The sequence below is a fragment of the Collibacillus ludicampi genome, from assembly GCF_023705585.1.
Lineage (GTDB): Bacteria > Bacillota > Bacilli > Tumebacillales > BOQE01 > Collibacillus > Collibacillus ludicampi.
In genome coordinates, this window is record NZ_BOQE01000001.1 from 1,502,501 (window position 1) to 1,557,285 (window position 54,785).

At 45.5% G+C, this 54,785-nt stretch carries 75 protein-coding genes, 4 tRNA genes and 1 rRNA gene (2 of these 80 running past the window's edge); 67 read left to right on the forward strand and 13 right to left on the reverse strand.

Annotated features, from left to right (window positions below):
• Positions 1-66: ribosomal RNA gene (gene rrf, locus DNHGIG_RS07390) — 5S ribosomal RNA — on the forward strand; it begins 51 nt to the left of the window's first position.
• 85 nt (positions 67-151) lie between these two features.
• Here the strand turns inward: rrf and DNHGIG_RS07395 are convergent.
• Genes DNHGIG_RS07395 through DNHGIG_RS07405 form a run of 3 tightly spaced genes read right to left on the reverse strand, consistent with a single transcriptional unit; the run spans position 152 to position 2,986 of the window.
• Complete coding sequence (locus DNHGIG_RS07395; RefSeq protein WP_282199068.1) at positions 152-1,087, reverse strand: UbiA prenyltransferase family protein; 936 nt, start codon at positions 1,085-1,087, stop codon at positions 152-154.
• Between the two features lie 38 nt (positions 1,088-1,125).
• On the reverse strand, positions 1,126-1,950 hold the full coding sequence (locus tag DNHGIG_RS07400) for a polyprenyl synthetase family protein (protein ID WP_282199069.1): 825 nt from the start codon (positions 1,948-1,950) through the stop codon (positions 1,126-1,128).
• Between the two features lie 16 nt (positions 1,951-1,966).
• Entirely contained in the window at positions 1,967-2,986 is a 1,020-nt protein-coding gene (locus tag DNHGIG_RS07405) for a YaaC family protein (RefSeq protein ID WP_282199070.1), read from the reverse strand.
• A 129-nt stretch (positions 2,987-3,115) separates the two neighbouring features.
• Between DNHGIG_RS07405 and guaB the strand changes: the two genes are divergently transcribed.
• The 7 genes from guaB to DNHGIG_RS07440 all read left to right on the forward strand — a co-directional run bounded on the left by guaB (position 3,116) and on the right by DNHGIG_RS07440 (position 8,627).
• Complete coding sequence (guaB, locus tag DNHGIG_RS07410; protein ID WP_282199071.1) at positions 3,116-4,573, forward strand: IMP dehydrogenase; 1,458 nt, start codon at positions 3,116-3,118, stop codon at positions 4,571-4,573.
• A gap of 270 nt (positions 4,574-4,843) precedes the next feature.
• On the forward strand, positions 4,844-6,034 hold the full coding sequence (locus tag DNHGIG_RS07415; protein WP_282199072.1) for a D-alanyl-D-alanine carboxypeptidase family protein: 1,191 nt from the start codon (positions 4,844-4,846) through the stop codon (positions 6,032-6,034).
• 416 nt (positions 6,035-6,450) lie between these two features.
• A complete protein-coding gene (gene pdxS, locus DNHGIG_RS07420) occupies positions 6,451-7,335 on the forward strand; it encodes a pyridoxal 5'-phosphate synthase lyase subunit PdxS (protein ID WP_282199073.1) in 885 nt (294 codons plus the stop codon).
• A 15-nt stretch (positions 7,336-7,350) separates the two neighbouring features.
• Positions 7,351-7,941, forward strand: a complete 591-nt coding sequence (gene pdxT, locus DNHGIG_RS07425; protein ID WP_282199074.1) for a pyridoxal 5'-phosphate synthase glutaminase subunit PdxT — start codon at positions 7,351-7,353, stop codon at positions 7,939-7,941.
• A gap of 384 nt (positions 7,942-8,325) precedes the next feature.
• Positions 8,326-8,419, forward strand: a tRNA-Ser gene (locus DNHGIG_RS07430).
• A 14-nt stretch (positions 8,420-8,433) separates the two neighbouring features.
• A tRNA-Arg gene (locus DNHGIG_RS07435) sits at positions 8,434-8,510 on the forward strand.
• A 38-nt stretch (positions 8,511-8,548) separates the two neighbouring features.
• A tRNA-Arg gene (locus DNHGIG_RS07440) sits at positions 8,549-8,627 on the forward strand.
• 72 nt (positions 8,628-8,699) lie between these two features.
• Here DNHGIG_RS07440 and DNHGIG_RS07445 read toward each other — a convergent pair.
• From DNHGIG_RS07445 to DNHGIG_RS07455, 3 genes are read right to left on the reverse strand one after another with little or no spacing between them, the layout of a single operon-like run.
• The gene (locus tag DNHGIG_RS07445) at positions 8,700-9,857 is read right to left on the reverse strand and encodes a site-specific integrase (protein WP_282199075.1); all 1,158 of its coding nucleotides are present in this window, start codon (positions 9,855-9,857) and stop codon (positions 8,700-8,702) included.
• A gap of 41 nt (positions 9,858-9,898) precedes the next feature.
• Positions 9,899-10,336 carry a LexA family protein gene (locus tag DNHGIG_RS07450; protein ID WP_282199076.1) on the reverse strand — a complete coding sequence of 146 codons (438 nt, stop codon included), beginning with the start codon at positions 10,334-10,336 and terminating at the stop codon, positions 9,899-9,901.
• Positions 10,337-10,347: 11 nt separating this feature from the next.
• Entirely contained in the window at positions 10,348-10,977 is a 630-nt protein-coding gene (locus DNHGIG_RS07455) for an ImmA/IrrE family metallo-endopeptidase (protein ID WP_282199077.1), read from the reverse strand.
• A 454-nt stretch (positions 10,978-11,431) separates the two neighbouring features.
• On the opposite strand from DNHGIG_RS07455, the gene DNHGIG_RS07460 reads away from it, so the two are divergent.
• Complete coding sequence (locus tag DNHGIG_RS07460; RefSeq protein WP_282199078.1) at positions 11,432-12,304, forward strand: sce7726 family protein; 873 nt, start codon at positions 11,432-11,434, stop codon at positions 12,302-12,304.
• Here DNHGIG_RS07460 and DNHGIG_RS07465 read toward each other — a convergent pair.
• The 4 genes from DNHGIG_RS07465 to DNHGIG_RS07480 all read right to left on the reverse strand — a co-directional run bounded on the left by DNHGIG_RS07465 (position 12,280) and on the right by DNHGIG_RS07480 (position 15,565).
• A complete protein-coding gene (locus tag DNHGIG_RS07465; RefSeq protein WP_282199079.1) occupies positions 12,280-13,317 on the reverse strand; it encodes a beta family protein in 1,038 nt (345 codons plus the stop codon). The two genes, DNHGIG_RS07460 and DNHGIG_RS07465, sit on opposite strands and share 25 nt — an antisense overlap.
• Positions 13,318-13,493: 176 nt before the next feature.
• The gene (locus DNHGIG_RS07470; protein WP_282199080.1) at positions 13,494-14,231 is read right to left on the reverse strand and encodes a hypothetical protein; all 738 of its coding nucleotides are present in this window, start codon (positions 14,229-14,231) and stop codon (positions 13,494-13,496) included.
• Between the two features lie 22 nt (positions 14,232-14,253).
• Positions 14,254-15,015, reverse strand: coding sequence for a hypothetical protein (locus tag DNHGIG_RS07475; RefSeq protein WP_282199081.1), 762 nt, complete (start codon positions 15,013-15,015; stop codon positions 14,254-14,256).
• 148 nt (positions 15,016-15,163) lie between these two features.
• A complete protein-coding gene (locus DNHGIG_RS07480; RefSeq protein WP_282199082.1) occupies positions 15,164-15,565 on the reverse strand; it encodes a helix-turn-helix domain-containing protein in 402 nt (133 codons plus the stop codon).
• Positions 15,566-15,730: 165 nt separating this feature from the next.
• Here DNHGIG_RS07480 and DNHGIG_RS07485 point away from each other — a divergent pair, with 165 nt between their 5' ends.
• The 27 genes from DNHGIG_RS07485 to DNHGIG_RS07610 all read left to right on the forward strand — a co-directional run bounded on the left by DNHGIG_RS07485 (position 15,731) and on the right by DNHGIG_RS07610 (position 28,538).
• Positions 15,731-15,988, forward strand: a complete 258-nt coding sequence (locus DNHGIG_RS07485; RefSeq protein WP_282199083.1) for a helix-turn-helix domain-containing protein — start codon at positions 15,731-15,733, stop codon at positions 15,986-15,988.
• A gap of 21 nt (positions 15,989-16,009) precedes the next feature.
• Complete coding sequence (locus DNHGIG_RS07490; protein ID WP_282199084.1) at positions 16,010-16,279, forward strand: hypothetical protein; 270 nt, start codon at positions 16,010-16,012, stop codon at positions 16,277-16,279.
• A complete protein-coding gene (locus tag DNHGIG_RS20955; RefSeq protein WP_369414751.1) occupies positions 16,227-16,373 on the forward strand; it encodes a helix-turn-helix domain-containing protein in 147 nt (48 codons plus the stop codon). The genes DNHGIG_RS07490 and DNHGIG_RS20955 overlap by 53 nt, the downstream gene beginning before the upstream one ends.
• A 12-nt stretch (positions 16,374-16,385) precedes the next feature.
• On the forward strand, positions 16,386-16,571 hold the full coding sequence (locus DNHGIG_RS07495; protein ID WP_282199085.1) for a hypothetical protein: 186 nt from the start codon (positions 16,386-16,388) through the stop codon (positions 16,569-16,571).
• A 221-nt stretch (positions 16,572-16,792) separates the two neighbouring features.
• On the forward strand, positions 16,793-17,077 hold the full coding sequence (locus tag DNHGIG_RS07500) for a helix-turn-helix domain-containing protein (protein ID WP_282199086.1): 285 nt from the start codon (positions 16,793-16,795) through the stop codon (positions 17,075-17,077).
• A gap of 23 nt (positions 17,078-17,100) precedes the next feature.
• Complete coding sequence (locus tag DNHGIG_RS07505; RefSeq protein ID WP_282199087.1) at positions 17,101-17,265, forward strand: hypothetical protein; 165 nt, start codon at positions 17,101-17,103, stop codon at positions 17,263-17,265.
• Between the two features lie 37 nt (positions 17,266-17,302).
• Positions 17,303-17,488: a hypothetical protein gene (locus DNHGIG_RS07510; RefSeq protein ID WP_282199088.1), complete on the forward strand. Its 186-nt coding sequence runs from the start codon at positions 17,303-17,305 to the stop codon at positions 17,486-17,488.
• 36 nt (positions 17,489-17,524) lie between these two features.
• Positions 17,525-18,055 carry a host-nuclease inhibitor Gam family protein gene (locus DNHGIG_RS07515; RefSeq protein WP_282199089.1) on the forward strand — a complete coding sequence of 177 codons (531 nt, stop codon included), beginning with the start codon at positions 17,525-17,527 and terminating at the stop codon, positions 18,053-18,055.
• The gene (locus DNHGIG_RS07520; RefSeq protein WP_282199090.1) at positions 18,055-18,873 is read left to right on the forward strand and encodes a hypothetical protein; all 819 of its coding nucleotides are present in this window, start codon (positions 18,055-18,057) and stop codon (positions 18,871-18,873) included. Before DNHGIG_RS07515 ends, DNHGIG_RS07520 begins: the two co-directional genes overlap by 1 nt.
• A 64-nt stretch (positions 18,874-18,937) precedes the next feature.
• Positions 18,938-19,270, forward strand: coding sequence for a VVA0879 family protein (locus DNHGIG_RS07525; RefSeq protein WP_282199091.1), 333 nt, complete (start codon positions 18,938-18,940; stop codon positions 19,268-19,270).
• 160 nt (positions 19,271-19,430) lie between these two features.
• A complete protein-coding gene (locus DNHGIG_RS07530) occupies positions 19,431-20,372 on the forward strand; it encodes a DnaD domain protein (RefSeq protein WP_282199092.1) in 942 nt (313 codons plus the stop codon).
• Positions 20,311-21,078 carry an ATP-binding protein gene (locus DNHGIG_RS07535; protein ID WP_282201377.1) on the forward strand — a complete coding sequence of 256 codons (768 nt, stop codon included), beginning with the start codon at positions 20,311-20,313 and terminating at the stop codon, positions 21,076-21,078. The genes DNHGIG_RS07530 and DNHGIG_RS07535 overlap by 62 nt, the downstream gene beginning before the upstream one ends.
• A gap of 4 nt (positions 21,079-21,082) precedes the next feature.
• The gene (locus tag DNHGIG_RS07540; protein WP_282199093.1) at positions 21,083-21,310 is read left to right on the forward strand and encodes a hypothetical protein; all 228 of its coding nucleotides are present in this window, start codon (positions 21,083-21,085) and stop codon (positions 21,308-21,310) included.
• A complete protein-coding gene (locus DNHGIG_RS07545; protein WP_282199094.1) occupies positions 21,288-21,845 on the forward strand; it encodes a dUTP diphosphatase in 558 nt (185 codons plus the stop codon). The genes DNHGIG_RS07540 and DNHGIG_RS07545 overlap by 23 nt, the downstream gene beginning before the upstream one ends.
• Positions 21,842-22,003: a hypothetical protein gene (locus DNHGIG_RS07550; RefSeq protein ID WP_282199095.1), complete on the forward strand. Its 162-nt coding sequence runs from the start codon at positions 21,842-21,844 to the stop codon at positions 22,001-22,003. Before DNHGIG_RS07545 ends, DNHGIG_RS07550 begins: the two co-directional genes overlap by 4 nt.
• The gene (locus DNHGIG_RS07555; RefSeq protein ID WP_282199096.1) at positions 21,984-22,391 is read left to right on the forward strand and encodes a hypothetical protein; all 408 of its coding nucleotides are present in this window, start codon (positions 21,984-21,986) and stop codon (positions 22,389-22,391) included. The genes DNHGIG_RS07550 and DNHGIG_RS07555 overlap by 20 nt, the downstream gene beginning before the upstream one ends.
• Entirely contained in the window at positions 22,388-22,594 is a 207-nt protein-coding gene (locus tag DNHGIG_RS07560; protein ID WP_282199097.1) for a hypothetical protein, read from the forward strand. Before DNHGIG_RS07555 ends, DNHGIG_RS07560 begins: the two co-directional genes overlap by 4 nt.
• Positions 22,581-22,763, forward strand: coding sequence for an FmdB family zinc ribbon protein (locus DNHGIG_RS07565; protein WP_282199098.1), 183 nt, complete (start codon positions 22,581-22,583; stop codon positions 22,761-22,763). The genes DNHGIG_RS07560 and DNHGIG_RS07565 overlap by 14 nt, the downstream gene beginning before the upstream one ends.
• Positions 22,760-23,293, forward strand: coding sequence for a DNA adenine methylase (locus DNHGIG_RS07570; protein WP_282199099.1), 534 nt, complete (start codon positions 22,760-22,762; stop codon positions 23,291-23,293). The genes DNHGIG_RS07565 and DNHGIG_RS07570 overlap by 4 nt, the downstream gene beginning before the upstream one ends.
• Positions 23,294-23,582: 289 nt before the next feature.
• The gene (locus DNHGIG_RS07575; protein WP_282199100.1) at positions 23,583-24,113 is read left to right on the forward strand and encodes a Holliday junction resolvase RecU; all 531 of its coding nucleotides are present in this window, start codon (positions 23,583-23,585) and stop codon (positions 24,111-24,113) included.
• Positions 24,110-24,490, forward strand: a complete 381-nt coding sequence (locus tag DNHGIG_RS07580; RefSeq protein WP_282199101.1) for an ead/Ea22-like family protein — start codon at positions 24,110-24,112, stop codon at positions 24,488-24,490. Before DNHGIG_RS07575 ends, DNHGIG_RS07580 begins: the two co-directional genes overlap by 4 nt.
• Entirely contained in the window at positions 24,487-24,837 is a 351-nt protein-coding gene (locus tag DNHGIG_RS07585) for a BC1872 family protein (RefSeq protein ID WP_282199102.1), read from the forward strand. The genes DNHGIG_RS07580 and DNHGIG_RS07585 overlap by 4 nt, the downstream gene beginning before the upstream one ends.
• Before the next feature lie 19 nt (positions 24,838-24,856).
• Complete coding sequence (locus DNHGIG_RS07590; RefSeq protein ID WP_282199103.1) at positions 24,857-24,985, forward strand: hypothetical protein; 129 nt, start codon at positions 24,857-24,859, stop codon at positions 24,983-24,985.
• Between the two features lie 44 nt (positions 24,986-25,029).
• Positions 25,030-25,665, forward strand: a complete 636-nt coding sequence (locus DNHGIG_RS07595; RefSeq protein ID WP_282199104.1) for a DUF1492 domain-containing protein — start codon at positions 25,030-25,032, stop codon at positions 25,663-25,665.
• 90 nt (positions 25,666-25,755) lie between these two features.
• Positions 25,756-26,088: a nucleotide pyrophosphohydrolase gene (locus DNHGIG_RS07600; RefSeq protein ID WP_282199105.1), complete on the forward strand. Its 333-nt coding sequence runs from the start codon at positions 25,756-25,758 to the stop codon at positions 26,086-26,088.
• A gap of 81 nt (positions 26,089-26,169) precedes the next feature.
• Entirely contained in the window at positions 26,170-27,009 is an 840-nt protein-coding gene (locus tag DNHGIG_RS07605) for an HNH endonuclease (RefSeq protein ID WP_282199106.1), read from the forward strand.
• 998 nt (positions 27,010-28,007) lie between these two features.
• Positions 28,008-28,538: a hypothetical protein gene (locus tag DNHGIG_RS07610; RefSeq protein ID WP_282199107.1), complete on the forward strand. Its 531-nt coding sequence runs from the start codon at positions 28,008-28,010 to the stop codon at positions 28,536-28,538.
• A 70-nt stretch (positions 28,539-28,608) separates the two neighbouring features.
• Here DNHGIG_RS07610 and DNHGIG_RS07615 read toward each other — a convergent pair whose 3' ends face one another.
• Positions 28,609-29,091, reverse strand: coding sequence for a hypothetical protein (locus DNHGIG_RS07615; protein WP_282199108.1), 483 nt, complete (start codon positions 29,089-29,091; stop codon positions 28,609-28,611).
• Positions 29,092-29,185: 94 nt separating this feature from the next.
• Between DNHGIG_RS07615 and DNHGIG_RS07620 the strand changes: the two genes are divergently transcribed.
• The 31 genes from DNHGIG_RS07620 (at position 29,186) to DNHGIG_RS07765 (ending at position 53,979) form a co-directional block, all read left to right on the forward strand.
• Positions 29,186-30,025, forward strand: a complete 840-nt coding sequence (locus DNHGIG_RS07620) for a phage terminase small subunit-related protein (RefSeq protein ID WP_282199109.1) — start codon at positions 29,186-29,188, stop codon at positions 30,023-30,025.
• Between the two features lie 22 nt (positions 30,026-30,047).
• Positions 30,048-31,433, forward strand: a complete 1,386-nt coding sequence (locus DNHGIG_RS07625) for a PBSX family phage terminase large subunit (RefSeq protein ID WP_282201378.1) — start codon at positions 30,048-30,050, stop codon at positions 31,431-31,433.
• A 15-nt stretch (positions 31,434-31,448) separates the two neighbouring features.
• Positions 31,449-32,804: a phage portal protein family protein gene (locus tag DNHGIG_RS07630; protein WP_282199110.1), complete on the forward strand. Its 1,356-nt coding sequence runs from the start codon at positions 31,449-31,451 to the stop codon at positions 32,802-32,804.
• On the forward strand, positions 32,801-33,598 hold the full coding sequence (locus DNHGIG_RS07635; protein WP_282199111.1) for a minor capsid protein: 798 nt from the start codon (positions 32,801-32,803) through the stop codon (positions 33,596-33,598). Before DNHGIG_RS07630 ends, DNHGIG_RS07635 begins: the two co-directional genes overlap by 4 nt.
• 12 nt (positions 33,599-33,610) lie before the next feature.
• Entirely contained in the window at positions 33,611-34,645 is a 1,035-nt protein-coding gene (locus tag DNHGIG_RS07640; RefSeq protein WP_282199112.1) for a phage protease, read from the forward strand.
• Positions 34,646-34,648: 3 nt separating this feature from the next.
• Positions 34,649-35,248, forward strand: coding sequence for a hypothetical protein (locus DNHGIG_RS07645; RefSeq protein WP_282199113.1), 600 nt, complete (start codon positions 34,649-34,651; stop codon positions 35,246-35,248).
• A 22-nt stretch (positions 35,249-35,270) separates the two neighbouring features.
• Positions 35,271-36,290 (forward strand): major capsid protein, encoded by a 1,020-nt coding sequence (locus tag DNHGIG_RS07650; RefSeq protein ID WP_282199114.1) that lies wholly within the window; start codon positions 35,271-35,273, stop codon positions 36,288-36,290.
• 11 nt (positions 36,291-36,301) lie between these two features.
• A complete protein-coding gene (locus DNHGIG_RS07655; protein WP_282199115.1) occupies positions 36,302-36,766 on the forward strand; it encodes a phage protein Gp36 family protein in 465 nt (154 codons plus the stop codon).
• The gene (locus DNHGIG_RS07660; protein WP_282199116.1) at positions 36,763-37,416 is read left to right on the forward strand and encodes a phage virion morphogenesis family protein; all 654 of its coding nucleotides are present in this window, start codon (positions 36,763-36,765) and stop codon (positions 37,414-37,416) included. The genes DNHGIG_RS07655 and DNHGIG_RS07660 overlap by 4 nt, the downstream gene beginning before the upstream one ends.
• The gene (locus DNHGIG_RS07665; protein WP_282199117.1) at positions 37,416-37,904 is read left to right on the forward strand and encodes a hypothetical protein; all 489 of its coding nucleotides are present in this window, start codon (positions 37,416-37,418) and stop codon (positions 37,902-37,904) included. Before DNHGIG_RS07660 ends, DNHGIG_RS07665 begins: the two co-directional genes overlap by 1 nt.
• Positions 37,905-37,921: 17 nt before the next feature.
• Complete coding sequence (locus DNHGIG_RS07670; protein WP_282199118.1) at positions 37,922-39,322, forward strand: phage tail sheath subtilisin-like domain-containing protein; 1,401 nt, start codon at positions 37,922-37,924, stop codon at positions 39,320-39,322.
• Positions 39,319-39,558 (forward strand): 4Fe-4S dicluster domain-containing protein, encoded by a 240-nt coding sequence (locus tag DNHGIG_RS20960; RefSeq protein ID WP_369414690.1) that lies wholly within the window; start codon positions 39,319-39,321, stop codon positions 39,556-39,558. The genes DNHGIG_RS07670 and DNHGIG_RS20960 overlap by 4 nt, the downstream gene beginning before the upstream one ends.
• The gene (locus tag DNHGIG_RS07675; RefSeq protein WP_282199119.1) at positions 39,545-39,985 is read left to right on the forward strand and encodes a hypothetical protein; all 441 of its coding nucleotides are present in this window, start codon (positions 39,545-39,547) and stop codon (positions 39,983-39,985) included. Before DNHGIG_RS20960 ends, DNHGIG_RS07675 begins: the two co-directional genes overlap by 14 nt.
• 18 nt (positions 39,986-40,003) lie before the next feature.
• On the forward strand, positions 40,004-40,423 hold the full coding sequence (locus DNHGIG_RS07680; protein ID WP_282199120.1) for a hypothetical protein: 420 nt from the start codon (positions 40,004-40,006) through the stop codon (positions 40,421-40,423).
• 106 nt (positions 40,424-40,529) lie between these two features.
• The gene (locus tag DNHGIG_RS07685) at positions 40,530-42,989 is read left to right on the forward strand and encodes a phage tail tape measure protein (RefSeq protein ID WP_282199121.1); all 2,460 of its coding nucleotides are present in this window, start codon (positions 40,530-40,532) and stop codon (positions 42,987-42,989) included.
• Between the two features lies 1 nt (position 42,990).
• Positions 42,991-43,692: a LysM peptidoglycan-binding domain-containing protein gene (locus DNHGIG_RS07690; RefSeq protein ID WP_282199122.1), complete on the forward strand. Its 702-nt coding sequence runs from the start codon at positions 42,991-42,993 to the stop codon at positions 43,690-43,692.
• A complete protein-coding gene (locus DNHGIG_RS07695) occupies positions 43,692-44,792 on the forward strand; it encodes a phage late control D family protein (RefSeq protein WP_282199123.1) in 1,101 nt (366 codons plus the stop codon). Before DNHGIG_RS07690 ends, DNHGIG_RS07695 begins: the two co-directional genes overlap by 1 nt.
• Positions 44,792-45,160 (forward strand): hypothetical protein, encoded by a 369-nt coding sequence (locus DNHGIG_RS07700; protein ID WP_282199124.1) that lies wholly within the window; start codon positions 44,792-44,794, stop codon positions 45,158-45,160. Before DNHGIG_RS07695 ends, DNHGIG_RS07700 begins: the two co-directional genes overlap by 1 nt.
• A 12-nt stretch (positions 45,161-45,172) precedes the next feature.
• Entirely contained in the window at positions 45,173-45,562 is a 390-nt protein-coding gene (locus DNHGIG_RS07705) for a contractile injection system sheath initiator (RefSeq protein WP_282199125.1), read from the forward strand.
• Complete coding sequence (locus tag DNHGIG_RS07710) at positions 45,555-46,625, forward strand: baseplate J/gp47 family protein (protein WP_282199126.1); 1,071 nt, start codon at positions 45,555-45,557, stop codon at positions 46,623-46,625. The genes DNHGIG_RS07705 and DNHGIG_RS07710 overlap by 8 nt, the downstream gene beginning before the upstream one ends.
• Before the next feature lie 10 nt (positions 46,626-46,635).
• Positions 46,636-47,193 carry a putative phage tail protein gene (locus DNHGIG_RS07715; protein ID WP_282199127.1) on the forward strand — a complete coding sequence of 186 codons (558 nt, stop codon included), beginning with the start codon at positions 46,636-46,638 and terminating at the stop codon, positions 47,191-47,193.
• Positions 47,194-47,208: 15 nt separating this feature from the next.
• Complete coding sequence (locus DNHGIG_RS07720; protein ID WP_282199128.1) at positions 47,209-47,745, forward strand: hypothetical protein; 537 nt, start codon at positions 47,209-47,211, stop codon at positions 47,743-47,745.
• Positions 47,746-48,654 (forward strand): hypothetical protein, encoded by a 909-nt coding sequence (locus DNHGIG_RS07725; protein ID WP_282199129.1) that lies wholly within the window; start codon positions 47,746-47,748, stop codon positions 48,652-48,654.
• Between the two features lie 11 nt (positions 48,655-48,665).
• Entirely contained in the window at positions 48,666-48,986 is a 321-nt protein-coding gene (locus tag DNHGIG_RS07730; protein WP_282199130.1) for a hypothetical protein, read from the forward strand.
• A gap of 1 nt (position 48,987) precedes the next feature.
• Positions 48,988-49,122, forward strand: coding sequence for an XkdX family protein (locus DNHGIG_RS07735; protein WP_282199131.1), 135 nt, complete (start codon positions 48,988-48,990; stop codon positions 49,120-49,122).
• Positions 49,123-49,158: 36 nt separating this feature from the next.
• Positions 49,159-49,566, forward strand: coding sequence for a phage holin family protein (locus DNHGIG_RS07740; protein ID WP_282199132.1), 408 nt, complete (start codon positions 49,159-49,161; stop codon positions 49,564-49,566).
• Positions 49,566-50,252, forward strand: coding sequence for a peptidoglycan recognition protein family protein (locus DNHGIG_RS07745; protein ID WP_282199133.1), 687 nt, complete (start codon positions 49,566-49,568; stop codon positions 50,250-50,252). The genes DNHGIG_RS07740 and DNHGIG_RS07745 overlap by 1 nt, the downstream gene beginning before the upstream one ends.
• Positions 50,253-50,311: 59 nt before the next feature.
• Positions 50,312-50,842, forward strand: coding sequence for a hypothetical protein (locus DNHGIG_RS07750; protein WP_282199134.1), 531 nt, complete (start codon positions 50,312-50,314; stop codon positions 50,840-50,842).
• A 509-nt stretch (positions 50,843-51,351) separates the two neighbouring features.
• A complete protein-coding gene (locus DNHGIG_RS07755) occupies positions 51,352-52,212 on the forward strand; it encodes a hypothetical protein (protein WP_282199135.1) in 861 nt (286 codons plus the stop codon).
• A 350-nt stretch (positions 52,213-52,562) separates the two neighbouring features.
• Positions 52,563-53,300, forward strand: coding sequence for a Cthe_2314 family HEPN domain-containing protein (locus DNHGIG_RS07760; protein WP_282199136.1), 738 nt, complete (start codon positions 52,563-52,565; stop codon positions 53,298-53,300).
• Positions 53,301-53,902: 602 nt separating this feature from the next.
• Positions 53,903-53,979 (forward strand) — tRNA-Ser (locus DNHGIG_RS07765).
• Between the two features lie 345 nt (positions 53,980-54,324).
• On the opposite strand, the gene DNHGIG_RS07770 is transcribed toward DNHGIG_RS07765, so the two are convergent.
• Together DNHGIG_RS07770 and DNHGIG_RS07775 are read right to left on the reverse strand one after the other, a co-directional pair.
• Positions 54,325-54,777 (reverse strand): hypothetical protein, encoded by a 453-nt coding sequence (locus DNHGIG_RS07770; protein WP_282199137.1) that lies wholly within the window; start codon positions 54,775-54,777, stop codon positions 54,325-54,327.
• A gap of 4 nt (positions 54,778-54,781) precedes the next feature.
• Positions 54,782-54,785, reverse strand: partial view of a DUF3800 domain-containing protein gene (locus DNHGIG_RS07775; RefSeq protein ID WP_282199138.1) — the 3' portion only. 695 nt of this gene lie beyond the right edge of the window; 4 of the gene's 699 nt are visible here — the last part of the coding sequence; its start codon lies off the right edge, out of view; it ends in the stop codon at positions 54,782-54,784.

Genomic DNA, 54,785 nt, shown 5'->3' on the forward strand with positions numbered 1-54,785 from the left:
GTTAAGCTCTCCAGCGCCAATGGTACTTGGGGCGGGAGCCCCCGGGAGAGTAGGTCGCTGCTAGGCAACATAAAAGGGTTCTTCCTTCAGGAAGAGCCCTTTTTTCATGATTGGATGTCTCAGAGCTGTTGACTCCATAAAAGAATCCCCATTACCCGAATCCCATACTCTCCATACCGAACAAGAACACCGTATGCAACACGGTGAGCGCGATCATTTTAATTTGATTGAAAGTCACGCTTGCCACATCGCGGGGATTTGTGTTCCATGCGGCGTGAAACCCAAGTAACGCTGTCAAGATGGAAACGGTAAATACAGAACTGATGCAATAGACCATCAGGAGAGCGACAAATGCTGTAATCAGGAAATAGACAGCAGGCACATAACGCACTTGTTCCAGCCCGAAACGCTTATAAACGTAAGCGACCGTTGTATTTTTGGGAGGCGATTCTTGTAGGTCGGCTGAAAGATCTGTGATATGATGTTGCATTAACCAGGAGGTACATAACAAACCGTGTAAAATACCCGCGCAGAAAACAGTGACACTATAACCGCCGGTAAGGACACAATAAGCCCCCAAACTACTGGCAACCATGGCAGGGAAAGCGGCTAACCATTCTCCCAATAAAGGATAAAAGGCGAATCGCATCGGCGAACAGGTATATGACATCGCGGCCCAAACGCCGACAATGATAAAGAGCCAGATATAAGAACTGGTCACACGATTCAGGTACCAGCCGAGTAAGAAAATCGCTACGATCCCTAAAGAACCGACATAAAACAATCGCTCTTTCGATACCATTCCTTGTTTGGTTCCAATATTCTCGCCAGAGGGTATTCCCGACGAGTGAATATATGTTCCTGAACGCCAACCGGTAATCTCATGAAATGAATGGGCGATCAACCCTTGCAACAAAATGCAACAGGCCACCAAAATGAAAAAAAGGAGCCAATCGACTGAAGAGACTCCGTGAAGGTCATGAATGGCAAATCCGAGTGAAAGCAGGATCGCAGAAAGGCTCCAAGAGAGAACGGGAACAAAACGAACAAGCAGGAAAATCCCTTTAAGCGAACGCAAAATCAGCATCACGAGTCACCTCCTGTAGACATACAAATCATGAATATCTATTCGGTGCCAGCAAGCAAGTGATCGGCCATATAGGCGAGTCGATCTCTTGCTTGGCATGGGGGAACTGCGGTCAGGTATCGTTTCGCTTTATGTATATACTGTTTAATAAGAGAGCTGGAATATGTAACGATACGGACGGATCGATCGGCCATGCTCGACTTGGAGACGGCTTGTCCTTGACGCGAGGCGATATGCATTTTGATTTGAGTGGCCATTCCGAACGAGAATCCGTAAGAAGAGAGCGAACGAATAAGTTCGGGAGAGGCGCTTCCGATCTGTGCTCCCAAGCGGCAACAGATCGATGACAAATTCGCCGCATGGTAATAGGTGTTCACCAAGTTATGATGATCGTCGGCTTCTTCTTGGTCGGATTGGTTTTGTAAAACGACCCCGGCGATGACGAGACTCTGAATCATCTCCGATATCCCTTTTACAAGCAAAACGGATTCCTGTGCGGCTAAGGATAATGCTTTTGCATATAAGTAATCCCCGGTTAAAATGATCATTTGATCTTTTCGCAATGGATCGGTCTGCTGCAGAGTGGGTGACGGATCACTGATCTTTCGGTGTACGCGTGTAGCCATGAGCAAGATTTCAATAATCGTTGCCGCACGAATCTCGGTCTTGGAGGAAGCTTTGCTGATATCGCTCGAAAGCAGAAGCAGCAATGGGAACGTTTCTTCATTCAAATGCAAGAAATCATCCATGAGCAAATCGAGCGAAAGGATACTTTCCTGTAAGATCTCCTTTAAATCCTGACGTACAGCGATGAGCTTCCTTTGATAGCTATCTGTTGGTTGTTGCAGATGCATTGTATTCATTCTTGACGCTCCTGTTCTACGGTGTATAAAACAAAAATTTTTCTTCGAAAAGATGGTTGAGAATCAGATTCGGAAATTTGCGCATCGACACATTCAAGAATTCATTGATGATATACATATCTTGTGACATAAAGGCTAATACGAGTTCCCCCCACCGTTCCGTTTCATAGCGGCAGAGCATCCCCAGCACAAACATCAACATGAAATGCAGGCTGATTTCAGGGATGATGAGTTCACTTTCATGTGGAAGGCGAAAATGGAAATTGCCGGAGATATCATCGAGAATCAGCGGATGCTCAAGGCAAACGCTTTTCTGGTGAAGACACAACCACCCTTGTTCATCCAATGGATCCGGGTATGTGAAGGAATCTTCTTTTTCGCTATAACGGTTGAGCAATGCGAGGAATTCTGCACGCGTCTTTCCGCTCGCCTGCACGATCGAGCGCGGAAGTTTCCAACGAAACCCTCCTTCGCACGGTTGAATATCCACTTCACAAACAGAAGGCGGGCCATATACTTGTTCATAACAATGGATGAGCTCCGGGAGAACCGATAACAAATCTTGTATCCGAAACCGTTGTCCGCTTTCCAACGGCGGACCATCGAGCGTCTGATGCAAGACAACGAAAAGACCGTCTTTTTGTATGCGTATTTCGTCGGTAGCGAACTGATAGTCGGAACGCTTGAGTTTCCGGGTGGATAAACCGTGTTTTAAAACGGATGTGGTAGAAGGATATTCGGGATCGCGTGTAGTAATCAATGCTCGTGCCAAGCTCATCATACCGTAATACAGGAGTAGCGGTTTGGTTACGATATCACAACAAGCGGCTGCTTTGTAATATTCGCGAGCTTGTTTGATCGAATACATAAATTTTGGGGTCGCCAAATAACTGTAACGTTTGGCTTCTGGAAGACCCATTTGCTCATATTTGTCACGGAGGAAGCGGCTTGCTGTTTGTTCATTCTCAAAGAACACGAACATATCCCACAATTTGCGGTAAGGCTCTTCCGTACGGATACGATTCACCTTGTGCATCAAGGATCTCCCTCCTGGTTCAGAATAGAAAGGGATGCATAAGGCGGCTTGACACAAAAAATATCGGTGTTAAACTAGCCATAATATATACTCATTCAAGGAAAACTATACAAACGGGGGAATTCACAGATGTGGGAGCAAAAGTTTGCAAAAGAAGGATTAACATTCGACGATGTACTGCTCATTCCTCAAAAGTCGGAAGTTCTTCCACGGGACGTGGACATTTCCAGTAAACTGACACCTACAATCAAACTGAATACACCCATCATTTCCGCAGGTATGGATACGGTGACGGAATCGAAAATGGCGATCGCCATGGCAAGGGAAGGCGGCATCGGCATCATTCATAAAAATATGTCCATTTCTGAACAAGCGGAAGAAGTGGATCGTGTCAAACGCTCGGAAAGCGGGATTATCACAGATCCCATTTATTTAACGGCCGAACATCGCGTATACGAAGCGGAAGAAATGATGGCTAAATATCGCATTTCTGGAGTCCCCATTGTAGATGAAGAGCGCAGGCTCGTGGGTATCATTACAAACCGAGACTTGCGTTTTGAACAAAACTTCAACCGCAGGATCGGGGAAGTCATGACCAGCGAACATTTGGTTACGGCTCCCGTGGGAACCACACTGGAAGAAGCCAAAGTCATCTTGCAAAAACATAAAATCGAAAAACTCCCCCTCGTTGACGAAAATTATATTTTGCGAGGTTTAATTACCATCAAAGATATTGAAAAAGCGGAACGTTTTCCGAACGCGGCGAAAGATGCCAAAGGGCGTCTCCTCTGCGGTGCTGCCGTTACGGTTGGGCGCGATACATTCGACCGTGTGGAGGCGCTAGTGAAAGCGCAAGTCGATGTGATCGTTGTCGATACGGCTCACGGCCATTCCAAAGGGGTCATCGAAACAGTCCGTGCCCTGCGCGAGCGTTTTCCCGAGTTGCAAATCATCGCCGGTAATGTTGCGACAGGCGAGGCGACCCGCGATCTCATCGAAGCGGGAGCAAGCGCCGTTAAAGTGGGCATCGGGCCGGGCTCGATCTGTACGACTCGCGTGGTTGCGGGCATAGGCGTGCCGCAGATCACGGCTGTGTATGATTGTGCGACCGTGGCGCGCGAATACGGAATCCCGATCATCGCGGATGGAGGGATCAAATATTCGGGGGATATCGTGAAAGCGATCGCCGCCGGCGCTGATACCGTCATGCTTGGCAGCCTTCTGGCAGGAACGGAAGAAAGCCCAGGGGAAATGGAGATTTACCAGGGACGTTCATTCAAAGTGTATCGCGGAATGGGTTCGCTCGGTGCGATGAAAGAAGGTTCAGGTGCACGTTATTTCCAGGAAGATGTCAAAAAACTGGTACCGGAAGGAATCGAAGGACGAGTACCCTTCAAAGGAGCATTGGCTGATCTCATGTACCAATTGATCGGGGGTATACGTGCAGGGATGGGCTATTGCGGATGCGCGACCATTGAAGAGTTAAAAAACAATACCCGTTTCGTTCGCATCACGGCAGCAGGTCTGCGCGAAAGCCATCCGCATGATGTGCAGATTACGAAGGAAGCTCCCAACTATAGTATTTAAAATAAGTGAAAACCGGACGAGGGTCATCCCCTCGTCTTTTTGTTCTGAAGGTCATATGATATAATCTACAAGGGATTTTTAAAGACTAGGAAACTATAAAATGCGGTATTCTTCTTACCATATTTTATAGTTTCCTCACATGTAGAAAGCTTCTTCTGGAAGCTGCTCCAATTCATCCTTGTAGCCACTTTGATGAAAGAGTTTATAACGGCAACGGGCCATGAGGGTAATAAGGTGATAGAGTACGCAAGATGGAGGTACTGATTAATCATGAAGAAATGGATGAATAAGTGGGCGAGTGTATTCTTGGCGGTCGTTCTCGTAGCGACTGTAACGTTTACCTCTTCCGCTCCACAGGCACGTGCCGCTGACGATCTCTCGATCGACGCACCTGCCGCTTATTTGATCGATGCCAAGACAGGACAAGTTCTCTATGCGAAAAATGAAAACGCGAAACGTTATCCGGCAAGTACGACCAAACTCATGACCTTGCTACTCGTGGAAGAGGCGATCGCACAAGGCAAAGCGAAATTGACCGATGTGGTGCCCGTTTCGCAAGAGGCTTACAACATCGGAGGATCGAGCGCTTATCTCGATCCGCGAGAAAAATGGACACTCGAAGATATGATCAAGTTTATTTGTGTCCCTTCCGCCAATGATGCGGATGTTGCCGTCGCTGATTATTTGGCAGGCAATGAAGCCGAATTTGTTAGAAAAATGAATGAAAAAGCAAAAGAACTCGGCATGACAAATACCCATTTCACCGATGCGAGCGGTTTGCACAACCCGGATCATTATACGACGGCTCATGATCTGTCGATCGTGGCGCGCGAATTGGTAACCAAATACCCGCAGATACTGAAATATACGAGTATCCCGAAACTGGTCGTCAGAGACGGTAAAAATATTTTTGAAAACACGAATAAACTACTGGGGAACTACGATGGGTTAGATGGTCTGAAAACAGGTTTCACTGACCAAGCCGGTTATAACCTGGTATCTACGGCAGAGCGTAACGGTTTTCGCGTGATCGGTGTCATTCTCGGCGCGGCCAATGACGATAAGCGCGTAAGTGAAACACGAAAGCTTCTGGATTACGCGTTCAACAATTTCACAGAAAAACAGCTCTACAAGAAAGATCAACCGCTATCGCAAATGGCTCCCGTTGAAAAAGGAAAAGATAAAGAAGTACCTGTGGCTCCCAATACGGACGTTTATGTCGCTTTACCTGCAGGGCAAGCAAACGCGAAAGTCGATCAAAAAATCACGTTTGACTCCGTTACTGCACCCATCAAGAAGGGACAAAAAGTTGGGACGCTCAGTCTGGTCTATAATGGGAAGGTTTTGAATAACGTTGATCTTGTAGCAACACAGGATGACGATAAAGGTTCGTGGATTCGTCTGTTTTTCCGAGGAATCTTCGAAGGAATCACGAAAACGGTGAAGGGATGGTTTAAGTAAGACATAGAGGAAAGCGAGAGGATCTGTGATGATCAATCCGGTGTGGTGGCTTACCTTGAACACAATCTTGATTTTCATTATCCTCGTCGGTGGATTTTTCATGTTCCGTGCTTTTCTCAGACGGTTAAAGCCCGATCATAGCAAGAAGTCAACATAAGAAGTCGAGCGGATATAGAAGTTTTTTAGAAATCTGTGGTACAATAAAAACGATTTGAACTTTCTGCAAAACTTCTTTATAAATAATAAGTTCAAAAAGGGGACAAACAAGGCCGATTTCGTGTGAGAGCGGAAGTCATGAGTTGCGAAGCGCGGGTGAAACCACGCGAGCGGTGGAATGACTTTGCTTGGAAGGTATGAGACGGCCAAGTTTCCCGGACTTTTTGAATAATGTCCAAAAAAGGTAGGAGGCTGCTAGGATGGTTGAAGTAGGTACTTCCCGTGTGAAGCGTGGAATGGCAGAAATGCAAAAAGGCGGCGTCATCATGGATGTAGTGAACGCCGAACAAGCGAAAATCGCTGAACAGGCGGGCGCAGTGGCGGTCATGGCACTCGAACGTGTGCCTGCAGATATACGTGCTATGGGTGGAGTCGCTCGTATGGCGGATCCGACCATTATTGAAGAAGTGATGAAAGCTGTTTCCATCCCGGTGATGGCGAAGGCACGCATTGGACATTTTGTAGAGGCGAAAGTTCTTGAAGCGTTAGGTGTGGATTATATCGACGAATCGGAAGTGCTCACACCGGCTGATGACAAATTTCATATCAATAAAAAAGAGTTTACCGTTCCCTTCGTTTGCGGTGCACGCGACTTAGGCGAAGCGCTGCGTCGTATTGCGGAAGGTGCTTCGATGATCCGTACGAAAGGCGAACCGGGCACAGGTAACATCGTAGAAGCTGTTAAGCATCAACGTACGATGCAGGCACAGATTCGTAAAGTTGCTTCCATGTCGGAAGACGAACTTGTTTTCGAAGCGAAAAACCTGGGAGCTCCCTATGAATTGTTGCTCGAAGTGAAGAAATTGGGCCGCTTGCCTGTCGTGAATTTTGCCGCAGGTGGCGTGGCGACTCCTGCTGATGCCGCACTGATGATGCATCTCGGCTCCGATGGTGTATTCGTAGGTTCCGGTATCTTCAAATCGGAGAATCCTGAAAAATATGCACGTGCCATCGTACAAGCAACCACTCATTACGAGGATTACGAACTGATCGCTCACCTGTCCAAAAATCTTGGACTTGCCATGAAAGGGATCGAATTGTCCACCCTCTCTCAAAATGAACGAATGGCAGAACGCGGTTGGTAATAGGGGGCCGTGTTGATGAAAATCGGTGTACTCGCTCTACAAGGAGCCGTAGCGGAACATGTGAAGAGTTTGGAAAAAGCGGGCGCCGAAGAAGTTGTGACCGTCAAGCGTCGGCGTGATTTGGAAGGCTTGGATGGGATCGTTCTTCCGGGTGGAGAAAGCACCACCATTGGAAAATTAATGAGAGAATATGATTTACTTGAACCGATTCGAGAAATGGGACAACGGGGGGTTCCCTTGTTTGGAACGTGTGCAGGTTTGATCTTGCTGGCCAGAAGGATTCATGGGCAAGAAGACGTACATCTTGGGCTAATGGATGTTCTGGTTGACCGCAATTCGTTCGGAAGACAAAGGGAAAGCTTTGAGGCGGATCTTGAGATTCAAGGATTGGAGGGCGGTCCATACCGGTCGGTGTTTATACGTGCTCCGCACATTATGGAAGTGGGCACGGGAGTGGATGTGCTCTGCAAGTTTCAAGATCGAATCGTAGCCGCGCGACAAGGCAATCTGTTAGGAGCTTCCTTCCATCCGGAATTAACGGATGATATACGTTTCCATCGATATTTTCTCGAAATGGTTCGTGAAAGTCGTTGCATCGCAAAATAAGAGACTCAAAGGATTCACAGGGGCGCATAGCGCCCCTTTTTCATGCATAGATATCCCATATGAGGGAATAGAGGGGGGATTTCATGCTATTTTTGCTTGGAGTTCTATTCTTTGCAGTTTGTATGATCATCCAATCGATCGCATTACATCGGAGGGCATTTGGGAGATCATTATACATTTCCTCGATGATGTTTCTCGTTTCAGGAATCATTGCGCTTTCACCTGAGAGAGTAAGCGGTCTTTTGGCACGGATTTTCCTTGCGGTCTCATGGGGGTTTTTGCTCTTTATGACCTGGCAATCGTTGCGTCGTTTCGTGTTAGCGCGAAACTCGAGGGCTTCTTGACAAACACATCTCGGTCATGTATAATGAAGCATGCTCGCACGGAGTGATGGCCGAGTAGGTCGAAGGCGCTCGCCTGCTAAGCGAGTATACGGGGATAACCCGTATCGAGGGTTCGAATCCCTCTCACTCCGCCATGTAACTTTTATTTGTGCCCGTAGCTCAGCCGGATAGAGCGTTTGACTACGAATCAAAAGGTCGGGAGTTCGAATCTCTCCGGGCACGCCAGAAAACACCGTGCTTTTAGGCACGGTGTTTATACACATGCACCCGTAGCTCAGGCGGATAGAGCGGTGGTTTCCTAAACCGCGTCTTGCGGGGGTTCGAATCCCTCCGGGTGCACCAGGAAAGCCAAGAGTGGCGCGGGTTCGCAGGTTTCTGTGTGACCGCGCCACTTTCGTTTTGGTCACATTTTGGTCACACTGATGATTTATCCACAGTTTTTTTGACTTTTTTCTCACCAAACAGTACTTCTCCGAATTGCGTAGCAGCTGCTTCTTGAAGTCCAGGAAGAACGTGCGAGTAAGTATCCAATGTGATTCCGATATTCGCGTGACCAAGACGTTCACTGACAACCTTCGGATGGATGCCTTGCAGAAGCATAAGAGATGCATGTGTATGTCGGAGATCGTGAAAACGAATTTTTGGTACGTCCGCTTCATCTCTTAACTTATACCAAGAGCGATCCAAATTACGTGCGGTCACGGGTGTTCCGACCTGTGTGGCCACCACGAGGTCATGATCCTGATACAACGGGCCAGCCAATAGTTTTTCTTCTGCCTGCTTTACTTTGTGCTTACGTAGAAACTCTACAACCTGCGGCGGGATGGCGATAGCTCGTTTACCGTGATCAGTTTTGGGGGCTTGAAACTCTGAACCTTTACCCGTGTACGATAGTGTTTGCCGGACCGATATGATACCTTTTTCGAGGTCAACATCCTGCCAACGCAGGCCCAGAATTTCCCCTTTCCGCATACCGGTTGTAATAGCCAAAAGAAAAGCCACATAGTAACGATCGTCTTTTGCCACTTCAAGGAATCGTTTGACTTCTTCCTCATTCCATACTTGAAAATCTACTTTTTTCGGGCGGGGTGGATCGATCGCTTTTGCGACGTTCCTTGCCACCATGCCCCATTTTAGTGCTCTGTCTAATGCTTCTTGGATAATCAGATGTGCGTGTAATATTGATCGGTTGGATAGAGGTTGTTCTTGCTGCTGAAGTTTTGTATATAGCCGTTGCAGATGGACTGGAGTAAGTTTAGTCAGTTCGATTTGGCCAATGTGAGGAATGATGTGGTTATTCACTAGCCAAGCATATGAACGAAACGTACTTTTTCGGACGTTGGCCTGCTTGTCCTTTAGCCATTCTTCTAGATACTCGCCAAGAGTAATTTTTGCATCTTCAACATACATCCCTCGTTCGACATCGGCTATGAACTTGGCGAGTGCAGCTTCCGCTTCTTTCTTGGTTGCGAAGCCGCCTTTTTTCTTTTGTTTGCGCTTTCCATCCTCGCCGCGAGGCAAATCCACAACATAAGCCCACGTGCTTCCACGTTTGAAAACAGATCCTTTCATTGTCTTGACCTCCTATACAAACGTGATATCTATATTTCCTATCAACATCCCCAATCGAAGTCTTCCTCCTCATGATATATAAGTTCAGCGAATTCCTCTTTGATGACACCATTCAACACACCGATTACACAGAAGTCTGTCGGTGCTAGCTCCAAAGAGGGAATTTTATCGCCAGGAACACGTAACGTGACTTCTGGGTTATAGATGTACTCGAGTATTCGGATCGAGACTTCATCACCAAAAGTAACGAGACATATTTGACCTTCATTTGTCGGCCATCGCTGTTCCCTGAAAATGAGGAAATCGCCTTGCTCTATACCAAACGAGTCCATCCCGTCATCGGCGATCTGCACAGCGAATCTACGGTAGGGTGCATAGGATTTCACGACAAGATCAGGCGGGTTTTCGATCTGTTCAAGAAAAGTCGTGGAGAGTGAAGGTACACTCCCCATGAATGCGACATACTGCGGCTTGTCCATGACTAAACCTCCTATATTTCAGCTCTACGACGCCTGCCAATCACTTGGCCATCGCGGACGAGGTACTCAATGCGATGATTTAGCGGATGTCGGAATGAATAGTCGTAAGATGCAGAAGCTTCACGAATCGCTTCCGCTAATTTAGCTTCCGCAGCTAGTGTTCTAATGCGCTGCTCGAGCAGATCCAGGCGGGTGTCCATAAAGACGTCAGGAACATTAAAGACGTCAGCGAGATGGGAGACTAATTGTTCACGGCTGTACGCGTAATCCAGGTAGTTTCCGATCATAAATGTCGGAGCCAACGCATACATCGCGAATCGATCGGCTTGCCACTCTTGGAGAGCGCGAAAATCGTCGGTCATAAATTCTTGCCGGCCACAATGGAGCAAGATATGTCCAAGCTCATGCGCCAGTTCTACGCGTTGTTGTTTATATGGTAATCGGTTATCGAGGACGATTGTATAACCGTGTTTGAAATGATAATTTGTTGAGGGCATTGGTAGTTCGTGAATCCAAATTCCAGCATCGTATGCGAAGACCTCCAAGTTAATGTCACAAGGATTCGTTATGCCTTTCTTTTTATAAAAGGAAACAACCGCTGATTCGAGAGCAGTAGGTCGGTAATGTTCTAATTCAAGCATAGACTTCACCTCTATTGATTAGTGCAATTTATGGGAACATATGTTCTTATTTTAAATCTAATTTACGGAATAGGGAACATCAAAAATTAAGAGATGGTATGAGAAATGAAGTAATGATAATAGAAAGGATAAGAAAAGACTTATTAAAGGGGGGAGAGGAGGTTCTCATGAAAAGGAGAACCTCGATGAAGGGATTAATGAACAACTTCAAACTGCGTCAATGCACTTGAGGCATTACAACATACTGAAATAGACCAAGCACCGATTGTTGTATCCCCCTTGACTATCGAGGTCCTTCAACGGTGGGAACCGGTCATTGGTGACTCGGAGCTATGATCTGAAGCAAAAGAAAAATAAAGATGGTCGTCCATAGGATAAACACAAAAGGGTGTAGAAATTGTATTTTGGACAGTCTAAAATAATCAATGCTTAATCTTGAGAAGGGGAGGTAGTGATGCAAAAGGATTATGTGACCATCATTGAAAACCATTTTACGCCTGAAGAGCTTGGTTCGCTAACAAAAATCATTTACAGCGCTTACCAGCCTTTACAGTTAGATGTTCAGGTTTGGGAATTAATCAAAAAGGTATTGCCACCAGATGTATATTACGAAATCGAGCCTTTAAAAAAATCTGTAGTTGGACATAAGATCGTAAATGACCTGGTTCTCAAATATTATCCTGGGGAATGTACCATCAAGTATTACTTTATAAAAAATTATCTCAATAGAAAAGACGAGGTTAGTACTTTCGAGATGAACGTTGGAGCAAGTCGTTTAGATATTGGCAGAATAAATGGGAAATCTTACGCCTATGAGATAAAAACCGAGTTGGACTCGTTAGATAAACTGGATAAGCAGATACAGGATTACTCTCAGGTATTCGAATATATTTATGTCGTTGTACATACCAAGCATCTTCCCAAAGTTTCCGAACAAGTTCCGGAGTATTGCGGAATCGTCTCATTCCGGAATGTCGGAGGCGCGTGGAAATTTCATCCTAGGCGGAAGGCGAACAAAAACGAGAATATCGACCCAGTAGCACAATTAAATTGTCTTACATCTAAGGAGCTTGACCAGATGATGAAGCTCGCTGGTATTAAGGAGTCACTAAAGGGAAGGGAAACTAAGGAAGATATTTTGTTGAACTGTTTATCAACTCAAAAAATAAACCACCTTTTCAAAACCATTATCAAAAAGAGGTTTCAAAAAAGGTGGGAACATATCGAAAGACACTTTAATTTGATAAACCCAATTGATCTACAGATGTTCTTTAGAACAGAAGCGGATCCATATTGGGTTTATTACAAAAACTCTTCCATGGTGTAGAGGTAGTGCCCGAACGCAATTCCTTTCCACTTGGCCTGATTCTGCCCGCTTTCTATACTGTTATTTATTCTATAAATTTTGTTACAGCCGAAACAATTTTCTCGGTGAGTTGCTCCGAATTGGTTCCAAACAGTAGAGTTTACTACGGAAGGTGTAATGACTGTATCAAAAGTTGCAAGTTGTCCAGGGATACCGTTATATCCGTAATATGCATTTGATTGCCAAGAATAAAAAATAAACCCAGGGCTTATTCGACCACCGTCTGTAAGATCGTCTTTCTTGATTCCAACGTAATCGCCGAATGCATCAAACCCTAACTGAGAATAATCCGTTAGTAAACCATTATCAGCTTGGGGAACGATAGAACCATGGGAGAGATGTGTATTATAAAGATCCCGAGGAATCGCTGATCTAATTAAAACAGTTTTTATCGATACGTTGGCTAAAGTCTGATGAATCAACGGATATGTTTGGCGAATAACTGCATTTTGATGATGTTGCTCATCAATGTCATATAAAACAATGTCTCCATCTCTAATACAACTAGCAATCTCATTTAATGCTTGTGCGTGATGCTGATGAAATATCCGAAATGCAATGGTACCATAAGTAGGTCGTAGTTGATTTTCTTGTTGCTGCAGTATGCCTGCCACGTACGGAATTGTTGGATCATATGTGACAACGGGAATTAGGTTTTCCATTGTCATAAGGCGCTGGTCAAGGTAAAGCTGTACCCTTTGCAAAGGATTGGCCTTCAACATTAGAATAAATTGACTTACGGCTGCCTTGGTGTTGTTCTGGATCCGTAGGTACAGGGGAAAGTCTAACATGACCTGGGTATTAAGATGTGAAAACTCGTCTCTAAAATCTGAAATTGTGTCTCGATTACGGTTCTGAGCCTGCATTATTTCCACTAGAGGTAACATTTTGTCACTTATAGCCGTAGCGCCGAATGCTCGTCTTTCTTCGGTCCTAAATCGTAATACTGGGACGTATTTTAGGTTCTCTAGCATGTCCAATTCTCCTCTCTTATGATACTTGGCTTATCATTCGTTTAGCCACTTCACATATCCATCCCCCTTCATCTTCGCAACAGAATCATCCTTCTCTGAGAAGAAAGGGACAACCGATAAAAGAGTAGAAAAGAAAAGTCATGGTAGGCTATTTTACGTAGTGAGCTTTGTGTGAATCAGTGCACCACTTCAAACTGTGTAGAAGCACTTGCTCCATTACAACTTACTGTAATGGGCCAAGTACCGATTGTTGTATTCCCGCCGACTTTCCAGGTCCATGAAACGATTCCATCCGGACCAGCCTGTTTGGGGCCTAGTCCGGCTGCATGACTCGGGCCGCTTTTGTAATCGACTTCAATTGTTGCCGTAGCTCCAGGGGATACTTTTGCTTTTAGAGTGGCGTAACTGTTCCGGGGAGCCGGAGATGTTACACTGATAATTTCTACTGTTGCCTTTTGAGAATCCGGGGCAGTAGACGGTGCAGGAGCCTGCTGTTCGGATTTCGTTTCTTGTTTTTGTGTGGTTTCAGGTTCAGTTTTGACCTGGTTATTCGTATCTGTTTTAGGCGTACCAGAATCTTTTTTCTGGTCAGTAGAAGAGGAATTTGCTTTCTGATCCGTGGATTTGTTACTACTATTTGAATCTGAAGTAGAAGTCAAAGTACTTGCGGCTGGAGCAGATAATTGTTTTTGTGCCTGCTGGTTCGGATCTCCGCTATTTCCGAGTCCCACGAAGGAAACAATTAAAGCTAAAACACTTAAACCGGAGATTATTTTGGTATGTTTGTGTTTTTTAAATGCGAGATATCCTCCAGACAGTAGGCCGATTATTGATAAGACGAGAAAGAACACCGGGAAATGATAAATGATAGAAATAACAATACCGAGCAAAATTAGCCCAACTACAGTTTTCAACTTTCCTTACCCCTTTTCAAATTTATTTCCCTGAATCGTTCGCATTAGAAACACCAAACATAATTCCTATGTCTTTCGAACTAGATAAGGTATATTTCAAACCATTTCTTACAGTTGATTTATCAACATTGCTAAGATCTGCACCTTTAGTAATCCCTAGGTCTTTAAGGATTTGACCACGTTCTTCTGGCGGGAGACTTGGATTAGTTGCGGCAATTAATGCTCCCATTCCACCGAGAATATCTAAGCCTGATTTTAAGGTCCCATCCCCCTGGCCTAGAAGCATAACATCACGTATACTACCGTCTTTTTTGTTGATTGATCCGACCAATCCCAAATGATCATTGAGCATATATTTGAAAGAGTTTTGAACAGGACCTTCATCAATTTCTAATGAGTTTATTCGAAAACTTGCTCCAAAAGCTTGAGCTTGTTGGTTGAATGATACCTTAAATTGTTCCGGATTCATTCCAATGGAATATGCAGTTTTTTCAGCATCATTTTTCTCGTTTTGAGTGGATTTGTCTTTGATATCTTTTGTCTCGGAATTGGGACCCGCTGCCTGCTGAGATGGGGAAGAAGTTGACTCAACAGCAGTGGAGCTCGAAGAGGGTATAATGAACCAACCGATGGCAGCGATGACAAGTCCGCCGATGATCGCACTCTTACTGTTTGCCTTGTCTTGTTCATTTTTGGGTTTAATCACCGCCATGATAGAGCCAATACTCCCAAGGACTCCAAAAATCAAAAGAACAATTCCTATTACCCATCTAAACGTATGCATTTTCCTTACCCCTTTTAATTATTTTTGTTTTTTAAATAATTCACTTATTGAATCGACATGATTCGACACCTCCTTAAATATGACAAAAACGACAACCATCGTGTTAATTGGTGTCGTTTTCTTGGTGGAGAATTGATATATTTTATTTTTATTCCCCCTGCTTCTGCCCAGGCTTTCGATGTTTCTCAAGCTCCCAAATAATACGCAGGCTTTTCATCATGTCCCTCTTTTGCTCCTCAGGTGCACGGGAGAAGTCATAGAAGAAAGTACCCTCGAGGTTGTTTTTGACCCATTCGAGGAATTCGCGTTCTTCTGGAGGAATTGGATCCTGGACGGTTTCTTTATCAGGATCCGTTCGACCGGTTAGGAGGTAGTCAGTTGTCACTTCGAGCAGGTTGGCCAGCTTAGCCAGGTTATCAGCGTCTGGCTCATATACATCTGATTCCCACTTTGAAACAGTTGTGTTATCAATACCTAACTTACGAGCCACGTCGAGCTGTGTGAGCTTCTTTTCTTTTCTCTTCACTTTTATCCGCTGACCAAGTGACAATATTCTCACCTCAAAATTTTGCTAAATCATCAAATAAAAGATAACACGAGAAAGAGGAAGCAGGAAATGAATTTGAGCAAATAGCAAAATGTTGGTTGACATTTGATCAAACATCAAATAATATATGGGTAGAAAGTTGAGTATTCATCAAAGGTGGTGATGGAATTGAAGTATGAACGGTTAAGACTGCTTAGGATCAGCAGAAATATCTCGCTTCAAGATATGGCGGATGCCTTAGGCTTAAAGACAGCAGGCGGTTATTTACGGATAGAGAGCGGTGAAAACAAACTAAAAGCAGAACATTTACCGATTATCGCGAAAAAATTTGAAGTGTCTTTAGAGGAGTTGATCGCATTTCTTTTTGAAGATCAACTTGATGAATGCTCAACTTCATCTAACGAACAAGCCGTTACATCGGCGTAGGGGGTGAGGGGAGAGATCTCCATGAACATTCATCAATCGCTTCTGTTGGCTGATCTCAATAAGCAGGTGCTGTATGTGGCCGTAGATTTAGCAAGTAATCCGAATTACTCGAAGGAGGACTCGATTGCCGAGCTGGCTAAGATCGCGGAATACATCAGTGAGAATGAGAGGGGGATTGAGTATGACACCAACAATTGTATCGCCGGAGAATCTTCCGCTGTCACTAACGATAAACGATGTGGCGAGGGTCTTGGGGATTTCGAGAGGGAGTGCTTACGAGCTAGCCCGTAGAACAGATTTTCCGAAACTCAGGGTGGGCCGGCGGATCGTCATTCCACGCGACGCTTTTTTGAATTGGATGAATAACCAATGTTACGTGGGATAGGGGGTGAGTGATTTGGTTACGAAAAGGGTGTTTGAAGTATCCGGCGATCAACTTGATAGATTAACTCAAATCGCAGTTGAGCATTCGCGTCTGGCCGCTGAGTACGGCCGCAAGGATACATCTGTTGAGAGGCGGGAAGAAATCATCATTCGAATCAAAGAGCTTCGTGCGGAACGCGCCAGTTTATTGCAGAACTAGAAGGGCGGCTCGGTGGGAGGGCATTGACAGAGGCTGGTCCCGCTCGCCGGGTGGTGGCCGACGAGCGGCAGTGTGAGGGGATCAATTCAAGAGGAGATCTGTAAGAAGGGATTTTGAATCGAGGGGTTTGTTTAGAGGAGACATCTTGATAATAACAGCGAAAATCATCACAAAATAGCCCCTTAGGTGTGAGAAATACGCACAAAAAGGGGGTGAAAAAGGTGAGCTCGCAAGAGATCGGTGCGCTTTTGCGCATGTGTCGTGAAAGAAAAGGGTTCAGCCAAAGTGCAATTGCAAGTCAACTTTATATCAACCGTTCGACAGTTTCTCGGATAGAAAATGGTCACGAAATTCCATCCATCGATCTAGTGATGAGGTGGGCAGAAATAACAGATTCACGAGAGTTCATAGCTATGGCTCTCGTAGGAAATGAAGCGTGGAAACGAATGATCGCTTTCGAAACAGTCTTCACTCAAATGAAAGCAATGTTCACAAGCATCGCATAAATGCAAGGGGGATAGAGAGGTACATGGTGAGATTGGAAACTGTGGAGGAAATCCAAAGACATATCATGCAGCTGGAGGAGTTTTTGCGGACTCCGAACTTGCCTTACGACATCGCACAAGATGCGCGTGCTGAGCTTTCCGATTATAAGGTTCAACTCTATCGCATGATTCGGGGATTGGCCTCATGAACGCTGCAGAAGCAGTTGGCTATTACGAGAAGCAAATATGCGAATGGTGTTCATTTCGACAGGCAGAACGCTTTATCGAATGCGTAACGTGTCCGATCGAGCGGTGGAAACAGGAGATTATCGCGGAAGAAGCGAGGTTATCAATGCAAAAACGATGGCCCGATGGGCGAACATCGGGCCAATGGGGATCACTACCTTAGTAGATAGTTCATCCCCATTGTAACACGGATAAATCTATCAAACAATGGAGGGTTTAAATATGAGCGTGCTAGAAAACCAGCTTGATACACATGAGGCTCGTGAGAATTTCGTGGTTGATACCAAGGAGAAGGCCGTTTGGGCTTTGCGTAAACTGGCCAAAATCCGCCGGGAGATGGCTGAGAATCAAGCCATCGCGGAGGAAGAAATCCGGAAGTTCCAAGTATGGCTGGAAGACGTCAACGGGGCTCTTCAAAAAGACGCGGAATACTTTGAGGGATTGCTCCAAGCGTATCATCGCATGGTACTTGAAGAGAACCCGAAAGCCAAGAGCATTAAATTACCATATGGAACATTGAAGGCCCGAATTCAAGAGCCGGAATATATCCGGGACGAAGAAAAGCTTCTGACTTGGACAAAAGCGAATCGGCCAGAATCGATCAAGGTCAAGGAGAGCGTCGATTGGTCATCGTTAAAGAAAACGATTATTTCAACAGCAAACGGAGTAGCGATCGACGAGAACGGACAAGTCGTAGAGGGTGTCACGGTCGTAGAACGCGGTATCAAATTCTCAGTGGAGGTGGCTGAGTAATGGTGATGCCGGTGAAAGTGATCGAAGGTCAGCAGCAAACAGCGAATGCTTTGACTCTCATCGAGAACATAAATATCTCGACGATTCAATCTACCATGGACAAAATCGCCCAATTTCAAGGGGTTGTGAAAAAAACCCTCAAGGAAGGGCACGACTACGGCGTTATTCCTGGGACGCATAAGCCAACGATGTTGAAACCGGGCGCTGAGAAAATCCTTATGCTGATGGGTCTGACAAGTGAATACGAGATCTTGGATAAAGTACAGGACTATGATGGCGGTTTTTTTGCCTTCACGGTCCGTTGCAAGCTCAGCAGAAACGGAATGCTCATCACAGAGGGTGTCGGGCACGCCAACACACGAGAAAAAAGGTACGTTTCTCACAAAGAAGGCAAGGAACCTCCGGACCCGTACACACTTGCCAACACAGTCCTGAAGATGTCGAAGAAGAGGGCGTTGGTGGATGCGGCCCTTACGGTCGCAAGTTTGTCGGATGTCTTCACCCAAGATGTCGAAGACATGGAAATCGAATATGAGCAGCCGCAGCAACATAGGCCGCAACGTCAATCATCGGCATCAACCGGGAACGTATCTGAGGCTCAGATTCGATACATTCACAAGCTCAAGAACGACAAGAAGATCAGTGATGAGGATTTCAAACGGATCGTCGCCGAACTGGCCGAAGGGAAAACAAGCACCAAGGATCTCACAAAGAAAGAAGCAAGCGAGATCATCAATTTCTTAAATAACTATCCGGTTCAGCAGGAACAGCATGAACAGCAAACAATCGAAATCGACGATAGCGATTTACCATTCTGATACGGGCGGCTCGTCCGCCCTATGAATTGAAACGACTAGATTATTGATGAAGGAGGCTATCTTCATGATTAAACAAACCGTTGAGGAATGGCGTGAAGAAGCTATGAAACGATTCGGGAAAAATATTCGGGATTGGAAATTCAAATGTCCAGCTTGTGGTCATATTAGCTCTGTTCAAGACTTTATTGATGCAGAGGGAGAAGCAAATGAAGCTTATGTGAATTGTATTGGACGTGTCAATGGTAAAGGCTCGGATGGAATGAAAGGTAGGGACGAAGGTTACGGATGCAATTGGGCCGCTTATGGACTTTTTGGCACTTTAGGCAAAGGAAGAATAGTTGTAACCGATGACGGTGATGAAGTAGAAGTTTTTGATTTTGCCGAGGAGGCTGTTTAAATCCTTTTGTACGAAACTAATGGGGGAATGAACGTGAATGACCGTGTAATGATAGCCGCCGGCGTCCGGATCGGCGGAGAGTGGAAGAAAGTCGTGTTCGTGAAGAAGTGATTGTGAACCTATTATCTAGCAGATTATTTGCACGAAAGGAGGGATTCCCTTGGACAAGCCATCACTTGAAGCCCTGTTAGATCAGCTTGAGGATATTGGTGGACTCGAACTGTTCGGGCCTGAGGGCCTAGCCCTGCTTTTGGCGCTGTGGCGCAAAAGTATGAAATTGGCCTGGGCTAGAACATTCGTGATGACCAATACCGAACTGATCTACAAAGCGGGTTTTAAGAACCGGGAATCCCTTAATAAGTGCCGCCATAAATTGACGCAGGCGGGACTCATACACTATAAACCTCCAGCAAGAGGAAAAGCAGATGGTACATACACCTTAGAGTTCGACCTCATATCTGCGATACAGAAACGAGTTGTCAAGGAACCTGTCAGCCAGACTGACAACTCTCCTGACAACATCAAAGTGGTCAAGGAAGTTGTCAGCCACACTGACAACTTTGCCGACAACTTCCCTGACAGGTTTGCCGACAACTTTGCCGACAACTCTCCTGACAACTTCCCTGACACTATAGAAAGAAAGAAGGAAGGAATGCAGGAAGGATGGATAGACGCGCGCGCGTGTATACAAAACCCCTGGGATACGCTTAAACAAGAATTCGAACAAATGTTCCGTGTCACCATGAAGCAGCATCACTATGACATGGTCAATAGCTACATCGATGACGGTATGGACATCGAGGTCATTCTCCTAGCGCTTGAGGATGCTCGCAACAATGCAGCTGAGTATCCCAAATATCTCTGGACCGTTTTGAACAATTGGATCGACAGGGGGATACGTACAATCGACGACTACAGGCGACATATGCAGGCCCAGTCGGAAATAGCAGCCGGGAAAGAACAGGTTTCACCTGCCAAACAGGGAGGGAGACAAAATGCAAGGAATTCAAGCCATTCTCCAACGACTTCGCGAAAAAACAATGTCGTGTCCATCACCGGGAATCAAGTCGGTTGGATCGGGCGACCCGCAGAGGATATATGACTGCGAGGTTTGCAAAGACCAAGGGGGACTTCTTGTTCGCGGGGATGATGGACGTGAATATTGGCGTTTGTGCGGATGCCTGGAACGAAAAAAAGCACAGCGCTTGATGAGATCCTCGCAAATGACCGACGAGCTTCGTAGTCTCGGATTCCGAAACTTCGCAACGGAAGGACGGCCGTTATGCGTCAAATCTGCATACGAATGCGCTCGGGATTACCTGAAGCGATTTGAGGAGATCCGCGCTACAAGGAGAAACAGCATTGCGCTTCTTGGTGTTCCAGGAACGGGGAAAACTCATCTTCTCGTTGCAATTGCAAACAACTTGATCGCAAAAGGCGTCTCTGTACTGTACTTTCCGCACGTCGAGGGGTTCGGGGACATCAAAGACAACCTTGACCTCATGGAGGAAAAGCTTCAGGTCATGAAATCGGTCGATGTCCTTCTGTGGGATGACCTTTACAAAGGCCGCAAAGAGCCGACTCCCTTTCAACTGGAGTGCATCTTCAACGTGATCAACTACCGGTACCTGAACAATAAGCCGATCATGGTGTCATCAGAGAAGGACGTGGATGAATTGGTCGCTATCGACGAGGGGATCGGAAGCCGGATTTACGAGATGTGTAAGGATTACACGGTGATTATGCAGCTTACAGACTTAGAAAGAGTGAACGGCCAGGAACTCAATTACCGATTGCAAGGAGCGTGAGATTATGGGCGCGGTTGTTTCTACGCTGACACCTCAAAAGTCGCTGCAACTCAAGTTGATAATCGCGTTTAGCATGCTTCAATGCGGACGGACGATGCAGTTGGATATCATCGAGTATGCTCTTGGGGAGAGAAAGAACATCACGGATCTGAGTGCTGACGAGTCGAGAAGGGTACTAAACGAGTTGATGGGAGGGGAGGTTGAAATTGATGAACCTACAGAAGCTGTTTGAAGCACAACGCAAACTGGACGAGCACATCATCCGCGAAAAGGGACTTGAGGGGCAGGATTTGTTGCCGCAAAAGATATTGGCTCTGCAAGTGGAACTCGGGGAATTGGCCAATTGTTGGAGAGGTTTCAAGTTTTGGAGCAATGATCGGGAGCCGAGGACTAGGGAAACTATAAACCAAAATAAGTTCGGGAAATATGGATGTTCACTCGAGTTTAGAAACCCGCTCCTCGAAGAGTACGTCGATTGCCTGCATTTTACGTTGTCGATTGGAATTGAGCTTCATGTGCCGGATTTATACGAGATAGAAATCATACACATGGAATCAGATACAAGCAAAAACATAACCGAGCATTTTATCTACACTTTGGACAAAGCGAGGATGGATTTTCCATTTGTAACAGCCGGTGACTGGTTCGAATTCACAAGATTATTCCTCGGGCTTGGCGAAATGCTCGGTTTCACCTGGGAGCAGATCGAGGAAGGTTACTTCCGCAAGAATGCTATCAATCACGAGAGACAGGAGAGAGGATATTGATGAACCTGTTCACGCAAAAGTTGATCGCTGATATTTGCGATGCGGATTTGCGAGTGCGTAGTCGAGTAGCACGAAAATATTCTCTTGTGATCCGAGTTCAAGATTTGCAGAAATTGTTGAGAGAGGAGAAACGGGCGGATGAGAGCGAGCGTGAGTAAATACAAACATGGCTTACCACGCTTCGGTGCAGCGGGTCAAACATACGTGAGCGAGTGTACGGTTCGGAAATTGACGGACGAGGAGCGTGAACGGCTGGACAAGCTCCTGGGGCCGCCAAAAAAGCCTCTGACAAAGTCAAAGATCAAGGAATCAACTAAGCCGGTGGCTCCGCAGTTTGTAGATGAGAACAAGTTAGAGTTGCCAGACACCGTGTATGTTGCACAATTCGAGAATCGAAGAACGCAAGTCTACCATCTCTATCAGGACTGTGGAAGCGGAAAGAGCGCGGAACCACGGGAACTAAGAGAGGCAAAGGGTATCGGGTTAAGGCTCTGTGCGTTCTGCAAAATCCGATATGCGAGGGAGAGAAGGGAGGGGGCCAAATGAAGCAGAGCGCATATAGAAAGCCGGTTGACGTAGAAGAGTTGGGATGGCTTACAACGTTCCCTTTTCCCCAGCGAGAGACGGCAAAGATGGTGGCCGATGGACTGCGAGGGAGATATCAAGAAGTTCGGATTGAGCCAGAGCAAACAGGTTTTGTTGTCAAGTATCGTGGGCCGAGGGGGAGAGGAAAGAATGCAAGGTCTTGAGATGCATCTGTACTGTTGCGAAGATTGCAACGTTTTGTTCGGGGTAGAAACAGCTTTTGAAGACCAATCTGTGATTGTTTGTCCAGTTTGTCAGTCTGATGAAAACTTGCTGGATGGTGGTACTGGATCGGTAGAAATCACACGTCAACCGGGGGTGTGGGATGAATGAGCCATGTAAGAATCAGATCTCCTCTCTTGTGGTATGGCGGCAAATGCAAACTAGCTCAGATAATTATAAACCTTATTCCACAACATCGGTGTTATGTTGAACCATTTGCTGGAGGAGCGCATGTTCTGACCCAAAAGCCACCGGCAGAATTCGAGGTATACAATGACATCGATGGAGAAGTTGTAAATTTTCTGCTTGAACTGAGGAAAGATCCGGACCGAATGGCAGCCGCATTAGAAACATTGCCATACAGCCGAGCACTTTATGAACGATGGAAATGGGAAGAGTGGCCGGCAGAACCCTTTGAAAGAGCGGTTCGATGGTTTTATATCAATCGATCAGCTGTTGCAGCAGGAAATAATCATCGTTCTGGATGGCGCCATGGTAACACAAGAAACCCGGCTAAAGATTTTCATACGAGCATATCTCTTCTCAAAGCATTTGCTGAGCGTTTCAAATATGTACAAATCGAATGCCGAGATTTTCGTGAGGTCATCCAAGTCTACGATTCACCATATACAGTATTCTAAGTGGATCCGCCGTACGTGGGAAACGAGAACCGCTATAAGGGAGGATTCAAGAAAACAGATCACATTGAATTGGCGGATCTTCTTGAAACGATCAAAGGGAAAGCTTTTCGTATTACGAACATGATATGATCAATCAATTATATAAAGGATGGCGTCGTATAGAGATTGATTCATTTACAAGTTCACAAGTGGTTAAAAAAGGAACATGTCGTCCAAAGAGAACTGAATTACTCTTTATGAACTATGAAGATAATCAATTGACCATATTCGACGCGGAGGTGAATGCTAGGTGACACATGCCAACCGGGGAATGGGATTCGAGGCGCTCATCAACATGACAAACGATATCTATAACCGGCGCGGGCTGGCGCTGATAACAAAGCGTCCCACACCTATGAAAGTCATATCTCACACGAAAGTTCGAGGACATCACATAGCGGTGTTTGAGAAGCAAAGCACGGTTGATTACACAGGTGTTTACCGAGGCCGGGCGATTGAGTTCGAGGCAAAGTCCACACATTCGCTGACCGCTTGGCCGATAAAGGACATTCACGAGCACCAGGTGGAGCACTTGCGGAAAGTCGATCAGCATGGTGGGATCGCATTTGTACTCGTCGAGTTCGTGAAGCAACATGCCGTTTATCTACTGACAGTGAAGCACCTGTTGTATGCGTGGACAGCGGCGCAAACGGGAGGAAGAAAAAGCATACCGCTTGATGAGTTTGATCGGTTGTGCCTGCAAGTGGGGTCAGGACGCGGGGTGCCGGTTGATTATCTTGCGGCAGTTGACCAGCTGATAGCGGAGGTGGAAAGTGCGTGAACAAAGAGCAACTGCAAGCGATTCGTGAGCGAGTGAACCGCGCGACGCCGGGGCCGTGGTCTATTCACCGCGAGGACGTTGGAGACGATGTAGTTTTTTACGTACCGACGATGATTAAATCTGAGAAACGGACAATTGTTGACAGTGATGGAGGGTTAATCTCGTGGAGCGAACCTTGTACATCCGAGCAAGTGGAAGCAGACGCCGAATTCATCGCCCACGCCAGAGAAGATGTGCCGGCGCTTCTGAATGAGGTGGAGCGATTGGAGGAAGAAAACAGACGCTTCAGGGAAGCGTTGGAGGAGATATCAAAGGAGGATAGCCTTTATTTCGCTGTTAAAGCCCGCCAAGCACTCAAAGGTGGTGACTCAAAATGAACTGGTCAGAAATGAGCAATCGCGAACGGGATGCGTTGGTGGCCTTATACGTGGAGAACTGGACGGAGGAAGAGGTCGAACTTGCGCTTAGCGCATGGGAATCTGGTGTACCTAGTTGCGGTCATAGAGATTTGCCTGAATATACCACAAACATAGCCGATGCATGGAGAGTCGTAGAATCACTCAAAGAACGTGGCTACAACGTGGCTGTAGACATTCGGGAAGACGGCGTATGGTGTTACGTCTGGAAAAGAGAATGCGTTGGAAATTTATATAGCGCCAAAGAATCAACCGCGCCAGAGGCGATCGCGAAGGCGGCGTTGAGAGCGTGTGGAGTGGAGGTGTGAGGAATGCGAGGTGAGATGAATGAGCTGGAAAGAATACTATGAAGCTTGCTCTATCTGCGGCAAGGAAGGCGACTGGGTGTATATAGATGAAGACGGATCGCCAATTTGTGATGAATGTAATGACGAAGAAAGTAAAGAGAGGGCTTAGTCCCTCTTTTAGGCGTTTCTAATTAAGACAAGGGGGAGAGAGACATGGAACAGTTGGCTTTCGTGGAGGTGCTTCCAAAGATGACCTATGAGCAAGTAGAGAAACAAGTGGTTGCTATGTTGAAGCGGTATCCGAAGTTAACTGCACTCATTCGATCCGCGGAACGGAAAGCACAAGGGATTGGGTTGGTCACTTCGATCCGTGTTCCGCAAGCAAAGATCGAGCATCTTGCAACCGTTGGCCGCGCATACACAACCGATGTCAAGGAACACATTCATGTCCAGAAAGCTGAGACGCTGTTCCATGCGATCCGGGGGGATGATGAGGAGGACGAGAAGGCTCTGGATGAAATCCGAGGACTTATGATCGGTACACGTCCTTTTGGGGTCGAGGCGAGTGTGGACGTGGAGGGGCATGTTACTACGGATGAGATCGCTATGCGGAGATGGAGAGTAGAAGCCGAACGCTTGAAATCAGAAAAAGAAGCAATTGAGCAGGCGTTGGAGGAGTTGAGGTCGTATGCGCCTCATTTGGAGCAGCTGTTGCGGATGCGGTACATCGAGAAGAGAAGTGTATTTGAAGTTGCACGGAAGCTCGGTATTTCAGAGCGAACTCATGACTATTGGAAGCGAGAGGCCATCTGCGAGTTTGCAATGCTTTCAGGGATCACAGAAGGGTGATCCTTTTCAAATATTAGTTTTTAATAGTGCTATTATACGTGTAGGAATATGTTTCTTTTCTCGAAGACAAGAATAAGGAGGCGAATGAAGATGAATCTTCTAATGAAAGAAGTGATTAAATTTAGAGATGATCGTAATTGGAAGCAATTTCACAATCCTAAAGATCTTGCAATATCATTAACCTTGGAAGCTAGTGAACTGCTGGAGAATTTTCAGTGGAGAAGCAGTGAAGAAGCTATAAAGGAAAATTATCAAAATTTGAAGGATGAGCTTGCAGATGTTGCTATTTATACTCTCCTATTAGCTCATGAGTTAGATATTGATATTGAGCAAGCCATACTCGATAAACTTAAAAAGAATGCTGAGAAATATCCGATTGAGAAAGCGTATGGCTCTAATAAAAAATATAACGAATTAGAGTGAAAAATTTATAAACTTATTTTACTTTGCTGCTGGAAATACGAAAAGCAATCGAAGATATTCAAGCTACAATGGGGTGATTGAATGTCATTTAATCACGGACTTAAGCGTGGAGAAGTAATCACCAATGAAAAACTCATGAGGATCTTTAAATGTGGTATATCCGGAGGGATGCGACGTTCAAACGAAACAAATACTCTAGTCTTAATTTCAGATCATACTAAATCATTATATGACGATCGATGGGATGGGGAGATTATCCATTATACCGGAATGGGGAAGATAGGGGATCAAAGCCTAACTTTTATGCAAAACAAAACTCTTTACGAATCAAATGAAAATGGGATAGAAGTTTATTTCTTTGAAGTCTTTGAACCCAATAATTATATATTCTGGGGACAGGTTAAACTCCATGGGGAACCTTATCAGGAATACCAGCTTGATGAAGAAGGAAATAAGCGAAAGGTGTGGATTTTCCCTCTTGAATTTGTGAATGACACGTCTATAAACGCTTTACCGGAATCAGTAATAAAAAATGGACATGAGCAAAACGAGAAGAAAGTAAGAAAGTTGGACGATAAAGAACTTTTAAAGAGAGCAAGCCTTCCAAAGTCTAAAGCTGGAATCAGGAAGATAATTTCTCAAACCTATGATAGGGATCCATTTGTTTCTGAGTATGCAAAGAGAAGAGCAAGAGGCTATTGTCAATTATGTGAAAAGCCTGCTCCTTTTACGGACAAAAAAGGACAACCTTATTTAGAAACACACCATATTGTTTGGTTATCAAAAGGTGGACCAGATACAATTGAAAATACGGTCGCTCTCTGTCCTAATTGTCATAGAAAGATGCATTCACTTAATTTGGATGAAGATATCGAGAAGTTAATGAAAAAGGCAAATGAATACATAAAAGTGGATTTATAATTTCTGAATACTAAAAAGATAAAAATCTGAAATATAAGATTGGAAAAATCGGTTCATTGCGCTTCTGTTGCGGTTTCATTGCGGTAACTTTGCGGTTTTTAGCAATCTTGACATGCTAGTATGGTATTGTAGCGAATGGTACAACAGCAACGAGGAAGTAGGCGGAATCTTTCTATACCATCGCAATTTCTCCATCACTTTTTTGCCGATTTTTGGCCGTCTGGAAACAGGCGGTCTTTTTATGAATAAAAAAGAGCCACCTGATTGGTGGCATATGAAAATGGAAGGGGTCAAGTGCAAGCATTAAATAGTATCTCTAATCTACAGAAAAATATACTAGAGTAAATCGCGTTTTTGACAAAAGAGGTGATCAACTATGAAAAAATACGGTGTTATCTTAACCAACAACTACAAACCAGTAGACCTTTTGCGTTTTGAAACGGAAAAAGAAGCAGAAAAAGTATATGAGGAGCACAAATAGCATGGGTATGGCGTCGTGAAGGTCAATATCGAAAAGGCGTATGAGCCGATTGTCATGAGGGTTCCTGAACCATAATAGAACAAAAATGCGTCAGGTTCATCTTGGCGTCGGGATTGCAAGATATCCGACACTCCCCTCACGGAGCGAAGGAATAAAACAAACTCCTAGCGAGAATATCCCACTAGGAGAAACGGCGAAATTTACCCGGCGTGCGGAGAGCGGCCCTGCTATTCGAGCAGGACAATATACTCTATGTAAAAGGATGTGTTCATATTCTTCAGAGTGAGTATCAAAGAAGACAGAAAAGAAACTCCTAGCGAGGGCACAACGCTAGGAGTTAGGGTAAAGAAATGCAAGTAGATGGAGAATATACTCTCATTTTGAGGGGGATAATAAATTTTATGCAGAAGAATTAGTTCCTGTTTGATACAAGCAACTATTGGTGTGTCGGAATTTGACGAAAAGTGTTTGTAGGAAATTGTATCCTCTTGCCGAATTTTGAGGTGGGAGGGATAAAATGAGCTTTGATAATACAATTTTGGCAGCAATAATTGGCTTCATAGGATCTATTATTGGGGGAGCAATAACGTTATTGGGAGTAAGGATAACTTTACAGAAACAGGATGAAGATCATTTCATGAGCACGTTTATGCGAAAAATGATAGCGATTGAAAGAGTTAAAGACATTCTTGAAGAATTTCGCGAATATGATTGTCCAGAGAATGAGGGAGAAGAGCTATGGCAGATAGTTTTGGCAAAAGCGGATTTTTTTGCTGAAGCAGAACGGAGAATAAATTATGAAATTGGCGGGATTACTGCATACGAATTATTGGAATATACTTCTTTTCTAAGTTATTCAAGTACACTTGAATTTGAAAAATGGTTAAACACTGATTTTTGGCCAAGGATTTCTGGAAGGGATCATATACTGGAACAACAATTATCAAAAATTATATCTGCCATAGATATTATCATTGATCGAATAGATAAAGAGAAAACATTACTGAAAAATAAATATAAAAAAATAATCAAAAAACGTGGATTATAAGAGCACCTTCGGGTGCTTTTTCTTTTGAAAAAAGAACCATCGATAACAGATGGTTGTGGAAGTTAAGCAATTAATTCTTTTTTGTTATCTCATTGTTTTCCCTTTCGACCAGTATTTCTTTAATAACAAGGTATCTTTTTCGCAAAATAGCCCTTATCATAATAAGTATGAGACTTACTAATATATAGCTAACAATAAGATATAAGATAGTTGGAAAGAAAGCTTCAGAAATACCATTTTTTAAATCTTGAATCATGCTTATTAAAAAAGACCTAATTTTCGCTTTGTCGTCTGTCAAATTATTTGCTTGGCTGATAATAGCAATTATCAAAGAGAATATAGAGGTAAGTATTAGTGTAATAAAGGGAATAAGAATGCTACCGAACGAGAAGTTGGTTGCTTTTGGGAATTCATCAAAAAAAATATCGCTTATTTCGTAACTAATAGATAGTAATTTTAATTCTTCTAGAGAGTATTTCTCATAATGTTTTCTTAACTTCTTGTTTGACTTTAACATCTTTGATTCAAAAAAAGTTAATACTTTATAAATCATAGTGAACACCTCCTTGTCATTGATATATTCGTCCGAAAACAAGCTTTTTCCTTCGCAAAATCAACACAAACAAACCGGAGGTGGGTGAGATGTAGTGGCACGAGCAAGGAGTCCTGATCGTGATAAAGCATTTGAACTCTGGAAAGCAAGCGGCGGGACGATGAAACTAAAAGAGATCGCTGATGAGCTTGGCGTATCGGAGGGGACTGTCCGCGGATGGAAAGCTAAGGATGTGTGGGATTCTCAATTATATGAAACGCTCCAATTGGAACGGAGCGCTCCGAACGAAGCGGAACGTTCCGGATCGGTGCTACAAAGTGAGAAGAGTATTTCGTGGCTCGAGATCGAGACGGAATATGTGACCGATATCCGCAAAAAGCCTTGTACTTTGAAAGAACTCTCAACAAAGTATGGGGTTCCCTTCGACACAATCAAGAAGTATGCCGCTGAGAACGATTGGACGGGGAAGAGGCACAAACACCGCACTTCCGTGGCACAAAAAACCGCCGAAAAAACAGCAGAAATTATAAGTGACGACATCGCCAAAGCGACTGCTCGTCATTTTTTATTGTCCTCGAAGTTGCTGGACGTGATTGAACGGGCGCTTGCGGATCCCAACGAGTTCTATCGTATCGTTGAGAAACTTCGTACCGGTTATGGCCCGGGAGAGTTCGATGAGAAGATCGTTACTGAAGTGGTTGATGCGTTGAACGATTCCAAGCTACTGAATGTTGTCAACGCTTTAGAGAAAGTGCAAAAAATGCAGCGGCAAACCCTGGGTATCCTCGATGAAAAAGATAGGCAGAAACTTGATATCGAGATGTACAAGATTATGCCTCAGGAGGAGGATGAGGAAACTGAGGATGATGGTTTCCTAGAGGCCTTGAAGGGCAATGCAAAGGAGGTATGGAAGCATGATACCTCTGAGGAATGAACAGGCTTTTCACGAGCGCTTCATGCGGCTGAAAAACTGGAAGCCAAGAGATCCCGGCAAAGCTTCAGCAAAGCTGAAAGTTGCACCTTTCAAGTTCAAGCCGTTTTCTCATAAGCAAAAGCAAGTCCTGACCTGGTGGATCCCCGGTGTGAGTCCACACGCCAATAAAAATGCCATCATCTGTGATGGATCGGTGCGTGCCGGGAAAACGGTCGTCATGTCTCAGTCCTTTGTCATGTGGGCCATGGAGATGTTCAGTGACGAGAACTTCGGCATGGCGGGGAAGACGATTGGCGCCCTTCGACGGAACGTGATCGGGCCGCTGAAACGGATGCTCAAGGCGAGAAAATACAAGGTCAGGGATCATCGGGCTGATAACTACCTGACCATAACGAAAAACGGTAGGAGTAATTATTTCTACCTCTTCGGAGGTAAGGATGAAAGCTCACAGGATCTTATTCAGGGGATCACGTTGGCCGGTATGTTCTTTGATGAAGTGGCGCTCATGCCCAAGTCCTTTGTCGATCAGGCCACTGCGCGTTGTTCGGTCAAGGGGGCAAAGTTCTGGTTCAACTGTAACCCGGCGGGACCGTATCACTGGTTCAAAACGGAATGGCTTGATCAGTTGGAGCGCAAGAATGCGTTGAACTTACACTTCACCATGCGGGATAACCTCTCGTTGGATGAGGAAACCATCAAGCGCTATGAGAATATGTACTCCGGCGTGTTCTACAAGCGCTATATTTTGGGCCTCTGGGTACTTGCAGAGGGTGTGATCTATGACATGTTCAATGAGGAGCTCCATAAAATCCCGGCTTCCCAATTGCCTGATCGCTTTGAGAGATACTATGTCGGCGTTGACTACGGCCATACAAATGCGACGGTATTTCTTCTCATCGGGGAATTGCATGGGAAGCTCTATGTGGTTAAGGAGTATTACCACTCCGGAGGAGCCTCTTCGGGGGAAGAAGAAGCGACGGAAATGAGTAAATCACCGTCCGAGTACGCAGAAGACTTCATCGAATTCATCAAAGGGTATACCATCAGTCGGATTCTGATCGATCCAGCGGCCAAAGGGTTCATTACAGAACTCAAAAAGAGAGGGATCCGCAACATCGTGGCGGCGGATAATGATGTACTACCGGGCATTTCGGCGGTAGCTGTAGCGCTTACGGAGAACATCCTCAAGGTTTCAAGTGCCTGCGTGAACACGCTGCGAGAGTTTGGAAGTTACGTGTGGGATATCAAAGCCCAAGAACGCGGAGAGGACAAACCAATCAAAAAGTTCGATCACTGCATGGATGCTTTGCGATACGTTGTGTACATGTTGTTAGGCAAGAACAAACAGAAAACCTTCGGTCGTGTCGTGGGTACCACTGCGGCCGATCGGATTGGCGCTTTGACGTAAAGGGGGTGAAGAGGCTTGGGAGACAACGAAATAAAACAAGCCAAAGGACGTGTTGTCGGGCAGATCGGAAGTCAGCTCTATACCACGTTCTTTTTGTTTGACAATGCGATCAGTAACCCCGATTGGTACCGCGTCTATGATTACGAGCAAATGGTACTCACGGACGAAACGATTGCTGCCGGGTTAGACTTCATGATCATGTCGGTGTTGAATAAGCTCGATCGATACGTAAACGAGACGGATAAAAAGCTGGAGATCTTCGTGAATGATGCCTTAGAGCAGATGCAAGATTCCCTTCCGCTTTATGTCCGAGACATCTTGTCTGCCCTGTGGGCAGGATACAGCGCGACCGAGATCGTTTGGAAAACTTCCGGGGCGTACATTTTGCCGGAATATCTCGCTACGTATCATCCGAGGACAATTCTATTCAATGTAGATCGAGAGACAGGCCGATTACTCAAAGATGGGGTGACCCAATTCCGTTGGTTCGCGGGTTCACCTGTAATAATCCCAACCGAGAAAGTGATTATCTACACGCACAACAAGAAATTCGGGAACCCGTATGGAGAAAGTCAGTTGAAGCGAATACGCAAGAATTGGGTGCTGAAAGATCCGCTTTTGAAAATGTGGATTAACGCCATGGACAAATACGGAACCCCGCTCCTGGCCGCGTTGATCAATGACCCGGATGCCGAGTTCCCGGATCCGGAAAATCCCGAGCAATTGATCAGTAACCTAGTGTACTCTGCTCGCCTGCTCTCTAATGTGCAAAATGGTACGGGAATTGTCCTTGCTCATGGGGAAGCCGGAGAGAAGCCGACAGACATCAAAGCGTTGGCCGGCGGGGGGCAAGGGATGGCTGAAGGCTTTTTCAACACGGTCACGTATCTCAACAAGATGATGCTGCGCGGCCTACTCGTACCGTCACTGATTTTCGATGAGGGACAGCGTTCCGGTTCCTATGCGCTTGGGCAGGCTCATTTCGACATCTACCAGATGATGCTCGATAGCATCTATAAGCAGTTAACAGAAGCCCTGCTTGAACAGTTCATAAGGCGCATGATCGAACTGAATTTTGGTCCTCAGAAAGACTACGGTTCGTTTCCAGAGAAGGAAATGAACGAAACAGATCGCAAGTTGTTGTCCGATATCTTTTTTCAGATGACTAATGCGGGATATCTTGACCCGACGACGCAAGAGGATTTCGATCATGTAAGAGAAAGCATGGGGATTCCTCCCCGAAAAGTAGAATCACCTCCGGATCCGAGTCAAGCCGCTAAGCTAATGGGGAGATATAACCACTATGTTCGTTGGGAAGGGAATCAACCCGATGAATCACAAAATATGCTGCCGGAGAATGGGCCAGTATGAACAAATGGGAGAGGCAAGTCACACGTTATCTCAATGACTCTGAACATCAACTGTTGGTCGAGTACGATCGATGGCTTAAAGCCGCATTCTCTCATATCCCACTGGGGGCGAATGAACATGCGATCCATGGATTTCATCTCACGCATCATCAACGCTTATCGTCGATTTTGTTTAAGCATTCGGCGGCTGTTTTTACGGCTGGTCAAGCCCATGGTGAAGAGGATTGCCAGGCCGTCCTCAAAAAGAAAAAACGGAGACTCGCGAAATACCCAGGAATCGATTTGGAACAAGCAGATGACGACGATTCATTTACTCCGCATGACGCGATTAAAGTATTGCAGCAAAGATCGATTGTACTTGCAGGAGAAGTGGAGAACGATATCACTTCCGGTATCAAGGAGATTTTGCTGAGGCATTTGGCCGGATTACCCCGGCAACGGGCGGAGGAACAGATAGCGGAGCTGCTGGAACATAACATGAACCGGGCCAGCTTAATCGTGACGACAGAGACGACGTATGCGTATAATCGCGGTCGTCTTTTTTCGTATCGCGAGTATGGAGCGGATTATGTTCGGTATATGGCCATCATGGATGCTCGAACTTGCCAGATTTGCGGGAGCCGAAACGGCAAGATCCTGTCTATGGATGATTTGGGTTCCAATATTCCACCTGTTCATGGCCGCTGCCGTTGCGTGCTATCACCGGTTTTCAGTGATGTGCAACCCGATCTGATCTCGAAGCAGGCTCTCGATTGGTCATCTGTAAAGCCTTTGCCAAAGGGATGGGTAAGTTAGGAGGTGTGAGATTTGCTGAAGATACCTGTCGGACGTCTCGGGGAATGGATTCATCCTCGATACGGTCGGATCAAGATGACACAACAGATGTTTAGTGAGATGATCGATAACTTTAAAAAGCAAACGATCGGCCGCGATCCCTTCATACGAATTGGTCACGACAAAGCAGATGACCCCACCTTCGGAAGCGCGAAGGCAGAGGGATGGATTAAGGAACTCGTCCAAGAAGGGGAGTTCTTATTTGCACTAGCTGAACCCACTAATGACGAAGTGGCCAAGATGGTTCAGACCAAGCAGTACCGATATGCAAGTCCAGAGTATCAAGAAAACTATCGAGATAAAGAAACCGGCTCGTTAAAAGGGGCAGTGCTTGAAGCACTCGCACTTACAAACGAGCCTTTTCTTACGCGCTTACCGGAAGCGCGTGTACTGGCGGATCCGCCAGATACATTTTATCTCGATTTTGAGGAGGTAGGTTATATGGAAAAAGAGATTCTGGAACAGGTCAAACAAACGAATAGTTTGCTCAGTAGCTTTACTGCCAAACTTTCTGAGTGGTTTGGCAGAAAGGAGGGCAAAGACAGAGAGTCTGAGGATGGGAACCCTGGTAAGGGAAGCGACGAAGGCAAAAAACTGGCTGAGTACGAAGCTCGTATGAAGCAACTGGAAGAGGAAAACCGACAAATTAAACGGGCACAACGAGAAGCGGAGATTGATCGAAAACTCTCTGAGTATACTGCCAAAGGGATTCCGCCGGCCATTCTTCAGCAAGTGCGTCCCATTTTACTTGCAGATACCGGGACAGAAGTCATTAAACTGGCGGATGGAAAGTCATTGACTCAATCGGATCAAATCTTTGCTATGTTGGATGCCTTCCCAGAAGAATCTCGCGTCAAGTTGGGGCAAGTTGGTACGCAGGTAGAACCGCCGGAACCAGACAGCCCGGAAGCTGTCAAAAAACTGGCTGACGAGGATATGAAGGCGCTCGGTTTTACCGTTACTTCTGATGGCAAATACGTGTTGTCTGACACGAGAAAGGAGGCCTAATTCATGGTCTATGTTGACAACTTTAATCCCAATGTCCCCGGCATGACCGAGGGAAGAACATTTGCTGACAAGCAAATCCATGTACATCCATCACGTCATACAATCCCTATAACGATCGCCCCGAACACGGGGGATTTGGACAAAGGAACCATTCTTGGTGTGAGTACAGCCGATGGTCTTTACCGTCCCGTTATTCGTACGACGGTAAAAGCGACACAGCCTGGGAATCCGCAGGTGATAAACGTGTCTCCCGATACCGGAATCAAGTTTTCTGTCGGACAAACCGTTTCTGTTATGCGTTCGGATGGGAGCGGGGTGCAACAGCTTGGAACCATTCAGGCTATCAACGGTGATGCGATCACGGTGCAAACCAGTCTTCAAGCGGCACTCAATGATGGAGATTACCTATACGTTGCTGATGGTAGCCAAAAAGCGCTCGTTGTTCTGGTTTATCCCGTTATGGATTCCACGCAACCGAAGATTGCTCAAGCGGATCTCGGGGGTGTCTACTGGAAAGATCAACTTGTCGGCTTAGATCCGATTGCTATTCGCGACCTGGGTGCCCGGGAAATTCCCGATAACATTCTGGTAATCCCGGTATAACAGTAAAAGGAGGCGATGAAGAATGCCATTTGCGCTTAATTTTCCGACTACGCAAGAGATCACACATATCGTTCGAAACGTGATTGTTGACCCCACGAAGTTTATCGGTAACGAGTTTGCGCCGGTTGTGGGTGTGTACTCTGAAAAAGTAGAGGTTGATGTCATCGAAGCGGTGCAGGGGATGACTTCCGCGCATAGTTTAAATGCGGATCCGAGCATCGTGACTCTTCCAGGTCAAAGCACACGAACCTATGCAACTGCATATTGGAAAGAAACATACCGGATGAATGAAGAGGAGCTGCTGTTTGCACGTCGTGAAGGCACGTACAATCAGCGTGCCGGGCGTGACCGGGTGATCCGCCGAGCGATGGAAATGAACACGCGTCTTGAAACGCGGATTGAATGGCTCCGTTGGCAGATGCTTGTGAATGGAAAGATTCAAGTTAATGAGAATAATGTCAAGTTTACGGTTCCTGCGAACATTCCGAATACTAATATGCCGAGCTTTGACTGGACGGATCCAAGCCATAACATCATTGGAGACATTGAAAACATGTTGGAACTGTTCTTGGGGACGGGTGCCAAACCTAAAAAGGCATATTTCAACTACGGAGCAGCCAAATTGATGGCTCAAAATGAGGGGATTCGTGATCTCTTGAAGCAAAGTATTTTTGCTACGACGCTTTCCCCGAGGAATATCACGAAAGCATTGCCCCTTCTGTTCCCGGAACTGGAGTTTGAACTCTATGCAGAAGGGTACGGCGATGGAAAAGGGAACTTTGTACCGTTCATCCCATCCAACAAGTTTATCATTCGAGGCGAGGGTATGCCTGGAGAAGTCCCGATGGACTTTGCTTCAACCATTACCCTCCATAACGGTGGCTTAGATCAGCCTCAACCTGGGAAATTCTCGTTTATTGAGGACGAAAGTCAAAGGAAAAACCCGCACGTGGATATCACGGTGGGAATATACGGATTGCCCCGTATTTTCCACCCGAATTGGTTTGTATCCGCGACGATTGCGCCGACAACAAATATCTAGGGGTGAGGCTTGTGTATTGCTCGCCTCAGGATGTTTTAAGTACGCATGAACTGTTGAACAGCGAAGATTTCAGTGATGAGATGGTTGAGCAGTTCATCCGAGATGCCCAAACGATGATCGATAGTGTTTTAAAAGAGCAGTACGTCGTACCTCTGCAGGATCCCGTACCTGACATCATACGGGTCATCTGCAAGTACAAGGCGGCTGCTCTTTTGCTTACGCTTCATTTTAGCGGGGTGAACTATCGTGAGGACACCCCGCTGTCCGTTCATTATGAGCGATTAGCTGATCGGCAACTCGAGCGTGTTATTGAGAAGGATTTGCTGAACGGGGAGCCCGGTGTCACTCGACAGCAACCGCCTGTGCGTGAATCTCGTCCGAGAATGGCCAGTACGACACCTAATAAAAGTGCAGTACAGAGGGCTTTGCATCAATTTGATCGCGCATCACGCGATCCTTGGGGGCTGATTCCATGAAGGTCTATATCCGAGCTGAAGCTTCCGGCCCCGGAGTCGAAAACGGAGCGAATGGAATCGAAGCGATCGGTAATGTACTGGCGAGTATGGCGGCACGTGGTGAACGATTACGGCCGATCATGGGGAAGATCGGTACGATTTTGATAGGTTCCGTCCATGAGAACTTTGCAGTCGAAGGACGCCCGAAGTGGAAACCACGTAGCGAAAAAACCATCCGTTCGATGGAGCAAGAAGCGGTTCAGAGATTGAGACAAACGAAAAGGTGGCAGAACGCGAAAAGGACGGCGACTCGAGCGAAATATGAAGATGCCGCTATGGAGAAGGCCCGTGGTAACAAGTTGCTTCAACGTACGGGTGATTTAAGGAAAAGCATTATGTTGGGAAGTGTCACGGATCAATCCGTAGAGATCGGTTCCTCGCTGAAATACGCACGGATTCATCAACTTGGTGGAACCATTCCCCGCATGACCATCAAACCGAAAAACAAAAAGGCGTTACTGATTCCGACCAGTGACGGAGTCATCCTTCGTCGATCGGCCAATGTACCGGAACGAAGAATCCCGGCGCGTCCTTATCTAGGGGTTCAGCCGGAAGATGTTCCGGTTATCGCTGAAGCTGTGCGCTTGTTCGTGATTGGTGGTGAACATTGATGCTGGATGAAATCTTGGATGCGATCATCGCCGCGATGAAGTCCGATCCAAAGCTGAACGAGGTTAAGACCTATCATAAGGTTGAGGGAATGTTAGCCGGGATCTCCACGTCCGTAAGTGTCTGGGTGCCCAAGCAACGGTTTAAGGAATACGATGGCAGTTACGACGAAGTAGACGCGGAAGTGCATATAGGTATTAGCGTTCATGATGCGGATATCGAACGGGGCGAACAGAAAGTAAGAGCATTGGCCGAGGAAATTCGGTTACTGTTGGTTGCGGATCAACGAACCCTCGGAGGCCTGATTGACAACAGTTTCCTGAGTGATTGGGAGTACGCGAGTACGGCCGCTGACAAAGGACTCATGCTTCACTTGGCCGAGGCCATTTGGCAAGTGACCTATTATGCACCGCGATTCCGTATCAATACTGCGGAACCGGTAGACGAGATCGAGTTTGAAGAAGACATTATTTCAGATTCTCTTGAATGAATAAGGGAGGGGATTCCATGCAGGAGCCGCAATATGTGGTGCCCCGGGTGGATATTCTGGAGCAACCATCAGACCCGCATCCCAAAACGACGGTGCAACTCAACCGTATCGGTATCGTTGGCACGTTTAGTTGGGGGCCTGTGAATACTCCTGTACGAGTGTATACAATGAAATCTGCGGAGAGGCTGTTTGGCGGATACAAGCAAGGATTAACCGGTTGGCCGTCCGTTAACGGTGCCTTCCGGCAAGGAAATATGGATATCACGATTGTAAGGAGTGCGGGTCCTTCCGCAAAGAAAGCTTCACTGACTCTGGTGGATGCTTCAAATAATCCATCAGTGGTGGTGACCGGGAAGTATCCCGGAACGAAACCGATTCAAGTCTCCTGGCAAAACGGGACGAGCACAAATACCGGTAAGCTCATCGTCATCGCAGACGGTGTAGCAATGACCTATGACAATCTGACATTGGATACGCTCAATACGGTGAACGATCCGAATGTGGATGTAGCGAAAGCCAATGGAGCTACCGCGTTACCTGTGCCGATCAATGTGACTCCATTAACCGGCGGTGACGATGGGGCACAGACGCAGGATTCGGATTATATAGGCACCGTAGATTCGCAGACCGGCGCAAGAACGGGACTCAAGATCTTTGAGGCAATCCCCGTGAATATTGTGCTTTGCGCACAGCAAACGAGTGCTGCCGTTCAAGCGGCCCTTCTGGCACACGCGGCGAATGCTCCTGTCTCTCAGGGATTAAGAGTCGCGGTGATGTCCATGCCTTCCGGACAAAACGTTGACCAATCGGCATCCAAGATGGCTACCTTGACGGGAATGCGCGGGATTATGGCATACAACTGGGTGGAACCTGAGGAGCTGCCGGGCACATACGTTTCTCCAGATGGTTACTACGCAGGGGTGTTGGCAAGTATCCAGTCCCATTGGAGCCCATCCAATAAAACCGTGCAAGGAATTCTAAGCACGCAATTCCAGCTATCAGATGATGATGTATACGAGGCCACGATGGCTCGAATGAGCCCGATTACGCAGGATATTGACGGAAGCTTTAAGATCCGGAACGGAGTGAATATGTTTGTGATGCCACCTGCCGGAGGGGATGATTGGTCGCAAATCAACGTGCGTCGGGAGTTTGATAAGCTTGAGACCGAAATCTACCTGGGAACGCAATGGGCAAAGTCCAATACTGATCCCAAGTTACCCGATCAGTTAGCAACCTGGATCGATGAGTTGTTGCGCCAACGTAAGGTCGAGACGCAGGAGATCGCAGACTTTAAAGCGACAACAGCTTATCGCGACCCTTCGAATCCACGTCGAGTGGTCACGACGATCCGTGTGAAACCGGATTGGGCTGCCGACTTTATCGATCATGAAATCTCCCAGTGGAACGGTGCGTGATCCACTTGGTAGAGATTCTTGATATCTGCCCCGGGTGCGGAAAATGCGTACGAAAGGGCGTATGCCCTACCGATGCAATAACCATTCAAAAAGGAAAAGCGGTTATTGGACAGGGGTGTATAGACTGTGGTCTGTGCATCCCTGTTTGTCCAATAGGCGTGATTGTAAAAACGGAGCCCGAAGCAAAATCGATCGTTCAAGTAGAAAGAAAGGAGGAAGAACATGCCGCAGAATAGACCGATACAAGGGTATGATGTTTCGGTTAGTGTCATGGGACCGAATGGCCCCGAGCTCGTTGGCGAGTGGCAGGAATGCGACATCAACATTACTAGCGAGACGGAAGAGTATCACGAAACCAATAGCCGATCCCCGATTCTTCTGGATGGTGACATTAAGTTTGACGGTAAGTTGAAGCGTGGGTATTTGAACACAAACATCGTGGCGACAACACTCGGAACGAATACCATCCAACCCGGCGTTGCCATTCCTGCTACGCCGCGATTTACGATAAGTTGCTACATCAACGCGCCTGATAAGGGCCTTGTGGGGCGTTACCGGCTAACAGGTGTGAAATTTGAAAAATTAGCGATCGCCATCAAGGCGGGTAAAACCGTTGTCGATAACGATCTCAGCTTCAAAGCTGAAGGTATCATTGAAGATTAAACAAGGAGGAGATCATATATGGCACAACCAATTGTATATGGACCGCTTGAATTACCGTCCGGGAAGAAGATCAAGTTCCGTCGTCCTACTGGTCTTGACCGATTGAATATCTTGCAGGCAATGTCCATCTCACAAGAGGACGCTGTTAAGGCAGGAATTCTCATGCAAACCTACCTGAACGCGAAAGTCGTCACGGAAGTGGACGGGGTACCGACAGATGGGAACTATCTTAGACTGTTTAATGACTGGGATGATGCGGATATCACTTATTATCAAGCCGTGTTCAACGAAATGTTCGGTCTCACAGAAGATAAATTGGCCAAAGCGAAAGACGCAGCGGCTTTTTTGCTCAAGAGCTCGACCTTTACCGATGGGTCCAACTCGCAAAACAATGCAACTGTTCCCTCGACACCTGGCTCGGTTACAGTGATGAACTAAAAGAGGCGGTTTGGCATTCGTTTGAATGGTTGCAGGAACAATTGAATCGTGATTAGGGCGTACCTTTGGTGCGCCTTTTCTTATGAAATCGAGAGGAGGTGAATGAATGGCGGGAACAACGAGCTTTGTCATTTCCATGATCCTGACGGCTGTGAACCAAATGAGCCCGGCGATTACGCAGGCCGTCCGGAACATGCGTATGTACCAGAACGTAATCAATGAGGTGAATCGTTCCTCCAATAAGGAGTCCTGGTTCAACACGGCGATTCAAAGAGCGGAGCAATTCGGCAAGAAGTTGAAAGATGCGCAAGACTCCATGGAGAAGCTTGTGAAGTCCGGGGAGAAGAATATATTTGCGGGTACAGCCATGGCACTTCCGTTGGTAGGGGCGATCAAGTCTGCGTCAAACGTGGAGAATATACAAACCTCTTTACGCTTGACTGGTATGTCGCAAACAGAAGTAGATAATCTCACAAAGCAAGCACAAGAGACCATGAGGAGAACGATGTTTAACACGGCGCAAGTTCTTGGGATTGATCGTTCGCTTGCTCAAGTGGGAATGGATTATAAAAAGATTCAAAGCGTGGGCACAACAGCAACATATTTAGCTGAACTCGAGGCCAATCGAAACGGCGCTGATCCGAACGAGACAGCGAAGCAGTTTGCGCAGATTACGGAACAACTAGGTATCAGCTTGAATCCTCAAAAGGTCAATGAGATGGCGGATATAGTTAATAGGATTGCAACCGTTACGAGCGCAAGTGTGGCAACGTTATCGGATAGCTCTCGTTATTTCAACCTTGTTGGCAAAATCCAAGGTCTGAAGCCCGAAGATATTGTAATGACACAGGGGTTGGCAGCCCGATTTGGATTGGAAGGATCTATCGGAGGTACACACTTGAAGGACTTTTTTGAAAGGTTGAATCCCTATACGCATATGGGACCGCACGGGTCGGCACAACTAGAAGCTTTCGCTCAATTAGGATGGTTAAATGGTGTAAAGAGAGACAAGAAAGGAAAAATCGTGGGCTTCTCAGGTGATGTGTTCCATGATGCTCAAGGTAACCTTGTTAGTGCGGCAAAAATCTTCAGCATTTTGGGAGAAACATATAAAAAATCGGGAAATAGAGAGCAGTTTACAGCACTTCTAACTCGAGTATTAGGGCAACAGGGTCAAGATATAGCGGCTGCTATTGCTCAAAATCCCGAAGCTTTCGCAATGTTGGTAGAACAGTTATCAAAAGTCCTTCCAGTGGAAGAGAGTATTAGTGAATATCAAAAGACGTTTAATCAACAATTTCATGCTTTCACTTCTACTCTTGCAGACTTTGGCAGGCAAATTGGAACTCTTGTTCTCCCAGGATTAACCTCATTCATTACTCGTTTGAATGCTTCCTTACCAGCGGTACAAGGTTTCATAGATAAACATAAAGTTCTGATTAAAGACTTTGTATATGCTTGGGGAGCACTTGCGGGATTCAAAATTGGAAAAGGCATTTTTAAGATCGCTATTGGCGCTCCATTAAAAGATCTTATCGGTTTTGGTAGATTCCTCACTGGGATCGGTAAAACAAGCCTAAAAGTTGCTCGTGATGTCAAAGGTTTTATCGATGCATTCCGTTATTTCAAACAAGGTTCCGGCTTCGTAAGTGCTTTGTGGAAGGCAATTGCTTTTGGTCGGCCAATTCTAAATCGATTAACTGTGTTGATGACCCAGTTAGGATTACGAGGTGGTTTAGCATTACTAAAGCTTCAACTTGCTGCAGGTAGAGCTCTTACGTTATTAGGCTCTGGTATGCGTGCGACACTTTTGATTGCAAAAGGAATCGGTATGGGGTTAGCAGCTCCCTTCTACACTCTAGGAAGAGGAATTATAAAAGTCGTGCCTCAGGTTGTGATGTTTGGCGGCAGACTTCTTTGGCTCGGCGCGCAAGCCATGGCGATGGGAATTCGCATGGCGACAGCATGGCTCATCGGTCTTGGTCCAGTTGGTTGGATTATCGCCGGAGTAATCGCTCTTGTCGTAGCATTCATAGCCGCATGGAAAACGAATTTCTTGGGATTACGTACATGGCTCATTGGATTCTGGAACGGTGTTAAAACCGTGTTCTGGAACTTCGTCATATGGGTGAAAACGGTGGGAACCAACATCGTGCAAGGGATCTGGGAAGGGATTAGGTCAATGGGATCCTGGTTGGCAAGCAACCTGAAATCATTTGTCAGCAATTACATCACGGGGCCAATCAAGTCGCTTCTTGGCATTCATTCACCTTCTCGCGTATTTGCTGGATATGGACTCAACATCGTACAGGGTTTGAGCAACGGTATCAATGATAACGCCCGTCGGGCTGAAATGGCTTCACGTAATCTGGCCAAACGGGTTGCAATTGCTCCTGGTATTAGTGGGGGAACTCGAGGGGGATCCAGCTCTCGAATCCATGTCGAGCAACATTTTCATATTCAGTCCATTGATCCGAAGAAGGCGGCTCGCGAAGCCAGTCGGTTGAACGATAAGTACTGGCGCTCTCGGGATCCGCGATTAATGCGTGCATTGGGGAGGGTGTGAAGTGGATCAGGTTAAGCTTCGCATCGGTAACTTCACGTTTCAACTCTCACCCAGAGAAGAGTTAGATTTCGACTTCACACGAGCCATTGCCAAATTAGATTCGGTGGGATCCCCGACCTATCAGGATATTGGGATCGATGAAAAAACACTCAAACTGCAAGGGGCTTTGATTGGCACGGATGCCTGGACGCAAGCGGAACTCTTGGAAACCATGATGGATAACGGGGTTCCACTGACACTACTTTTTGGCCCGATTCAGCGAACGGTTCGAATCTCGGCACTAAATCCTAAGCTAAAGCGGTTTGATTATGTCACCTATGACATGGATTTGATCATCATCCCCACTAAGAGTTCATATCAGGGGGATGCGTCACCGCAATCATCTTCTACTCTACAGACAAATACTCCTGCAGCGACGAGCACGGAGTCGATCCGTCAGTATGCAGATAAGACGGTAACGATCAAACAAGGGGATACCCTCTGGGGACTTGCTCAGAAGGAATATGGCCGAGGGGATTTATGGCCAGTCTTAGCAAAAATCAATGGGGTGAAGAATGAAAGAGCGTTGCAGATCGGACAAACACTTAAAATTCCGTCCAACTCTTTGATCCAGAAGGCTTTGGACGCTTATAACAATAGGATAAGCGCCATCATCACTGACGAAGGGATCGCTTATCTACAGACTCTGGAGGCTAAGGGCTAATGGGAGAACCGCGGTGTATTGTACAGGTGGATGGGAAAACCGTTTTGCCTGAAGATGTGACTGAATGTGATATCGAAAACACTCTTTACATGGCGGCAGATAGCTTTGAAATCACACTTACAAATGATGATTTGAAAAGTGATTGGTTCCGGAAGAAGCAACAAGTCAAAGTGTATCTCGGCTATGTAGAAAACCCGTCACATTGGTATTTGCATGAACTAGACCATGTGTTTACCGGCATGATTGATGGAGTAAAGCCGAAGTGGAACTCACAAGATGGACAAGTCGTTCAACTGATTGGCCGTGATTACTCGGCCCCCATGATCGACACACAGTTCAGCATTGCCTATGCGAATAGAACTTCTAGCCAAATTGCACGAATGATGGCTGTAAAATACGGCCTGAAACCAATTATTACAGAGACAACAGAAATTCTTCCTAAAGACGTGTACCAGGACAAAAAGGAATGGGAAATCTTGCAAACTCTCGCGGCTCGCGAGGGTTTTGTTTGTTATGTGACCAAAGATCTTGAATTGTATTTTGGTCCTCGTCAGGAAGCGGACGAAACGGTTGTTGCAACGATCTCAGCAAAAGGATCGGGTCTTTCAGGTAGCAGTATCGAGTTTGATGATAGCTCGGTGGGGGTCTATAACAAAGTAACTGTGTTGCATTGGCACAAAAAACAGTTGATCGAGGGCAGTGCACAAAATGATGATCTGATTAAGGCCATGAACGGGCAGGTCGTCGAGAAAGTGGTCACTGATTCGAAAGCTACTAGCGTTGACCTTGCAAACAAAATTGCGGCAAACTACTTGCACGAATACTCACGACAAGCAATCACAGGAATCATTGAGGATCTACCGGGTAACACCGTGTTTGTTGCTGAGAAGAAAGTCAAGATTACGGATGCCGGCCGGTTCTCAGGTATCTATTACATTGAGAAGGTGAGACATAAGTTTGGCAAACAAAGTGGCTTCACGTCATCTTTGGATCTAACTAACATCCGTCCCGATGACGCGGAGCAATACAAAGAAGACTTATACCCGAAAGATCGATACTCTATGAGCAAAAGCGGCTATGTAGCAAAGGGGTCGATTTGATGAACGGATTTGCCTATCATCCGCAACGTGGGATCGTCATGAGCCTCGAAGGTCATTACCGGGCAACGGTGCACCTACCAGAAGCGCGATTTGAAACGGATTGGGCAGACTCCTGTGTTTGGTTACCACAAACGGGTATTGAAGTACTCGTTGTTTTCATCAATGGAGATCAAAATAGACCGGTCATTGTAGGAAGGTTTCCAACCGAAAATGAGGAAGGAACACCTCTTATTGAGTTAGCTGGGGGAGGGGCACCGATCGCTCGTGTCGGAGATATGGTTCAGGTAACTGGAGTAGATTCGAATGGAGATACATTTACTGCAACCGGAACAATAACTACCGGTTCAACAAAGGTTACGTCAGGTTAGAGGTGGTGAAACATGGCGGATATTTTCGGGGTGGATATAGCGCAAACCGATGTACAGGATTGGGGCACTACGTCCCAAGGTGATCTCGCATTGGTAGCGGGAGTCGATAACCTACATCAAGCTTTAGAGCGCCGATGGGCTACGCCATACGGGGCTCTTTTTTATGCGCCGGATTACGGAAATACCATCTTTGATATGCTCTCTGAACCTATTACCCCGGACTGGATCGAACGAGCGATTGTAGCAGCGCGTTCATGTATCCTGGCTGATCCGCGAGTCGCTGATGTTCAGGTAACAGTGACTCCTTTTCCGGAGAAGAGAATTGTGCACTTCCTCAATAAATGGGTTGCTGTCGATGGATCCAGTGGTCAATTTACAGGGCAGGTGACGGTCGGTGTATAAGACGTTTGACCAAATTGTTTCTGAGATGCAAGCGGATATGATCGCAGCGGGATCACAGGCAACGGACTTTACGGATGGTTCGCAGATTCAAACGCTGATCGCCGTTACAGCCCGTGCTTTGCAGAATCAATGGTACATGCTTGAACAACTGGTGGAGCTCTTTTTCGTCATCTCGAGTGAAGGGCCATTCCTTAATTTACGAGTACAAGAGCGAGGGATTTCAAGGAAACAAGGGATTGCATCGACAGGAAATGTTGTTTTTACGCGAACAACTCCCAGTCCGATCGGATCACTGGTGCCGGCAGGAACCGTCTTCTCTACATTAGATGGTTCTGTGGAGGTAAGAGTCACTCAGGACGTAAACCTAGCGAGTGGATGGACAACAGGTTCGGCTCCGGTGCAATGCACAGTGGTTGGTAAGATCGGCAACCTTCCTGAAGGGACTCCCTTGCAAATTGCAGGCCCTGCGATTAGTGGTCTTCAAACGATTGCTGTAGGACCTGGAGGGCTCACTGGGGGTGTAGATACGGAGACTGATGATGAGTTACGAGCTCGTTATCTTGAATTGATTCGGAATCCTGTTGACGGCGGAACGCCAGCAGATTATCTCATATGGGCTAAAGGGGTTACTGGGGTCACAAACGCGTCGGTCTTTCCACTTGCACGCGGAAATGGGACCGTGGATATTCTCGTATCTGACGGCGGAATTCCATCGCAAGACCTTATTAACAACGTACAAAATGTGATCAACGAGAATCGTCCAGTGGGGGCGGATGCTCGGGTGATTCCGCCGACGGCTCATACAATTGATGTTGTAATTTCTGTCACACTAGCTCCTGGTTATACCCTTGCCAGTGTGCAAACACCAGTTATGCAGGCAATTCAAAACTATATATCATCTATACCGATCGGTGGAGTTGTGAGAGTTATGGGTATGGCCGATGCGGTGTTCAAAGTACCAGGAGTCATCGATTGCAGCATCAATACACCATCGTCAAACATTGCTCTCGGGAATCAGGAACTAGCCGTAGCTGGTACCATTACCGTTCAACAGTCCTCATAGGAGGTGCAAAATGGCTTACTATGATGACTTTGTCAGCTGGTTGCCTCCTTCTTTTTTAGGGGAGGATGCTAAAACATTGAAAGCTTTCTTAAAAGCCTTGGGCAGACAGTTCGATGATCTTGAGGCGGCCACCGATGACGTGAGGAATCAATTTTTCGTTCCAACGGCCACATGGGCATTGGATCAATATGAAGCTGAATATGCGATCAAATTGGTGGATGGTGGAACATATCCGGAACGAAGAAACAATGTTATGGCCAAAATGCGGGGAGGGATCGGTGCTACACCGGCGGCTATCATGAATGTACTTGCGGCATATGGGTACCAGACGCAGATCATCGAGGACTTCCCAAACTATCAATTCACTATCAAGTTCACAGATTTCAAGGGAATCCCGAGTAATATGGGCGATCTCAAGTTGCTTCTTAACTCCATGATACCCGCTCATTTGAAGGTTCTTTATCAGTATCTCTATAACGTGTACGCAGACTTCAACGGTAAGTACACCTATGGGCAAATGAATAGTAGCGGATTAACCTACCAAGATCTCCAGACGAAAACGCCATAAGTGAGGTGGTGACAAGTGCAATACACTCAAAATTACAACCTCAAGAAACCGGATCCGAACGATACGTACGATAAGCAACACGATAATGACAACATGGATATCATTGATGCTCAATTGCACGCAAACGCCCAATCTGCATCTAATGCATTGGCTGTTGCGAATGCTGCAGTACCACAATCGACTGTCGGTCAACCTGGCGGTGTTGCTTCATTAGATCAATCTGGGAAGGTACCGGTGAATCAGCTTCCTGTCGCCAACATAGCTTCCCTTGGTTCAAAAAATACCGATGTTGACTTTTTTACTGCCGTCATTCAAAGGGCTGACACACGTGGAAACACTTTCACTTACGATACAGTAACAGGAAATTTGTTGCAAGTGTTAGAGAGAGATCCGGCAACCAACACCACTATAAAAACAATCAATTACACGTATGATTCGTCCGGAAATCTCACTCAAATGCAGGAGATCGTAGGGGGAAAGACGATCACCACCACTTATTCTTATGATCCTACGACGGGCAATCTAACAGGGACAGGAAGGAGCGTGCAGTAGGTGTCCGATATATTTGCTAAATTGGTTCAAATATGGAATCAGATCGGCAGAAAAACAGATTCTGCGGATCCGAATGGAAGCTTGCATGCTAAAGTTTCAGATGCCAAAAACTCAATTGGAAGTTCAACGGATGTAGCGAGTTCAACCGGGAGTGTGCACGCCAAGATCACGGATGTGAAAAATTCTGTAGGGACTTCCAATGATTCAGCAAATGCTACGGGTTCATTACATGCGAAGGTTGCGGATGTTAAGGGGTCTATCGGGAATACAAACGATACCGGAAATCCAACGGGAAGTGTTCATGCAAAGATCGTGGATGTTAAGTCATCCTTAGGAAATACAGGGGACGCAGCTAATGCGTCAGGAACCGTTCATGCAAAAATCGTAGATCTAAAAAGTTCTCTCGGAAACACAGGGGATGCCGCCAGTTCCACAGGAACCGCTCACGCCAAACTGAAGGACATCAAAACGTCCATCGGGAACATTGGCGATCCCGCCAGCGCAACAGGAAACCTACATCAAAAGGTGTCACAGCTGCAAAATAGCGTGAACGCGATTCCGACCGTGACCCCGCAACGTCCTAGAAAAACGCTACCGATCAATGTGACGGTGGGCGCAAACCAAACGAACTATACCATCTTGAACGTATCGGGTACAGGCAGGCTTTTAGCCATAGGGTTAAGTGTTCCGGCAAATGTAACGAATGTGACCATTGTTGCGGATGGTACAACGATCACGAATGCCGCACCACTTGGTCCCGCTTTTACACCAAGTATATTAGCTTTCAATAACGTGTCAGGTGCTACTACCGCATTAGCCATGATTCCCTTTAAAAACTCACTATCCATTACCCTATCCACCAATGGTAATGGAAGCTGTACCGTTACAGGTGCTTATGAACTTGAATAGGGGGAATGAATGTGTACAAAATCGTGCCTTTGGTAAATGGTGTTCTTGATCTTGATTACAGTGACATCATACAAGCAATAGACAATGGTGATGGTACAGCGATTGTTCATGTACAAGATACCACAGAACCCCGTCAATCATGGCGGGATGCCACTGAACAGGATTGGCAGAATGCGCTTTCGAAAGTCCCACAACCAATCCAGCCTCCCGACCCAAGCCAACTCCTTGGTCAATTCCTAGTGGAACAGGCCCTAAAGAACGCCGAGCTTGAGCAAGCGCTAAACGCCATCGGGGCAGGTATCGTACAGTTGCAATTGAAAGGAGGTGCGTGAGATGACCCCGTTCGATTTCTGGAAGATGGCTTATCAATTCAAATGGGCAACGTTGGGGCAACTTCAAAAAGCCGTCTCACTTGGATTGATCACGCAAGACGAATACAATCAGATCACCGGAACCGCACAACAGTGAGCGGTTTTTTAATTTGTCGCAAAGCGGGGTGATGCAGTGAAACTGCAAGATGTTTATATGTTTTTTGGTTTATTGGGAGCGGCAATCGCTCCCTTTTTTGGCGGCTGGGACGTTACGCTCAAGACGCTCATCCTTTTTTTCATCGTGGATTACATCTCAGGAATGATCGCGGCCGGGAAAGCCGGAGAATTGAGCAGCCGTCGAGGATTGGAAGGAATCAAACGCAAAACGGCCATGATGGTCGCTGTCGTGTTCGCAAACGCGCTGGATGGGCTGATCAGCCCGAATGTGCCGGTGTGTCGCCAAGCAGTGATTTTTGCCTGTCTTGGAAATGAAGGAATCAGCATCATTGAGAACCTGGGGAGGTGCGGGGTGCCTGTTCCAAAAGTGATAATACGTTTCATATACCAATTGAAGGATAATTCGAAAGGAGAAGAGAACTGATGGGGTATCCAATCAACGTTAAATTGATTCCTGGTCTCCCGCAGATCCCCTTTGCGAAAGGCGTTGGCCAGTATGAAGGTGTCGTGATGCATGCTACTGCGGTCTATAACGACTCAGCAGAGGGAGAGCGTAATTACGAGACACAACACTGGCAGGATGCATTTGTACATGCATTCGTAGATGACACACAGATTCTGCAAGTTGCGGACTTTAACTACATCGCATGGCATGCAGCACACACCGCGAATCAACACTACCTTGGGTTTGAACTTTGCCAGACATACGATCCAGCGAAGTTTCAGGCAGCATATGACCGCTGGACATGGCTTGCCGCGAAGGTACTCTTTGACCGGAAGCTTGATGTGATCGATGGGGTAACCATACTGAGCCACGCTCAGGTTTCTGCAAAATGGCATGAAACAGATCATACGGATCCTATCGAGTACCTGGCAAGCCACGGGATGACGTGGGCTGATGTGGTTCGGGATGTTACAAATAAATACAATCAAATGGTTGCCGAATCGCAACCGAAAAAGGAGGAACCGAAATTGGATAAGGAAGCAGCACAAAAAGTGATCGCTGTACTTGGAGCGTTGTATAACGCAACGAATGACAAAAACGTACAAGACGCGGCTCATTTCGCAGCAGATGCACTGCGGGATGCAGCCGGAATTCCTAAGCAATAAGGTCCTCACCATTTGAGGAGTTTTTATTTTTCCAAAATATTTCCTGAAAGGGGTAATACATGATGGATATGAATGCTGTAATCACAGGTGTTGCGGGAGTTGTAGCAGGATTGAGTGGGGCGATCGCTTATGCGAAGCGAATTGAATCAAAGGTAGTGCCGCTGTTGCATGGTACGAGGGAATTATTTGAACACATCAAGGAAAATCACGAGGCTAAACAGGCACTGGAAGATGTGAAGCAGGCATTTGAAACGGAGAGCGCCATTGAGAGGGATGCATTGATCAAGGCTGCCGCCTATTGTGCAGTACAAGCGTTGGGTGTAGAAGTTAGTCAACTCAATGACATCCAGAAGGCCGCTGTGGCAAAGTACATCAGCGAAGTTCTTCCGGATCGGTTCGAGCAGGATGTTACGCCTCAAAGGATTCAGGATACTTTGAATCTGATTCAAGCGGAACTGGCTGCCGCAAGGTCGCATGACGGCGTGAAAGCAGCACTTGCTTTTACGGACTGGATCGCGAATGCAAAATTGAGCCAGGACACAGAAGTATTTATGAATGTTCAAGCCCAAACACAACAAACCCCGGCTTAACTCCGGGGTTCTTTAGTAAATTGTTGCCGAAATAAACCAATGCATCGTGTCTGGCCTGAATGCGCAAAGTCTGTTCAATCCGGAAGTAGCGGCCAACGTGAATCAGGTGGCGGTGTAGGATGTACTCGCCAACCTGGGCCCGATCAAAGAGAAGCAGCCAAGATGTTCGAGGCGTGGCCGCTGGATTCCATCGTCGGGCTGGGATCGAGAAATGCGTTGTCGGAAGACGGAGTGATGCTAGGGAATGAATTCAAACTTAAAAATATACTTAATTTTAAGGAGGGATTAGTATCTCAACCAAGTGGAGAAAGAGGATTTATGAACTAGCAGGACTTGAATAACAGAAAAAAGCTAGCTTTTGAATTTATTATAGTTAAATTCTTTAAATGAAAAATTATCTTGAGCACCATTATTAACCCGGGGTTATTGATCTCTCTAACGCATAACACCTATTCAAAAAAATGATCACGATAGATGAGGCAGGAATTTTTTATCGGGTGTTGAATAGGTTGAATGTTATTTTTAAATATCCTTTAAGGGGAGAAAAAATGCCGACTCCGAACTTTTTTGTATTGATAGGAAACGCATTACTGCAATTAGCTGGTGGAGATCCCTCGGTATTTCTTTTTTGGATCTCTCTATTAGTAGTTACACTTTGGCTATTCAAAGAGATAAAGAAAACAATTACCGATGATAAAAGTCTTCAAGTTTCGAGAATAGACCATAAATTGGAAATATACGGACGCTTAGAATGTAATATTTTATTATACCTAAGGTTAAAAAACGAGGATTCTCAAAAATTAATATATGAGAAACTCGGGGAATCATACTCAGCTTTATCTAAACCAATTTATGATAAATTATTTGAAAGTCTGAAGAGTAGTGATGATGATAAATTGGAAGAATGCGTAAAAGACATACATGAAGAAGTTTTGAATTTGAAAAATCGCCGTGAACAAATTTACCCAATGATTTATTCTAACGGTGTTTTTGAAAGTTTTTACTACTATATGAATATAATAGAAAGGATATTTTTGCCTATAATTTTCACTTATTTTGCCTTTTTATTCATTTTTATAATTATCGCTGTTGTTTATGTAATAATTCATCTTCCTACAATTAGTGATAAAGCAACATCACTTATTTCTTTATTTTCTGGATTTTTATTACTTCTTTTAGTATTGAAAGCATTGTCAGAACTATTTAATAGGGACTACAAAAATATAAGGTGGAGGGAAGTAGGCCCAATACTTATATTTAGTATTATTAACATAGTACTTATAGGTCATTTGTATTATCAAATTCTAGTATTCATATTACTTTTTGGATACCAATTGTTGATTAAAAAAATATCATTTAATAGGAAATAATTAATTAATACATTGTATGCGCCACAAGTTGAATGGTGTTAGGCAAAATAAAAGGGTGTTCCGTTCGATGCGGAGTGCTAGGATTGCAATTGGAAGGCGTGGCTCGTAGTAAAAGGTATGAAGACAAGAGAGAATAACCCGGCCTAGTGCCGGGGTTCCAACATATTTCCTCAGAATCAAGTGTCACCATCGTGTAATGGCATCCTTAACAATCCCATTCCTTTAATACTGCACAATCACACCCACTTAACTCACATAGATTTGAATAGGAGTGTAGCTGAATGGTATATAACAATATATGTAGTTATTAAATATAGAAATGGAAAAAATTACGAGTGGAGTGATCATATATGGATTACCTAACTTTTCTAATAGACCAGAAATATATTGAGAAAGCTGAAGCTGAACTAGATATTTATGACTTTCCATCATGGATAGATTTAAGAGAAAAATTAGATTCAGCTATCGGTCAAGATGCTTTAAAGTCCAATAAAATGCTTGAGACTAAACAATGGATATCTTTGTTAGAGAGAAAGTATAAAGAGTTAAGTACATCTCTTGTTTATTGCTTAGCCTACCATTACTACAGTGTTGATAACAGTCTATATTGTAAAAATCCCTCAGATCCATTTTATGAACCACATTTATCCTTCTTTTTAGACACAGCGGCAGGTCGTGCTTTTTCATTGATTGAAAAATTGGGCCAAATGTTAAATGTATATTTAGAATTGGGTTTATCAGAAGGTAAGGGAATGGGAGCAAAACAAGTATCGTTTAAGGAAGTTATTAAAAAACTAGATATTTCATATAAAGAAAAACTCGCTGAACTGGAAAAAGCAGTAGAAGATTTCGAAGAACTAAGACATAAACATACTCATCGTTTCAATCCGGAACATAGTAGATGGAAGGTAAATCAATCAGACCAAGGAAAACTAAATAATGAAGAGAAATTGGTTGTATTTTTTGGGTTAGATGAAAATAAATTACCTATAGTTCCGTATAAGCAGATTCAGGTGTATAAAAATTTTCAAGTTAAATTGTACAAAGCGTTGAAAAACATATTTTCCAAAATGAAAGCAGAGTTATAGTAAGTAAATAATTAATAGTTATTTGTACTTGATAAGGTGTGTTCTTGGGCCTCACTGTTCACTCAGTGGGGTTTTTCGTTTGGTATAAAAAATGCAAAAGGACTGGATTGAGTGGAACGGATGCCGACTGAGAGTGACGCCGCAGAACCTCGTTGTGTTCGAGTGGCATCTGGCGTCCGGCCATGCGGAGGCCGTAATCGGCCCACCCCATAACCGAACCATCGTTTAACAGCAAATCCGCTGGCTGTAGAAACACGGAAATGGCGTCTTGGGCTGGTTTGGCTCTTTCACTGCTGGGAGCAGATCCCGCGGGATCTGGACAAGATCATCAAAGTGGCCGGGCCTCACTATCACTTGTACACCAGCAGTAAAAAGACCTACCGCGATCTGGCTGGGGAGATGCACCGTTTGAGGTGGAGGAAGCGCTGCGCACACCACGTTTTCACGCCATCAAGGTGTTACGCGTCGGCCAGACGATGACACAATTTATAAACTGGTTATGTTTCCAAGTACGTGGGATTGAACAATTATCATATAAGGAAAAGTAAAGGAAAAAATGTCTTGTCCAATTTTAATTAATGATGTTACAATAATATAAGCGTGCTCCCGTAGCTCAACTGGATAGAGCAAACTACCGCTAATAGTAAGGTTGTGGGTTCAAATCCCACCGGGAGTACCACCAAAAATTCTTTATTTTTCTGTTGACTAATACAAGGTGTTTTGGTTAAAATAAAATCAGCGGTAGTTAATGCTCGGTGACACTATGGCGCTATGTAGTGCACCAGTTGGGCAAGACCTTACGGAAAAAGACATCCATAATTGGATGTCTTTTTCTTTTCTTTGAAACAAAAAAATAAAAAACCTCCCTCTTAAAAAAGGAGGCGACTGGTTAAAATGTGGATGGCCGCTGATTCGCCGGTTCAGCGGACCGAAACCTATGCGGATCCCACTACTTTAAGTAGAGGACAATATTATTTTATGATGAGATTGGTGAATTGTCAAATTACCACTAGAACATTAGTTCTTAATTTATTATAAAAGGATGAGACCACAATGGTTTGGATATTAGGTTTTGCAAAATCTCTTTGTCATGTATCATGAATGCAGTGATAAAGAACCCTTTTGTAAGTTTTCTATTGAATTCAATAATCACGGCGTACATATCATCTGTAAGAACCGATACTCTTCTCAAAGGATCGATTCGATATTTAATATTATCGAAACCTTGGTAAGTAATTACATGTGGATCTTGCAATACTTTTTTAATCCAATCCATTCGTTGGGCTCGATCCCAGTCGAACTCGCTTTTATCCCGCAATCTTCGATCTTGACTCTTGAAGAAAGCATGATCAAAACGATCCTGGCGGAAGACAATATTAAAGCCATCATGTGTAATGATTGGTCGGGTACAAAAATTTTTAATATAGTACTGACGAAACTGTGTTTCATTTTTTAGTTGCAACAAGGGAGCATACATAGGATTAC

Coding starts and splice junctions, on each gene's coding strand:
- DNHGIG_RS07560 (WP_282199097.1), top strand. CDS start 22,388: ATGAAGCAGAGCGCATATAGAAAGCCGGTTGACGTAGAAGAGTTGGGA.
- DNHGIG_RS07750 (WP_282199134.1), top strand. CDS start 50,312: ATGATGGATATGAATGCTGTAATCACAGGTGTTGCGGGAGTTGTAGCA.
- DNHGIG_RS07645 (WP_282199113.1), top strand. CDS start 34,649: ATGGTCTATGTTGACAACTTTAATCCCAATGTCCCCGGCATGACCGAG.
- DNHGIG_RS07400 (WP_282199069.1), bottom strand. CDS start 1,950: ATGAATACAATGCATCTGCAACAACCAACAGATAGCTATCAAAGGAAG.
- DNHGIG_RS07555 (WP_282199096.1), top strand. CDS start 21,984: ATGAGAGCGAGCGTGAGTAAATACAAACATGGCTTACCACGCTTCGGT.
- DNHGIG_RS07625 (WP_282201378.1), top strand. CDS start 30,048: ATGCGGCTGAAAAACTGGAAGCCAAGAGATCCCGGCAAAGCTTCAGCA.
- DNHGIG_RS07490 (WP_282199084.1), top strand. CDS start 16,010: ATGAACATTCATCAATCGCTTCTGTTGGCTGATCTCAATAAGCAGGTG.
- DNHGIG_RS07475 (WP_282199081.1), bottom strand. CDS start 15,015: ATGCATACGTTTAGATGGGTAATAGGAATTGTTCTTTTGATTTTTGGA.
- DNHGIG_RS07570 (WP_282199099.1), top strand. CDS start 22,760: ATGAGCCATGTAAGAATCAGATCTCCTCTCTTGTGGTATGGCGGCAAA.
- DNHGIG_RS07505 (WP_282199087.1), top strand. CDS start 17,101: ATGGTGAGATTGGAAACTGTGGAGGAAATCCAAAGACATATCATGCAG.
- DNHGIG_RS07445 (WP_282199075.1), bottom strand. CDS start 9,857: ATGAAAGGATCTGTTTTCAAACGTGGAAGCACGTGGGCTTATGTTGTG.
- pdxS (WP_282199073.1), top strand. CDS start 6,451: ATGGTTGAAGTAGGTACTTCCCGTGTGAAGCGTGGAATGGCAGAAATG.
- DNHGIG_RS07510 (WP_282199088.1), top strand. CDS start 17,303: ATGCGAATGGTGTTCATTTCGACAGGCAGAACGCTTTATCGAATGCGT.
- DNHGIG_RS07395 (WP_282199068.1), bottom strand. CDS start 1,087: ATGCTGATTTTGCGTTCGCTTAAAGGGATTTTCCTGCTTGTTCGTTTT.
- DNHGIG_RS07760 (WP_282199136.1), top strand. CDS start 52,563: ATGGATTACCTAACTTTTCTAATAGACCAGAAATATATTGAGAAAGCT.
- DNHGIG_RS07525 (WP_282199091.1), top strand. CDS start 18,938: ATGATTAAACAAACCGTTGAGGAATGGCGTGAAGAAGCTATGAAACGA.
- DNHGIG_RS07450 (WP_282199076.1), bottom strand. CDS start 10,336: ATGGACAAGCCGCAGTATGTCGCATTCATGGGGAGTGTACCTTCACTC.
- DNHGIG_RS07770 (WP_282199137.1), bottom strand. CDS start 54,777: ATGTATGCTCCCTTGTTGCAACTAAAAAATGAAACACAGTTTCGTCAG.
- DNHGIG_RS07590 (WP_282199103.1), top strand. CDS start 24,857: ATGAGCTGGAAAGAATACTATGAAGCTTGCTCTATCTGCGGCAAGGAA.
- DNHGIG_RS07715 (WP_282199127.1), top strand. CDS start 46,636: ATGGCTTACTATGATGACTTTGTCAGCTGGTTGCCTCCTTCTTTTTTA.
- DNHGIG_RS07540 (WP_282199093.1), top strand. CDS start 21,083: ATGGGCGCGGTTGTTTCTACGCTGACACCTCAAAAGTCGCTGCAACTC.
- DNHGIG_RS07460 (WP_282199078.1), top strand. CDS start 11,432: ATGCAAAAGGATTATGTGACCATCATTGAAAACCATTTTACGCCTGAA.
- DNHGIG_RS07670 (WP_282199118.1), top strand. CDS start 37,922: ATGCAGGAGCCGCAATATGTGGTGCCCCGGGTGGATATTCTGGAGCAA.
- DNHGIG_RS07675 (WP_282199119.1), top strand. CDS start 39,545: ATGCCGCAGAATAGACCGATACAAGGGTATGATGTTTCGGTTAGTGTC.
- DNHGIG_RS07685 (WP_282199121.1), top strand. CDS start 40,530: ATGGCGGGAACAACGAGCTTTGTCATTTCCATGATCCTGACGGCTGTG.
- DNHGIG_RS07660 (WP_282199116.1), top strand. CDS start 36,763: ATGAAGGTCTATATCCGAGCTGAAGCTTCCGGCCCCGGAGTCGAAAAC.
- DNHGIG_RS07615 (WP_282199108.1), bottom strand. CDS start 29,091: ATGATTTATAAAGTATTAACTTTTTTTGAATCAAAGATGTTAAAGTCA.
- DNHGIG_RS07705 (WP_282199125.1), top strand. CDS start 45,173: ATGGCGGATATTTTCGGGGTGGATATAGCGCAAACCGATGTACAGGAT.
- DNHGIG_RS07665 (WP_282199117.1), top strand. CDS start 37,416: ATGCTGGATGAAATCTTGGATGCGATCATCGCCGCGATGAAGTCCGAT.
- DNHGIG_RS07565 (WP_282199098.1), top strand. CDS start 22,581: ATGCAAGGTCTTGAGATGCATCTGTACTGTTGCGAAGATTGCAACGTT.
- DNHGIG_RS07535 (WP_282201377.1), top strand. CDS start 20,311: ATGTCGTGTCCATCACCGGGAATCAAGTCGGTTGGATCGGGCGACCCG.
- DNHGIG_RS07405 (WP_282199070.1), bottom strand. CDS start 2,986: ATGCACAAGGTGAATCGTATCCGTACGGAAGAGCCTTACCGCAAATTG.
- DNHGIG_RS07455 (WP_282199077.1), bottom strand. CDS start 10,977: ATGCTTGAATTAGAACATTACCGACCTACTGCTCTCGAATCAGCGGTT.
- DNHGIG_RS07600 (WP_282199105.1), top strand. CDS start 25,756: ATGAATCTTCTAATGAAAGAAGTGATTAAATTTAGAGATGATCGTAAT.
- DNHGIG_RS07605 (WP_282199106.1), top strand. CDS start 26,170: ATGTCATTTAATCACGGACTTAAGCGTGGAGAAGTAATCACCAATGAA.
- DNHGIG_RS07465 (WP_282199079.1), bottom strand. CDS start 13,317: ATGCTAGAGAACCTAAAATACGTCCCAGTATTACGATTTAGGACCGAA.
- DNHGIG_RS07595 (WP_282199104.1), top strand. CDS start 25,030: ATGGAACAGTTGGCTTTCGTGGAGGTGCTTCCAAAGATGACCTATGAG.
- DNHGIG_RS07585 (WP_282199102.1), top strand. CDS start 24,487: ATGAACTGGTCAGAAATGAGCAATCGCGAACGGGATGCGTTGGTGGCC.
- guaB (WP_282199071.1), top strand. CDS start 3,116: ATGTGGGAGCAAAAGTTTGCAAAAGAAGGATTAACATTCGACGATGTA.
- DNHGIG_RS07735 (WP_282199131.1), top strand. CDS start 48,988: ATGACCCCGTTCGATTTCTGGAAGATGGCTTATCAATTCAAATGGGCA.
- pdxT (WP_282199074.1), top strand. CDS start 7,351: ATGAAAATCGGTGTACTCGCTCTACAAGGAGCCGTAGCGGAACATGTG.
- DNHGIG_RS07635 (WP_282199111.1), top strand. CDS start 32,801: ATGAACAAATGGGAGAGGCAAGTCACACGTTATCTCAATGACTCTGAA.
- DNHGIG_RS07680 (WP_282199120.1), top strand. CDS start 40,004: ATGGCACAACCAATTGTATATGGACCGCTTGAATTACCGTCCGGGAAG.
- DNHGIG_RS07700 (WP_282199124.1), top strand. CDS start 44,792: ATGAACGGATTTGCCTATCATCCGCAACGTGGGATCGTCATGAGCCTC.
- DNHGIG_RS07745 (WP_282199133.1), top strand. CDS start 49,566: ATGGGGTATCCAATCAACGTTAAATTGATTCCTGGTCTCCCGCAGATC.
- DNHGIG_RS07515 (WP_282199089.1), top strand. CDS start 17,525: ATGAGCGTGCTAGAAAACCAGCTTGATACACATGAGGCTCGTGAGAAT.
- DNHGIG_RS07610 (WP_282199107.1), top strand. CDS start 28,008: ATGAGCTTTGATAATACAATTTTGGCAGCAATAATTGGCTTCATAGGA.
- DNHGIG_RS07545 (WP_282199094.1), top strand. CDS start 21,288: ATGAACCTACAGAAGCTGTTTGAAGCACAACGCAAACTGGACGAGCAC.
- DNHGIG_RS07520 (WP_282199090.1), top strand. CDS start 18,055: ATGGTGATGCCGGTGAAAGTGATCGAAGGTCAGCAGCAAACAGCGAAT.
- DNHGIG_RS07415 (WP_282199072.1), top strand. CDS start 4,844: ATGAAGAAATGGATGAATAAGTGGGCGAGTGTATTCTTGGCGGTCGTT.
- DNHGIG_RS07695 (WP_282199123.1), top strand. CDS start 43,692: ATGGGAGAACCGCGGTGTATTGTACAGGTGGATGGGAAAACCGTTTTG.
- DNHGIG_RS07650 (WP_282199114.1), top strand. CDS start 35,271: ATGCCATTTGCGCTTAATTTTCCGACTACGCAAGAGATCACACATATC.